54 protein-coding genes and 1 pseudogene (1 of these 55 only partly in view) are annotated in these 55,857 nt (G+C 64.6%); 30 read left to right on the top strand and 25 right to left on the bottom strand.

The annotated features are described in order from the left end of the window. Positions 1-61 precede the first annotated feature (61 nt). From B4F51_RS13725 to B4F51_RS13755, 7 genes are read right to left on the bottom strand one after another with little or no spacing between them, the layout of a single operon-like run. Complete coding sequence (locus B4F51_RS13725) at positions 62-844, bottom strand: 1,6-dihydroxycyclohexa-2,4-diene-1-carboxylate dehydrogenase (RefSeq protein WP_296226384.1); 783 nt, start codon at positions 842-844, stop codon at positions 62-64. Next, entirely contained in the window at positions 841-1,869 is a 1,029-nt protein-coding gene (gene benC, locus B4F51_RS13730; RefSeq protein ID WP_296226385.1) for a benzoate 1,2-dioxygenase electron transfer component BenC, read from the bottom strand. The genes B4F51_RS13725 and benC overlap by 4 nt, the downstream gene beginning before the upstream one ends. Positions 1,870-1,917: 48 nt before the next feature. Continuing rightward, positions 1,918-2,406: a benzoate 1,2-dioxygenase small subunit gene (gene benB, locus B4F51_RS13735; protein ID WP_296226388.1), complete on the bottom strand. Its 489-nt coding sequence runs from the start codon at positions 2,404-2,406 to the stop codon at positions 1,918-1,920. Next, positions 2,403-3,761 carry a Rieske 2Fe-2S domain-containing protein gene (locus B4F51_RS13740; RefSeq protein ID WP_296226389.1) on the bottom strand — a complete coding sequence of 453 codons (1,359 nt, stop codon included), beginning with the start codon at positions 3,759-3,761 and terminating at the stop codon, positions 2,403-2,405. The genes benB and B4F51_RS13740 overlap by 4 nt, the downstream gene beginning before the upstream one ends. 28 nt (positions 3,762-3,789) lie before the next feature. Then, positions 3,790-4,725, bottom strand: coding sequence for a catechol 1,2-dioxygenase (catA, locus tag B4F51_RS13745; protein ID WP_296226390.1), 936 nt, complete (start codon positions 4,723-4,725; stop codon positions 3,790-3,792). Positions 4,726-4,773: 48 nt separating this feature from the next. Next, a complete protein-coding gene (catC, locus tag B4F51_RS13750) occupies positions 4,774-5,064 on the bottom strand; it encodes a muconolactone Delta-isomerase (protein WP_296226391.1) in 291 nt (96 codons plus the stop codon). 38 nt (positions 5,065-5,102) lie between these two features. Then, the gene (locus B4F51_RS13755) at positions 5,103-6,212 is read right to left on the bottom strand and encodes a muconate/chloromuconate family cycloisomerase (RefSeq protein WP_296226392.1); all 1,110 of its coding nucleotides are present in this window, start codon (positions 6,210-6,212) and stop codon (positions 5,103-5,105) included. 110 nt (positions 6,213-6,322) lie between these two features. Between B4F51_RS13755 and B4F51_RS13760 the strand changes: the two genes are divergently transcribed. Beyond that, a complete protein-coding gene (locus B4F51_RS13760; protein ID WP_296226393.1) occupies positions 6,323-7,234 on the top strand; it encodes a LysR family transcriptional regulator in 912 nt (303 codons plus the stop codon). Between the two features lie 124 nt (positions 7,235-7,358). Beyond that, positions 7,359-10,385, top strand: a complete 3,027-nt coding sequence (locus B4F51_RS13765) for a transglycosylase domain-containing protein (protein ID WP_296226581.1) — start codon at positions 7,359-7,361, stop codon at positions 10,383-10,385. A gap of 266 nt (positions 10,386-10,651) precedes the next feature. Here B4F51_RS13765 and B4F51_RS13770 read toward each other — a convergent pair whose 3' ends face one another. After that, positions 10,652-12,205, bottom strand: a complete 1,554-nt coding sequence (locus tag B4F51_RS13770; protein ID WP_296226394.1) for an MFS transporter — start codon at positions 12,203-12,205, stop codon at positions 10,652-10,654. Positions 12,206-12,269: 64 nt separating this feature from the next. On the opposite strand from B4F51_RS13770, the gene B4F51_RS13775 reads away from it, so the two are divergent. The 12 genes from B4F51_RS13775 to B4F51_RS13830 all read left to right on the top strand — a co-directional run bounded on the left by B4F51_RS13775 (position 12,270) and on the right by B4F51_RS13830 (position 24,250). Further along, a complete protein-coding gene (locus B4F51_RS13775; protein WP_296226395.1) occupies positions 12,270-13,235 on the top strand; it encodes a LysR family transcriptional regulator in 966 nt (321 codons plus the stop codon). Between the two features lie 38 nt (positions 13,236-13,273). Further along, a complete protein-coding gene (locus tag B4F51_RS13780) occupies positions 13,274-13,753 on the top strand; it encodes a CreA family protein (RefSeq protein WP_296226396.1) in 480 nt (159 codons plus the stop codon). A gap of 149 nt (positions 13,754-13,902) precedes the next feature. Continuing rightward, a complete protein-coding gene (locus tag B4F51_RS13785) occupies positions 13,903-14,079 on the top strand; it encodes a hypothetical protein (RefSeq protein WP_186829359.1) in 177 nt (58 codons plus the stop codon). A gap of 339 nt (positions 14,080-14,418) precedes the next feature. Beyond that, positions 14,419-14,946, top strand: a complete 528-nt coding sequence (locus B4F51_RS13790) for a (2Fe-2S)-binding protein (protein WP_296226398.1) — start codon at positions 14,419-14,421, stop codon at positions 14,944-14,946. A gap of 19 nt (positions 14,947-14,965) precedes the next feature. Further along, the gene (locus tag B4F51_RS13795; RefSeq protein WP_296226399.1) at positions 14,966-17,344 is read left to right on the top strand and encodes a xanthine dehydrogenase family protein molybdopterin-binding subunit; all 2,379 of its coding nucleotides are present in this window, start codon (positions 14,966-14,968) and stop codon (positions 17,342-17,344) included. A gap of 9 nt (positions 17,345-17,353) precedes the next feature. Then, complete coding sequence (locus tag B4F51_RS13800; protein ID WP_296226400.1) at positions 17,354-18,160, top strand: FAD binding domain-containing protein; 807 nt, start codon at positions 17,354-17,356, stop codon at positions 18,158-18,160. A 21-nt stretch (positions 18,161-18,181) separates the two neighbouring features. Continuing rightward, positions 18,182-19,078, top strand: a complete 897-nt coding sequence (locus B4F51_RS13805; protein ID WP_296226401.1) for an AAA family ATPase — start codon at positions 18,182-18,184, stop codon at positions 19,076-19,078. 3 nt (positions 19,079-19,081) lie between these two features. Then, positions 19,082-20,338 (top strand): vWA domain-containing protein, encoded by a 1,257-nt coding sequence (locus tag B4F51_RS13810; RefSeq protein WP_296226403.1) that lies wholly within the window; start codon positions 19,082-19,084, stop codon positions 20,336-20,338. Beyond that, complete coding sequence (locus tag B4F51_RS13815) at positions 20,329-20,958, top strand: SRPBCC family protein (protein WP_296226405.1); 630 nt, start codon at positions 20,329-20,331, stop codon at positions 20,956-20,958. The genes B4F51_RS13810 and B4F51_RS13815 overlap by 10 nt, the downstream gene beginning before the upstream one ends. 49 nt (positions 20,959-21,007) lie before the next feature. Continuing rightward, positions 21,008-22,039 (top strand): XdhC family protein, encoded by a 1,032-nt coding sequence (locus B4F51_RS13820; RefSeq protein WP_296226407.1) that lies wholly within the window; start codon positions 21,008-21,010, stop codon positions 22,037-22,039. Positions 22,040-22,315: 276 nt separating this feature from the next. Then, a complete protein-coding gene (locus tag B4F51_RS13825) occupies positions 22,316-23,419 on the top strand; it encodes an SDR family oxidoreductase (RefSeq protein ID WP_296226408.1) in 1,104 nt (367 codons plus the stop codon). A gap of 108 nt (positions 23,420-23,527) precedes the next feature. Further along, positions 23,528-24,250, top strand: a complete 723-nt coding sequence (locus tag B4F51_RS13830; protein WP_296226410.1) for an MgtC/SapB family protein — start codon at positions 23,528-23,530, stop codon at positions 24,248-24,250. On the opposite strand, the pseudogene B4F51_RS13835 reads toward B4F51_RS13830, so the two are convergent. The 3 genes and pseudogenes from B4F51_RS13835 to B4F51_RS13845 form a co-directional block, all read right to left on the bottom strand. Beyond that, a pseudogene (locus tag B4F51_RS13835) lies at positions 24,240-25,104 on the bottom strand (Tar ligand binding domain-containing protein); the annotation flags it as partial. The gene B4F51_RS13830 and the pseudogene B4F51_RS13835 sit on opposite strands and share 11 nt — an antisense overlap. Positions 25,105-25,335: 231 nt before the next feature. Further along, the gene (locus B4F51_RS13840; RefSeq protein ID WP_296226411.1) at positions 25,336-26,466 is read right to left on the bottom strand and encodes a 3-deoxy-7-phosphoheptulonate synthase; all 1,131 of its coding nucleotides are present in this window, start codon (positions 26,464-26,466) and stop codon (positions 25,336-25,338) included. A gap of 76 nt (positions 26,467-26,542) precedes the next feature. Beyond that, positions 26,543-27,775, bottom strand: coding sequence for a DUF2252 domain-containing protein (locus B4F51_RS13845; protein ID WP_296226413.1), 1,233 nt, complete (start codon positions 27,773-27,775; stop codon positions 26,543-26,545). A 36-nt stretch (positions 27,776-27,811) separates the two neighbouring features. Between B4F51_RS13845 and B4F51_RS13850 the strand changes: the two genes are divergently transcribed. Next, positions 27,812-29,668 carry a glycoside hydrolase family 15 protein gene (locus B4F51_RS13850; protein ID WP_296226415.1) on the top strand — a complete coding sequence of 619 codons (1,857 nt, stop codon included), beginning with the start codon at positions 27,812-27,814 and terminating at the stop codon, positions 29,666-29,668. Positions 29,669-29,722: 54 nt separating this feature from the next. Next, positions 29,723-29,965, top strand: coding sequence for a DUF1289 domain-containing protein (locus B4F51_RS13855; RefSeq protein ID WP_296226417.1), 243 nt, complete (start codon positions 29,723-29,725; stop codon positions 29,963-29,965). A gap of 71 nt (positions 29,966-30,036) precedes the next feature. Here B4F51_RS13855 and B4F51_RS13860 read toward each other — a convergent pair whose 3' ends face one another. Further along, positions 30,037-31,473: an aldehyde dehydrogenase family protein gene (locus B4F51_RS13860; RefSeq protein WP_296226418.1), complete on the bottom strand. Its 1,437-nt coding sequence runs from the start codon at positions 31,471-31,473 to the stop codon at positions 30,037-30,039. Between the two features lie 152 nt (positions 31,474-31,625). Here B4F51_RS13860 and B4F51_RS13865 point away from each other — a divergent pair, with 152 nt between their 5' ends. Beyond that, complete coding sequence (locus tag B4F51_RS13865) at positions 31,626-32,156, top strand: hypothetical protein (RefSeq protein WP_296226420.1); 531 nt, start codon at positions 31,626-31,628, stop codon at positions 32,154-32,156. A gap of 65 nt (positions 32,157-32,221) precedes the next feature. Here B4F51_RS13865 and B4F51_RS13870 read toward each other — a convergent pair whose 3' ends face one another. The 6 genes from B4F51_RS13870 to B4F51_RS13895 form a co-directional block, all read right to left on the bottom strand. Further along, the gene (locus tag B4F51_RS13870) at positions 32,222-33,844 is read right to left on the bottom strand and encodes an ABC-F family ATPase (protein ID WP_296226422.1); all 1,623 of its coding nucleotides are present in this window, start codon (positions 33,842-33,844) and stop codon (positions 32,222-32,224) included. Positions 33,845-33,954: 110 nt separating this feature from the next. Next, complete coding sequence (ldcA, locus tag B4F51_RS13875; protein WP_296226424.1) at positions 33,955-34,875, bottom strand: muramoyltetrapeptide carboxypeptidase; 921 nt, start codon at positions 34,873-34,875, stop codon at positions 33,955-33,957. Next, a complete protein-coding gene (gene tadA, locus B4F51_RS13880) occupies positions 34,872-35,432 on the bottom strand; it encodes a tRNA adenosine(34) deaminase TadA (RefSeq protein ID WP_296226426.1) in 561 nt (186 codons plus the stop codon). Before tadA ends, ldcA begins: the two co-directional genes overlap by 4 nt. A 19-nt stretch (positions 35,433-35,451) precedes the next feature. Continuing rightward, positions 35,452-35,928 (bottom strand): 6-pyruvoyl trahydropterin synthase family protein, encoded by a 477-nt coding sequence (locus B4F51_RS13885; RefSeq protein ID WP_296226427.1) that lies wholly within the window; start codon positions 35,926-35,928, stop codon positions 35,452-35,454. A 64-nt stretch (positions 35,929-35,992) separates the two neighbouring features. Next, the gene (gene queE, locus B4F51_RS13890) at positions 35,993-36,631 is read right to left on the bottom strand and encodes a 7-carboxy-7-deazaguanine synthase (protein ID WP_296226429.1); all 639 of its coding nucleotides are present in this window, start codon (positions 36,629-36,631) and stop codon (positions 35,993-35,995) included. A 335-nt stretch (positions 36,632-36,966) separates the two neighbouring features. Then, complete coding sequence (locus tag B4F51_RS13895; protein WP_296226431.1) at positions 36,967-38,193, bottom strand: MFS transporter; 1,227 nt, start codon at positions 38,191-38,193, stop codon at positions 36,967-36,969. Between the two features lie 138 nt (positions 38,194-38,331). On the opposite strand from B4F51_RS13895, the gene B4F51_RS13900 reads away from it, so the two are divergent. The 5 genes from B4F51_RS13900 to B4F51_RS13920 all read left to right on the top strand — a co-directional run bounded on the left by B4F51_RS13900 (position 38,332) and on the right by B4F51_RS13920 (position 42,911). Next, complete coding sequence (locus B4F51_RS13900) at positions 38,332-39,276, top strand: LysR substrate-binding domain-containing protein (RefSeq protein WP_296226432.1); 945 nt, start codon at positions 38,332-38,334, stop codon at positions 39,274-39,276. A 66-nt stretch (positions 39,277-39,342) separates the two neighbouring features. Further along, entirely contained in the window at positions 39,343-40,191 is an 849-nt protein-coding gene (locus B4F51_RS13905) for a CmcJ/NvfI family oxidoreductase (RefSeq protein WP_296226434.1), read from the top strand. Beyond that, entirely contained in the window at positions 40,184-40,855 is a 672-nt protein-coding gene (locus tag B4F51_RS13910) for a 2-hydroxychromene-2-carboxylate isomerase (RefSeq protein WP_296226436.1), read from the top strand. The genes B4F51_RS13905 and B4F51_RS13910 overlap by 8 nt, the downstream gene beginning before the upstream one ends. A 3-nt stretch (positions 40,856-40,858) precedes the next feature. Further along, complete coding sequence (locus B4F51_RS13915) at positions 40,859-41,686, top strand: isocitrate lyase/PEP mutase family protein (RefSeq protein ID WP_296226438.1); 828 nt, start codon at positions 40,859-40,861, stop codon at positions 41,684-41,686. Between the two features lie 13 nt (positions 41,687-41,699). Beyond that, complete coding sequence (locus B4F51_RS13920; RefSeq protein ID WP_296226440.1) at positions 41,700-42,911, top strand: MFS transporter; 1,212 nt, start codon at positions 41,700-41,702, stop codon at positions 42,909-42,911. Here the strand turns inward: B4F51_RS13920 and B4F51_RS13925 are convergent. Then, positions 42,894-43,805: a LysR family transcriptional regulator gene (locus B4F51_RS13925; RefSeq protein WP_296226442.1), complete on the bottom strand. Its 912-nt coding sequence runs from the start codon at positions 43,803-43,805 to the stop codon at positions 42,894-42,896. The genes B4F51_RS13920 and B4F51_RS13925 overlap by 18 nt on opposite strands. Before the next feature lie 106 nt (positions 43,806-43,911). Between B4F51_RS13925 and B4F51_RS13930 the strand changes: the two genes are divergently transcribed. Further along, a complete protein-coding gene (locus tag B4F51_RS13930) occupies positions 43,912-44,793 on the top strand; it encodes an MBL fold metallo-hydrolase (protein ID WP_296226444.1) in 882 nt (293 codons plus the stop codon). Between the two features lie 13 nt (positions 44,794-44,806). Beyond that, complete coding sequence (locus B4F51_RS13935; protein WP_296226446.1) at positions 44,807-45,502, top strand: DsbA family protein; 696 nt, start codon at positions 44,807-44,809, stop codon at positions 45,500-45,502. Between the two features lie 3 nt (positions 45,503-45,505). Here the strand turns inward: B4F51_RS13935 and thpR are convergent, their stop codons facing one another. From thpR to pcaH, 3 genes are all read right to left on the bottom strand, one after another. Further along, complete coding sequence (gene thpR, locus B4F51_RS13940; RefSeq protein WP_296226448.1) at positions 45,506-46,090, bottom strand: RNA 2',3'-cyclic phosphodiesterase; 585 nt, start codon at positions 46,088-46,090, stop codon at positions 45,506-45,508. A gap of 131 nt (positions 46,091-46,221) precedes the next feature. Next, positions 46,222-46,917 (bottom strand): protocatechuate 3,4-dioxygenase subunit alpha, encoded by a 696-nt coding sequence (pcaG, locus tag B4F51_RS13945; RefSeq protein WP_296226450.1) that lies wholly within the window; start codon positions 46,915-46,917, stop codon positions 46,222-46,224. Continuing rightward, a complete protein-coding gene (gene pcaH, locus B4F51_RS13950; RefSeq protein ID WP_296226452.1) occupies positions 46,917-47,657 on the bottom strand; it encodes a protocatechuate 3,4-dioxygenase subunit beta in 741 nt (246 codons plus the stop codon). Before pcaH ends, pcaG begins: the two co-directional genes overlap by 1 nt. Positions 47,658-47,752: 95 nt before the next feature. Between pcaH and pcaQ the strand changes: the two genes are divergently transcribed. Together pcaQ and B4F51_RS13960 are read left to right on the top strand one after the other, a co-directional pair. Next, on the top strand, positions 47,753-48,712 hold the full coding sequence (gene pcaQ / locus B4F51_RS13955) for a pca operon transcription factor PcaQ (RefSeq protein ID WP_296226454.1): 960 nt from the start codon (positions 47,753-47,755) through the stop codon (positions 48,710-48,712). A 460-nt stretch (positions 48,713-49,172) separates the two neighbouring features. Then, the gene (locus B4F51_RS13960; protein WP_296226456.1) at positions 49,173-49,607 is read left to right on the top strand and encodes a hypothetical protein; all 435 of its coding nucleotides are present in this window, start codon (positions 49,173-49,175) and stop codon (positions 49,605-49,607) included. A 157-nt stretch (positions 49,608-49,764) separates the two neighbouring features. On the opposite strand, the gene B4F51_RS13965 is transcribed toward B4F51_RS13960, so the two are convergent. Both B4F51_RS13965 and B4F51_RS13970 read right to left on the bottom strand, forming a co-directional pair. Next, positions 49,765-50,526, bottom strand: coding sequence for a DUF2182 domain-containing protein (locus tag B4F51_RS13965; RefSeq protein WP_296226457.1), 762 nt, complete (start codon positions 50,524-50,526; stop codon positions 49,765-49,767). Positions 50,527-50,533: 7 nt separating this feature from the next. Next, positions 50,534-51,298 carry a DUF899 domain-containing protein gene (locus tag B4F51_RS13970; RefSeq protein ID WP_296226583.1) on the bottom strand — a complete coding sequence of 255 codons (765 nt, stop codon included), beginning with the start codon at positions 51,296-51,298 and terminating at the stop codon, positions 50,534-50,536. 100 nt (positions 51,299-51,398) lie between these two features. On the opposite strand from B4F51_RS13970, the gene B4F51_RS13975 reads away from it, so the two are divergent. Continuing rightward, the gene (locus tag B4F51_RS13975; protein ID WP_296226459.1) at positions 51,399-52,619 is read left to right on the top strand and encodes a helix-turn-helix domain-containing protein; all 1,221 of its coding nucleotides are present in this window, start codon (positions 51,399-51,401) and stop codon (positions 52,617-52,619) included. Positions 52,620-52,656: 37 nt separating this feature from the next. Continuing rightward, positions 52,657-53,319 (top strand): glutamine cyclotransferase, encoded by a 663-nt coding sequence (locus tag B4F51_RS13980; RefSeq protein ID WP_296226461.1) that lies wholly within the window; start codon positions 52,657-52,659, stop codon positions 53,317-53,319. Positions 53,320-53,334: 15 nt separating this feature from the next. Here B4F51_RS13980 and B4F51_RS13985 read toward each other — a convergent pair whose 3' ends face one another. Then, positions 53,335-54,267, bottom strand: coding sequence for a 1-phosphofructokinase family hexose kinase (locus B4F51_RS13985; protein ID WP_296226585.1), 933 nt, complete (start codon positions 54,265-54,267; stop codon positions 53,335-53,337). Positions 54,268-54,517: 250 nt separating this feature from the next. Between B4F51_RS13985 and B4F51_RS13990 the strand changes: the two genes are divergently transcribed. Then, positions 54,518-54,790, top strand: coding sequence for a hypothetical protein (locus B4F51_RS13990; RefSeq protein ID WP_296226462.1), 273 nt, complete (start codon positions 54,518-54,520; stop codon positions 54,788-54,790). A 96-nt stretch (positions 54,791-54,886) separates the two neighbouring features. Beyond that, on the top strand, positions 54,887-55,857 hold the 5' end (the start) of the coding sequence (gene ppsA, locus B4F51_RS13995; RefSeq protein ID WP_296226463.1) for a phosphoenolpyruvate synthase. Its footprint extends 1,435 nt past the window's final position; only the first 971 of its 2,406 coding nucleotides appear in the window; the start codon lies at positions 54,887-54,889; the stop codon falls past the right edge of the window.

Genomic DNA, 55,857 nt, shown 5'->3' on the forward strand with positions numbered 1-55,857 from the left:
CTTAACTGAACGGCATTAGCGCATCGGCGCCGTTTTTGTTTTTGGGCGCGCGACGGCGCACCTAGCCCAGATCTCCGCCACCCACTGGCAACACCGTCCCGGTGATATACGAAGCCTCGTCAGAAGCCAGGAACAGGATCACTCGGACCTGTTCGTCGATTGTTCCGTAGCGGTGCATGAGGCTGCTGGCAATGGTCTGGTCGACGATGCCTTGGTACCAGGCGGCTTCCTGTTCCGACATGGGCGCTGTGTTGCGCGGGATCTTCCGCGGCGGCGCTTCGGTGCCCCCCGTGGCGACGGCGTTGACGCGGATGTTGTCCTGCGCATGCTCCAGCGCCAGGCTGGCGGTGAGCGCATTCACACCGCCCTTGGCCGCCGAATACGGAATCCGATAGATACCGCGCGTGGCAATCGACGACACATTGACGATCACGCCTTGCCGGCGCTCCACCATGTGCGGCAGCACGGCGCGGCAACACCACAGCGTGGGGAACAACGAGCGGCGTATTTCCGCCTCGATCTGCGCTTCTTCATAGTGCTGATACGGCTTCGCCCAGATCGTGCCGCCGACGTTGTTGATCAGCACATCGATGCGGCCGAAGGCATCAAGCGCTGCCTGCACGGCATGTTGAGCGCCCGCGTAGGTTTCCAGATCGGCGGTGGTGGCGAGGGCTCGGCCGCCCGCTGCGGCAATCTCGGCCTGCACTTCGTAGATCAGCTCCGCCCTGTCCACCAGCAGCACCTGGGCGCCCTCTTCGGCCACCGCTAATGCCACGCCGCGCCCGATACCTTGGGCCGCGCCCGTCACGACGACGGTCTTGCCTGAGAATCGTTGCATGCTCATGCCGCCTTCGCTTCCGGTACTGCATTGGGCGTGAATTTCTCGTAGTAGAAGCTGTTGGGCTTCACGCCCTCGTCGTCAAAGTACTTGCGCACGGCATCGACCATTGGCGGCGGCCCGCAAAGATAGACATCCACATCGCCATCGTTCAAAGCATTGGCAGGCACGTGCTGCGTCACCCAACCCTTGCGCGGATGATTCGACGCGGCGTCGGCCACGACGGTGGCGTAGCTGAAGTTCGGCAACCGCGCTGCATAGGCTTCAAGCGCGTCGACCTGCACCAGGTCGAGGTCACGGGTCACGCCATAAATGAGATGCACTTTCTGTTGCGAGTTGGTGCGTGCCAGTACTTCAAGCATCGACAGGAACGGCGCGAGACCCGTGCCGCCCGCAAGAAACAACAGCGGCCGCTGCACATTGCGCAGATAGAAGCTGCCCAGCGGCCCGTGCAGATCGAGCTTGTCGCCCGGCTGCGCGGTTTCCAGCCAACGGCTCATCACGCCGCCGGGAATCTTCTTGATCAGGAAGCTGATCTTCGATTCTCCGGGGGCGGATGAGAACGAATACGAGCGATGCTGGCCGCTGCCCGGCACGCCGATGTTGACGTACTGGCCAGGGAGAAACACCGGCGCAGTGGCGTCCACGTCCAGTTCCAGCACCACGGCTGCGTCGTTGTGCAACTCGACTTTCGACACCGTTGTCCCGAAGCTGCTCTGGCCAGTCTTGCAGCTGGTCGACGTGGTAGGCACCGCGATCACGCAATCGCTTTGCGGCACCATCTGGCACGTCAGGACGAGGCCCGTGTTCTTCTCATCTTCGGTCAGGGCGTCGTCAATGTAATCGTCGCCGAGGTCGTAGCTTCCGCTCTCGGCACGGCACTTGCACGTTCCGCACACACCATCGGAGCAATCCATGGGCAGGTTGATCTTGGCGCGGAAGGCGGCATCGAGCACCTTCTCGCCCGCTTTGCAATCGATGAAACGGGTCACGCCGTCCTCGAAGTTCAATGCGACTGTGAAACTGGACATGGAATACCTCCGCTGCCTCTTGTGCGTGTCCTATACGTGGGTGCGATCTCAGACGTGATAAACGTCAAGCACCTGCCGGATGTAGTCGTTCTTCAGGACGATCTTCTTGGATGCGATCAGAAAGCCACCACCCGCGCGGCGCAGGGTGACGAACATCGTGCCGAAGAAGTGGTCAGTGGTTTTGTACCGGTGGCTGAGCGTGTGAAAGTTGTAGCGCACGTCGACCTCATCGCCGCGTTCGGCAACAACTTCGACGTTGGCGACGGTGTGGCTGGTTCTCGGCTCCGGCGTGGAAGCCCCACTGCGCTCAGTCTTGATGCGAAAGACGCGATCCTCCAGCCCGCAGCGATTGGCGTAGTACATCAACGAAATCTGGCTCTGCGGGTCGTCGGTCAACTGGTCGTCGTCATCCCATGCGGGCATCCAGTAGGTCACGTCTTCTGCGTAGCACTCGAGCCACGCGTCCCAATCGCGGTCATCAAGCAGTCGCGCCTCGCGGTACAGGGCGGCGCAGATGTTCTGGTAATCCGTGCTCATGCCGGCACTCCTTCGCATTCTTGCTTCAGTGCTTCGCGCATGACACGCACCCAATATTCGTGCTGGCAGACGAACAAGCCTTCGTCTTCACTGCGCTCGCCCGAGATGAGCGGCTTCAATCCCATCTTCGTTGCGTTCTCGTCGGGGCCGTGAATCCACAGCGGCGCCCCGCGCGACAGGTCGTTCCACAGCGCGGTGGTGCCGGCATATCCGTTCTGGCAGGCGCGGAATTCCTCCAGGTCATCGGCGGTGCCCATGCCGGTGACGTTGAAAAAATCCTCGTACTGGCGGATGCGCGTGGCACGGTCGGTTGCGCTCTCGCCTTTCGGCGCGAAACAAAAGATGGAGACCTCGGTCTTGTCGACGCTGATCGGACGGACCACGCGAATCTGCGTGCTGAACTGATCCATCAAAAACACGTTCGGATACAGGCACAGGTTGCGGGTCTGGTTGACGATGAAGTCCGTCTGGGTTTCGCCCACGCGTGCCTTGATTTCGTCACGGTGCGCATAGACGGGCCGCACTTCCGGGTTCATCGTCTGGGTCCACAGCAGGATGTGGCCGTGTTCGAAGCCATAGACGCCCGCCACCGACTTGCTCCAGCTGTTCGCATCCACCGCCTGCGTGCCGCCTTCCTTGCGCCGGCCCATGGTTGCGGCGTAGTTCCAGTGCACGGTGCTGACGTGGTAGCCGTCGCAGCCGTTCTCCATCTGCATCTTCCAGTTGCCGTCATAGACGTAGGAAGAATTGCCGCGCAGCACTTCCAGGCCCTCGGGAGCCTGATCGACGATCTGGTCGATGATCACACGTGCTTCGCCCAGGTAGGTTTCGAGCGGCTGCACATCGGCATTGAGACTGCCGAACAGGAAGCCGCGATAGTTCTCGAACCGCGCAACCTTCTTCAGATCATGCGAGGCGTGCGTGTTGAACTGCACCGGATACTCGGTCGTCTTTTCATCCTTCACCTTGAGCAGCTTGCCGGTGTTGGAGAACGTCCAGCCATGGAACGGGCACGTGAAGCTGCCCTTGTTGCCATGCTTGCGACGACACAGCATCGCGCCCTTGTGCGCACATGCGTTGATGACCGCATGCAGCTCCCCGGTCTTGTCGCGGGTGATGACGATCGGCTGGCGGCCGATCCACGTGGTGTAGTAATCGTTGTTGTTCGGAATCTGGCTTTCGTGCGCCAGATACACCCAGTTGTTCTCGAAGATGTGCTTCATCTCCAGCTCGAACAAATCGGGGTGGGTGAAGATGTCGCGGCGGCAGCGGAAAATGCCGGCCTCTTCGTCATCCACCACGGCGGTTGACAGCAGTTGGTCCAGTTCGCTGGCTTTATCAATCAAGGCGGACATGGTTGTCTCCACGTTGAGGCACTCGGCCTCAAGCCTCGGCCGATGCGCGCAGGCGATTCACGCGCTGGTTGTCCTTGCCCTGAACCAGCGGCGTCAGGACGATATTGAATTCAATGTCCTTGTACGCATCGGTCTTCAGTTCGAGCGCGGTGCCGCCGGTTTTCTCCACCACGTGCGGAATCAGCTCTTCGCGCGTGGCATAGGCGAAGTCGTCCCAGATCAGCGGATCGCCCTCGATATTGAATTGCGTCGTCAGCTTGCGGTGGCCGTCGCTCGTGACGAAGAAGTGCACATGCGCCGGCCGGTTGCCGTGGCGGGCAAGCCCGTTCAGCAGTTGCTGCGTGGCACCTTGCGGCGGGCAGCCGTAGCCCACTGGCATGAGCGTGCGGAATTCGTATTTGCCATCGGCACCGGTCCTGACCGCGCCGCGCAGGTTGAACGGGCTTTGCGCACCGGTCGGATCGAAATGCGAATAGAAGCCGTTCGAGTTCGCATGCCAGCACTCGACCACGGCGCCGGCCACCGGCTTGCCGTCCGGCCCCGTCACCGTGCCGTGAATGACGAGCGGGTCTGCAGCCGGGTCCGGATCGATGTCGATCCTGGACACGCCATCGCGCACCGTCGTGCCGGCAACGTACAGCGGTCCCTCAATCGTGCGCGGCGTGCCGCCGTTGATGCCCAGCGCCTCGTCCGCAGCGTCCATGCGGATGTCGAGATACTTTTCCAGGCCCACGCCGGCCGCCAGCAATGCGGCCTCGCCGTCCTGGCCGAGCTTGTTCAGGTAATTGATGCCCGCCCAGACTTCATCCGGCGTGATGTCGAGGTCGTCGATGGCCTTGAACAGATCGGCCAACAAACGATGGGTAATCTGCTTCAGGCGGGCGTTACCCTCCTTGCCATCCAGGTTGGTGGCGGCCTTCAGCAGGTCCTGTACTTCTTTCGTTTGGAATACGCGCGCGTTCATGATGGGTGTCTCCACGTGGTTTTCTGGGGGAATGTCTCAGGCGCGATCTCAATCGTCCGTGCCGTGAACTGACGAGGGGTGACGGCACATCGGTGTCACCGAAATCTCCATGTACGGAAACAGCGGCAGCGCCGTCAGGATCTCGTGCAGTTCTGCATTGCTCTGCACGTCGAAGACGCTGACGTTCGCGTACTCGCCAACCAGGCGCCAGATGTGGCGCCACTTGCCGCTGCGCTGCAGATCCTGCGAATAGGCCTTCTCGCGAGCCTTGATCTCGTTGGCGACATCGGCGGGCATGTCGGCCGGCAGGCGGACATCCATGCGTACGTGGAACAGCATCGTGGTCTCCTTGGTGGGGTGTCTTGGTCTGGTTGTTCTTATTGGCGGCGCAGGCGCGCCAGCTTGTCGCGATCGATCTGAATGCCCAGGCCGGGGCCGGTGGGCACCTGCAACATGAAATCGCGGTACTGCAGCGGCTCGGTCAGCAGTTCTTGCGTGAGCAACAAGGGGCCGAACAGCTCGGTGCCGAATTGCAGCTCGCCAAAGGTGGAAAACACGTGGGCCGATGCGGCTGTACCGACCGCGCCTTCGAGCATCGTTCCGCCATACAGGCCAATGCCCGCCAATTGCGCGATGGCCGCCACCTGCATGGCCGGCACCAGCCCGCCGGATTGGGCGATCTTTACGGCGAAGACGTCGGCGCTGGCAGAGCACGCCAGCTCAAATGCATCGAGCGGGCCGTGCAGCGCTTCGTCAGCCATCATCGGCACGGCAAACTGGCGTGCCAGGCGTTCCAGCGCGGCGCGGTTCTCGGCGCGCACAGGCTGTTCGATCAGGTCGACGCCGCCCGCCTGCAGCGCGGCGATGCCGTTGACGGCATCGAGTTCGCTCCAGGCCTGGTTGACGTCTACACGCACGCTCACGGCATCGCCGAGTGCACGCTTGATCGCCAGCACGTGAGCCACGTCCTCAGCCACCGGGCGCAGGCCGATCTTCAGCTTGAAGATGCGGTGGCGGCGCTCAGCCAGCATCGCTTCTGCCTCGGCAATGTCTTTCTTCGTATCGCCGCTGGCCAGCGTCCAGGCCACGGGCAACGCGTCACGCAAGCGGCCGCCGAGCAGTTCTGAGAGCGGCACATTCAACCGGCGTGCCTGTGCATCGAGCAGCGCGGTCTCCAGCGCACACTTGGCAAAGCGGTTGCCCTGGATGGTCTTGCGCACTTTCGCCATGGCGGCGGCCACGTTGCGCGCATCCATGCCGATCAGCAGCGGCGCGATGTGCGTGTCGATGTTGACTTTGATGCTCTCGGGGCTCTCTTCGCCGTAGTTCAGGCCGCCGATGGTGGTGGCCTCGCCCCAGCCTTCGATGCCGTCTTCGCAGCACACATGCACAAGCACCAGCGTCTGTACGTGCATGGTGGCGACGGAGAGTTTGTGCGGACGAATGGTCGGCACATCCACTAGAATGGCCTCGATCGAGCGAATCATGTTTTCCAGGTATCAGATTGACAGCAATCAACTTGGAAATCAGATTACGCAGCGTGTTTTATCGCGTCCAACACTGATTTAGTATCGGTTTCATACCTACAGGGTTTGATATGGAACTGCGCCACCTGCGCTATTTCATCGCCGTTGCCGAGGAGCTGAACTTCACGCGCGCGGCCGAGCGACTGCATATCGCGCAGCCGCCTTTGAGCCGGCAGATTCAGCAGTTGGAAGAGGAACTGGGCGTGCTGCTGTTCGAGCGCGGCAGCCGCCCGCTCAAGCTGACCGAGGCTGGCCGCTTCTTCCATGCGCACGCGCGCCAGTTGCTGGCGCAGACAGCCGAACTTGCCTCGATGACCCAACGCGTCGGCCTGATCGAGCGCCGGATGTCGATTGGCTTCGTTGCCTCGACGCTGTACGGGATGCTGCCGAAAGTCATCCGCCGCTTTCGGGCGGAATATCCGATGGTCGATCTCACCATGCACGAGATGACGACCATGGACCAGATCCAGGCCCTCAAGGATGGCCGCATCGACGTCGGTTTCGGCCGCATCCGCTATGAAGACCCGAATGTGCGCCGCATTCGGCTGCGTGATGAACGGCTGATCGTCGCCCTGCCCTCGGGTCACCCGCTGCTTGGTGCCAAGCCTGCGGCATCGCTACGCGATCTGGTGGGCGATACGCTCATCATTTACCCCCGCGCGCCGCGCCCGAGCTACGCTGACCAGGTCCTGGCGCTGTTCCATGACCGCGCGCTGGAGCCGAGCAAGATCTACGAGGCACGGGAATTGCAAATCGCCCTCGGGCTGGTGGCGGCGGGCGAAGGCGTGGCAGTCGTGCCGCGCAGCGTGGCCGGCCTGCAGCGCGAAGACGTTTGCTATATGGAACTGGACGACCCGCAATTGGTCTCCCCCATTATCTTCAGCACGCGTCTGCTGGATGAATCCGAAGACATCCGGGCCATGCTTGACTTGACCTACCGGTTGTACGACGAGCAGAAGATTCCGTATTACCCGCCATCGTAGGGTTGGCAACGCGCATTGCAGAGTTGCAAGCCCGCCGGTTGGCTGATTGGACACAACGGCCGCATGGGCTAGATTGGAACAAAATGCCCATCCGCCCGCGATTGGAGCGTAGCGAGTGAAAACAATGCGCCGTCCGGTCAAGTTGGCCCTGATTGCCGCGCCGCTCCTGCTGCTTGCGGCCGCTATCTGGCTTGTTGCCGACGAATTGCAGACCTCCGCATGGCAGGCGCGTTACCTGGCGCATCTCGGGCAATCGCAGACCTTTCCCGTCAAGCCGGGGCCCAACGCTTCCGCCCGTTACCCGAACTCCGGCCCCTACGACGGGCGCCTGGGCTACCACCAGATTCCCACCTTTCTTGATCGCCTGCGCACGCGCGGCTATATCGTCGCCGAACAGGCCGTGCCCTCGCAGGACATGCTCGCGCTGATGGATCGCGGCCTGAACGCGCCCTACCACGAGAAAGACCGGGCCGGCCTGGAGCTGCTCGATGATGACGGCCGGCCGATCTACCGCGTGCGGTACCCGGAGCGCGCGTATGACCGCTTCGACGCCGTTCCGCCGCTGCTGGTCGGATCGCTGCTGGCCATCGAGAACCGCTCCTTGCTCAATACCGAAAACCCCAAGCGCAACCCTGCGGTGGAATGGGGCCGCTTTGCGCGCGCCGTGTGGGACCGCGCCCTGCACTTTGCCGATTCGGAGCACGAATCGCCCGGCGGCAGCACGCTCGCCACACAAATCGAGAAATACCGCCACTCACCCGAAGGCCGCACCGACTCACCCAGCGAGAAGCTGCGGCAGATGGCCTCCGCCTCGGTGCGTGCCTACCTGAACGGCGAAGACACCACTGCCATGCGCCACCAACTGGTGGTTACCTATCTGAACACCGTACCGTTGGGCGCGCGTGCCGGGTTCGGTGAAATCCATGGCATTGGCGATGCGCTGTGGGTCTGGTACGGGCGCGATTTTGCCGAGGTCAATGCGCTGCTGGCACCCGGGTCGACCGCACCGCTGCCCGCGCGTGCACTCGCCTACAAGGAAGCGCTGAGCCTGCTCGTGTCGCAGCGGCGGCCGTCGTACTACCTGGACAATCTCGACGATCTCGAATCGCTGACGAATGCCTATGTACGCATCCTGACGACGTCGGGCGTGATCCCACCCGCGCTGCGCGATGCGGCGCTGGCGCAATCGCTCAAGCAACAGGCCCGGCGCGTGCGGCCGCCGTCCGCGCCGGTTGAGCACAAGGGCACCAACGCGGTGCGCGTCAACCTGGCTGGCATGCTGGGCGTGCCGCGCATGTACGCACTCGACCGGCTGGATTTGACCGCCAGCAGCACGCTCGATGCTCCGCTGCAGCATGAGATCACCACCGAGCTGCGCAAGCTGCAAGACCCCGCGCGCGCCAAAGCCGCGGGCCTCGTCGGCGACAAGATGCTCGAACACGGCGACCCGCGCGGCGTGACTTACAGCTTCACGCTCTACGAGCGTGCGCCTGGCGGCAACCGCGTGCTGGTGCAGGCCGACACCTTCGACCAGCCCTTCGACATCAACGAAGGCGTCAAGCTGGATCTGGGCTCCACAGCCAAGCTGCGCACGCTGGTGACATATCTGGAGATCGTGGCCGAGCTGCACAAGCGCTACGTCGATCAGCCCCCCGCTGCGCTGCGCAAGCTCAACATCTCCGTGCAGAACCCGATCGAGCGCTGGGCTGTCGATTACCTGCTCCACGCACAGGACCGTTCGCTGGAGGCGATGCTTGAGGCGTCGATGGAGCGCAAATACTCCGGCAACGCCGGCGAATGGTTCGCCACCGGCGGCGGCATGCAGAGTTTCGAGAATTTCGAGAAATGGGAGGGCTATCAGCAGTTCACGGTGCGCGAAGGGCTCAAGCACTCCGTCAACCTCGTCTTCGTTCGGATCATGCGCGATATCTCGCGCTACTTTCAGCACCAGTTGCCCAGCGCCGGCGCCGAAGCGTTGGAGGACACCGATTCCCCGCAGCGGCAGATCTACCTGCAGCGCTTTGCCGACCGCGAAGGCAAGCTCTTCATGGGCCGTTTCTATATGAAATACAGGGGCAAGACGCCCCAGGAGCAAGAGGCCACGCTCGTGCAGAGCACACATGCAACGCCGGTGCGGCTGGCCACCATTTTCCGCAGCCTCGACCCGCAAGCGGGGCCAGACAAACTCGCCACCTTCATCCGCACCTACCTGCCCGGCGCCAAGCTCGATGATGCGGCGCTCGCCAAGCTCTATAACAATTACTCGCCGCAGCGCTTCGACCTGGCGGACCGGGGCTACATCGCCCGGCTGCATCCGCTGGAACTGTGGCTGGTGGCGTATCTGCGCGAACATCCGCAAGCGACGCTCGCGCAGGTCAACCAGGACAGCACGGCTGAACGGCAGGCGGTCTACAAATGGCTGCTGCAATCGCACCGCAAGGGCGCACAGGACAAACGCATCAAGCAGATGCTGGAGATCGAAGCGTTCCAGTCCATCCATGCTATGTGGAAGCGGCTCGGTTACCCGTTCGAATCGTTGGTGCCGTCTTACGGCACGGCCATCGGCGCCTCGGCCGACCGGCCCGCCGCACTGGCTGAGTTGATGGGCATCATCGAAAACGACGGCGTGCGCCTGCCCAGCGTGCGCATCGACCGCCTGCGCTTTGCCGCCAACACGCCATACGAGGTGCTCCTGTGCCGCGACCCCACCACCGGCGAGCGCGTCTTGCCGCCGGAGATTCCACGTCTGGTCAAAGCAGCGCTGGCCGGGGTCGTTGAAGGCGGTACCGCCAAGCGCATCGCCGGCACGTTCGTGGATGCCGACGGCAAACCCATCGCCGTGGGCGGCAAGACCGGTACGGGCGACAACCGCTTCAAGACCTTCAGTCGCGGCGGTGGGCTGATCTCCGAGCGCGTGGTCAGCCGCTCGGGCGCCTTCGTCTTCTATCTAGGGGATCGCTACTTCGGCACCGTGGTCGCCTACGTGGCCGGTGCGGATGCCGCCAAATACAAGTTCACCAGCGCATTGACCGTGCAGGTGCTCAAGGTGCTGGCCCCCACGTTGATGGCCTATCTGGACCTGGAAGACGCCGCCCCCGCATTCAATTGCAAGGTGCCGCAGGCTTCAGCGCCCGAGCAGAAGCTGGATTGATCTCAGCCAGCAAAACGTCAAGCGCCAACACCTGTCCCCAGACGGCTTGGCCGTACCCTGCCCTAGATGGCGCCTTGAACTCTTGTAAGCGGGGGGAAAAAAGACGGGGAACTGTTTGAGCGAAGCGAGTTTTCCCCGTCTCCGCCCGGTTACAAAAATTCAAGGGGAAGTTGCCATCTCGGGCGCGCCTTTCTTTGCTTACCTTTCTTTGGCAAGACAATGAAAGTAAGTCGGCCCCGGCAGGGGACGAAACAAGAGATGGACCATCAGCGCAAATGCCGCTGCAACCAAATAGCCCCAGCACACCCCAACGCAATCACCGCCCCCCAGGCAAACAGATCACTCACTGCCAGCAGCGTAGCCTGCCGATCAATCTCCGCCGATAGCCGGATCAACTCCACCCCCTGCAGCGGATGCGGCCACTGCCAGGCCGGCGTGAGCGCACTCACATGGCCAACCAGATCAGTCCGGTGCTGTGCCTGCCCTCGCTGCAGCAAAAGCGTCGCGGCCATCGTCCCGAAGGCCTGCGCCCACGCGCGCATGATGCCCTTGAACTGGTAAGCATGGCCAAAGTCCTTCGCGGGCATATCGACGTAAGTCAGTCCCGCCACCTGAATCACCACAAACATCCCCACCAGGCCTTCGATCATGAACCCCGGCACCACCGCTGCCACGGACGCCCCCGGCATGGCCACATGCGACATCCACAGCAACGCAATCCCCATCAGCACAAAACCAACGGAGATCAACACGCGCTTGGGCGGCAGCACGTTGGTCAGTTGAAAATTGAGAAGGCCCAGCACCACCGTCACCAACCCGCCCAGGCTCATCAACTGTGCGGTGGTTTCATAACGAAAGCCCAGACCGTTCTGCAGCAGGCTCGACGAAAGGAAACCCCACGCGCTCGCAAACACGTAATAGATGGCGTAGAACACCATCCCCATCATGAAGCGGCGCTGCAGCGTGGCGCGGAGGTCCAACCACGGCAGCGGGTGGCCGGTCTGCCGAATGCCGATCCAGGCAAGGAGCGCCGCCACCGCAGTGATCGGCAGCACCTGCGCGGGCGAGCCGTCCGGGTGCACGAAGCGCGCTTGCTGGAACCCGTGCAGCGCTATCAGCGCGGCCAGCCCGAATGCCATGGCCGACGGCCAGTCGAGTGAGGTGAAATCGCCCTTGCGCTCATGCTTCTTCGGGTGCGGATAGAACGCCGCCACCAAGCCGCATACCACCACCGCCACCAGCAACTGCGCAACGAAGATCGCGCGCCAGCCGAATTGCTCGGTCAGCGCGGCCGACAGCATCGGCGACACACAACTCAGCCCGAAGATGCCGTAGATCATCCCTTTCATCATCGTGCGGCGTTCGTGCGCAGGGCTGTGCTGCACGAAGATGCGCGAGGTGGACAGCATCGGCCCACCGCCGAAGCCTTGCACTGCCCGCCCGACGATCAGCATCGTGCCGCCCTCGGCCGCTGCGCACATCAGCGTGCCGATCATGAAAACCAACAATGACAGCAGCGTGTGCTTGCGGTACGTCATGTGATCAGCCAACCGCCCCATCACCAGAATCGCCAGGCTGGCCGCCGCAGCATAAGACGTCACGGCCCAGAGATACACGTCTTGTGACGCAAGCACCCCACCCTCGATATGCGGCCCGGCAATCGAGAACATCAGGTTGGCCATGTAATCCACGCCCGTCGCCAAACCGATCACCAGGCCGACCATGCGCAATTCCAGCCGGCTGCCGACAGTCGATTCGGCGGGTTGGCGACGTGGCGCAGGGGGCGGGGCAATCATGTGGTCGGTGCTTGGCGTGTTCATGCCGGGATGGTAATTTGCCCGGAAACCGGCGGAAATCGCCTTCCAACAAATTCATTGTTCAGCCATGCGAACGACAGACTGGAACGACTGGGACACTTTCTGCACCGTGGCCACCCTCGGCAGCTTCACGCGCGCGGCCGATCGGCTGGGCTTGCCCAAGTCGTCGGTCAGCACGGCGGTGTCACGGCTGGAGGGCAAATTGGGCGTGCGCCTGTTCGAGCGCAGCACGCGCCGCCTGCGCTTGACCGATGCCGGCGAGGCCCTGCTGCGTGATGCTGGCCCATTGTTCCAGCGGTTGCGCGAAGTCTCGGAAGACGCTGCGGCCACGTTCCAGTCGCCGGCCGGCACGCTGCGCATTGCCATGCCGTATGAGTTTGCTGCCCGGCAGTTTGCCGAGGTGGTGCTGGAAGTCATGCGCGAGCACACCGGCCTGCGCATCGAAGTGGACGTGGCCCCGCGCCAGATCGACCCGCTCGCCCAGGGCTACGACATCATGCTGACCGTGCCGCGCGGGCCGCTGCCCGATTCCGGCCTGGTCGCCCAGCGCGTTTTCGACCTGCGGCGCGCCGTGGTGGTCGCCCCAGAACTGCTGGAGCGCCTGGGCCCGCTCACGCACCCCGATCAACTGGTCGACTGGCCGTGCCTGGGCATCTCGAACGAATCCGAATGGCAATTCCGCACACCCGGCGGCGAGACCATCAACCTGCCGCTGGATTTCCGCATGCGCACCTCCAACAGCGAGTTGCGCATGCAGGCGGCCATTGCCGGGTTGGGCGTTGCGCGCATCACTTCGGTGTTTGCGACCGACTTGGTCGCTTCGGGCGCGCTGCAGGAGGTGCTGACCGATTTCCAATCTCCGCCGATGCGCGTGTATGCCGTCTTCCCGGGCCGCCGCCTGATGCCGGCCAAGGTGAAGGTGTTCATGGATGCCCTGCACCGCCGCATCGAGCACTCCCGCCAACGCGCGGACGTCCGGCCCACCTTCGTTGACGAAACGGCACCGCCGTGGCCGCCAGAATCCCTGCTCTGATCCCAAGAGTTCCTTTTTTCTTCTACGCAAGACCGACCATGCGCTCATTTGCCCGTTTACCTGCTTTCATTGCCGTGCTCGCTCTGTGCACCGCCGCTTGCTCCCGCGCTGAGGACCTCGGTAGCGTCAGCACCAATTTCCGCATCACCGGGTCCGACAAGATCGTCATCGAGGCTTTTGACGATCCGCTCGTGCAGGGGGTCACCTGCTACGTATCGCGCGCCCGCACTGGCGGCATCAAGGGCACGCTGGGCGTAGCCGAAGACGTGAGCGAAGCCGCCGTGGCCTGCCGCCAGGTCGGCGACATCACCTTCGTCAAGCCACTGCCGCAGCAGGACGACATGTTTACGCAGCGCCTGTCGCTCGTCTTCAAGACGCTGCATGTGGTGCGCGTGGTAGACCGCAAGCGCAACGTGCTGGTCTATCTGACGTACTCCGACAAGGTGATCTCTGGCAGCCCCAAGAACAGCGTGACGGCAGTGCCGATCCAGGCCAGCCAGCCCATTCCGGTGAAATGAGGCGACCGCACCACATTGGTGCGCGCCAAAGCAAGTGTGGTGGCCGAACAACACAGACTGGTGCATACGTAAGCCTACGTATGGTGCATTGCATCATCTGATGTATGATTAGGGTATTCCCTGATCGGGAATTCCCTAAGAGGCCAATCATGCAAAACACGAACGACCTGAAGCTGACTGATCAACTCGAACGCGAACTGATCGAGCGCGAGATGTCCGAAGGCATTTACTACTATCGCCGTCCGAGCGGTCAATCGTTCTCTTTCGCCCAGTTCTTCTCGGCGATCGCGAACCTGTTCAGCACGCACCGCACCGCCAAGGCCTAATCAGCCGCCATTGTCGATGGGCGTGTGCCCAAGCTAGCTGTACCGCAGTGACGCAACATCGGTAGCACCCCGTGCGTCGGCCATGTGCCGCCACACCCGCCAGGTTATGACCGCCTGGTGTCAATCGAGGGCCGGATTCCGGCCCTTTGTCATTTCCGCGGCGCATGTTTTGCGTGCCGCGGCATCATCCTTATCCCTGAAGCATCCCCAACCGCGCGCTGGTTGTCTTCTCTTTCTCCTGTGCTTTACTGAAACAAGCCGCGACCACCGATACCCAGACTCGGCGCGCATCTTCGCTGCGACGCGAGCACACGGCGACCTATCCCCAAGGAGACTCCCATGGCGATCAGCCTCAAGCTGTCGGTCAACGGTGCGCCTGTCACCGTCAGTGTCGAACCCCATACCCTGTTGGTCCAATTGCTGCGCGAGCACCTGCGCCTGACGGGCACGCACGTCGGCTGCGATACGGCGCAATGCGGCGCCTGCACGGTGCACATGAACGGACGAGCGGTGAAATCGTGCAACATCCTCGCCGTGCAGGCCGACGGCGCCGAGGTGACCACCATCGAAGGCCTGTCGAGGGATGGTGCGCTGCACCCGATGCAGGAGGCCTTCCGCGAATGCCATGGCCTGCAATGCGGCTTCTGCACGCCCGGCATGGTGATGGCGGCGACCGCCCTGGTGGCGCAATGCCCGCATCCCGATGAGCGCCAAGTGCGCGAGCAGCTCGACGGCAACCTGTGCCGCTGCACGGGCTATCACAACATCGTGCGTGCCGTGCTCAAGGGCGCCGAGGCCATGGCCGCCGCCGAAGGCGACGATGCCTCGCTGCAAAGCCTGGCCGCCGCGCGCGCCCACGCCGCCTGAACCGAGCGAGGAGACCATCATGAACGCTCCCGCAGAACCCAACCACCACCTGATCGGCGCGGCCGTCAAGCGCAAGGAAGATTTCCGCTTCCTCACCGGCGCCGGGCAGTACACGGACGACGTCGTTCAGGCCAATCAATCCTACGCAGTGTTCCTGCGCTCGCCGTATGCGCACGCGCGCATCAAGCAGATCAACGCGGATGCCGCGCGCAAGCATCCGGGTGTGCTCGCCGTGCTCACCGGAGAGGACCTAGCCGCCGACAAGGTCAACGGCCTGCCGTGCGGCTGGCTGATCCACAGCATTGACGGCACGCCGATGAAGGAGCCGCCCCACCCCGTGCTCGCCCAGGGCAAGGTGCGCCACGTGGGCGATCAGGTGGCGCTGGTGGTGGCCGAATCGGTGAAGATCGCCAAGGACGCGGTCGAGATGATCGACGTGGAATACGACGAACTGCCCGCCGTAGTCGACACTGCAACCGCAGCAACGGCCGGCTCGGCAGTGCACGACGATGTGCCCGACAACACCTGCTACACCTGGGGCCACGGCGACAAGGCGGCGACCGATGCGGCTTTTGCCAAGGCCGCACACGTGACGCAGCTCGACATCGTCAACAACCGGCTGATCCCGAACGCCATCGAGCCGCGCGCCGTCAACGCCAGCTATTCGCGCCAGGACGACAGCTACACGCTCTACGTCGCCAATCAGAACCCGCATGTGGAGCGCCTCTTGATGTCGGCCTTTGTGCTGGGTCTGAACGAAGCCAAGGTGCGCGTGATCGCGCCGGACGTAGGCGGCGGGTTTGGCTCGAAGATCTTCCTGTACGCGGAAGACGTGGCGCTCACGTGGGCCTCGAAGAAAGTCGGCCGGCCGATCAAGTGGACGGCCGAGCGGTCCGAATCCTTCCTGACCGACGCGCATGGCCGCGACCACGTCACGCATGCCGAACTGGCGCTCGATGCGCAGGGCAACTTCCTCGCCATGCGTGTGCACACCACGGCCAACATGGGCGCCTATTTGTCGACGTTTGCCAGCAGCGTGCCGACGATCCTCTATGCGACGCTGCTTGCCGGGCAGTACAAGACGCCGGCCATCTATGCCGAGGTGAAAGCGGTGTTTACGAATACCGCGCCCGTCGATGCGTATCGCGGTGCCGGACGGCCGGAAGCGACCTATGTGGTCGAACGCCTGGTGGAGACAGCGGCCCGCGAAATGCAGATCGACCCGGCAGAGCTGCGCCGCCGCAACTTCATCCGCACGTTCCCGTATGCCACGCCGGTTGGCCTGACCTACGACACCGGTGATTACGAACCGTGCCTGGACCGCGCCATCGAACTGGCCGACGTGAAAGGCTTTGCCGCGCGTCGTGATGCTTCACGCGCCAAGGGCCGGCTGCGCGGCATGGGCTATTCCTGCTACATCGAGGCCTGCGGGCTGGCGCCGTCGAACATTGCCGGGGCGCTGGGCGCGCGGGCCGGGTTGTTCGAGGCCGGAGAGATTCGCGTGCATCCGACGGGCTCCGTCACGGTCTTCACCGGCTCGCACAGCCACGGCCAGGGCCACGAGACCACCTTTGCGCAAGTGGTGGCCGATCGCCTGGGCGTGCCGATCGAAAACGTCGAGATCGTGCACGGCGATACCGGCCGCATCCCCTTCGGCATGGGCACGTATGGCTCGCGTTCGATTGCCGTGGGCGGCTCGGCCATCATGAAGGCGCTCGACAAGATCGAGGCCAAGGCCAAGAAAATCGCCGCGCATCTGCTGGAGGCGTCGGCGGAGGACATCGAGTTCAAGGACGGCGTGTTCCGGGTGGCCGGCACCGACCGCACCAAGACCTTCGGGGAAGTCGCGCTCACGGCCTACGTGCCGCACAACTACCCGCTCGACAAGCTGGAGCCGGGCCTGGACGAAAACGCCTTCTACGACCCGACCAACTTCACCTATCCCGCAGGCGCGTACATCTGCGAGGTGGAAGTCGACCCCGATACCGGCGAGGTCCATATCGACCGCTTCGTTGCGGTGGACGACTTCGGCAACATCATCAACCCGATGATCGTCGAGGGGCAGGTGCACGGCGGGCTCGGCCAAGGTATCGGCCAGGCGCTGCTGGAGCGCTGCGTGTACGACGAAGCCGGCCAGTTGCTGACGGGCTCGTACATGGACTACGCCATGGCCCGTGCGGGCGATCTGCCCAGCTTCACGGTGGAAACCGCCAAGGGCACGCCGTGCACGCACAACCCGTTGGGTGTGAAGGGCTGCGGCGAAGCGGGCGCGATCGGCTCGCCGCCGGCGCTTATCAATGCCATCGTCGATGCGCTTGCGCCGCTGGGCGTGAAGGACATCCAGATGCCCGCCACGCCGTACCGCGTCTGGCAGACCATTCAAGCGGCAAAGGCCTAGGAGACGATCATGTACGACTTCGAGTACCAGAAAGCCACCGACGCCCAGACCGCCGTCACGGCGCTGAAGACGCATCCGGATGCCAAGTATCTTGGCGGCGGCCAGAGCCTGCTGGCCGCGATGAAGCTGCGGCTGGCGCAGCCGTCCACGCTGGTGGATATCACGCGCATTCCCGGCATTGCAGGCATCCGCTCGCAGCCGGGCGTGATCACCGTGGGCGCCGCCACGCGCCATGCCGATGTGGCCGAGAGCGACGAAATTCGCCGCATGCTGCCCGCGCTGGCGGACCTTGCAGGCGGCATCGGCGACAGGCAGGTACGCGCCATGGGCACGCTTGGCGGGTCGCTCGCCAACAACGACCCGGCTGCGTGCTACCCGGCGGCCGTGCTCGGGCTGAACGCCACCGTCGTCACCGAGCGGCGCAACATCATGGCGGACGACTTCTTCCTCGGCATGTATGAGACCGCGTTGGCTGCGGACGAGCTCATCACCGAGGTGCAATTCCCCGTGCCGGATCAGGCCGCCTACGTGAAATTCCGCAACCCCGCATCGCGCTTTGCACTGGTGGGCGTGTTCGTCAGCCGCACGAACAACCACGTGCGTGTGGCCGTCACGGGCGCGTCGCCGTGCGTGTTCCGCTGCCAGCCGCTGGAGCAGGCGCTGTCGGCCAGCTTCACGTCGGAGGCGGCGCGCAAGGTGGTGGTGCCAGCCGATGATCTGGTGGGCGACCTGCATGCCTCGCCGGAATATCGCGCGCACCTGATTCCGGTGCTCGCGGCGCGCGCCGTGGAACAAGCGCTGGCGCGGCATCACTAGGCGCATTGGCTAAGGAGCTGCATGCCGGTCGACTCCATCGACGACTGCCTCGCGCAACTGCAGGGACAGGGCTATTTCGCCAGCCGCGAGTTGGCGACGGCCCTGTTCCTCGCGCTGCGCATGCAGCGGCCGCTGTTTCTGGAAGGCGAGCCCGGCGTCGGCAAGACCGAGCTGGCGAAGGCGGCGGCCGGGCTGCTGGGCACATCGCTGCTGCGGCTGCAATGTTACGAAGGGCTGGATACCGCCAGCGCGCTCTACGAGTGGGATTACCCGCGCCAGATCATGGCGCTGCGCCTGGCCGAAGCCGCTGGTGAAAAGCCGCGCGCCGATACGCTCTACCGCGATGAGTTCCTCCTCAAGCGCCCGCTGCTGCAGGCGCTGCTGCCAGACCCGGCCCATCCGGACACACCGCGCGTCCTCCTGATCGACGAGATCGACCGCGCCGACGAGCCGTTCGAGGCCTTCCTGCTGGAGCTGCTGTCCGACTTTCAGGTATCGATTCCGGAGTTCGGCACGGTGCGGGCACAGGTCATCCCGCTCGTCATCATGACGTCCAACCGCACGCGCGAAGTGCACGACGCCCTCAAGCGGCGCTGCCTGTATCAGTGGATCGGTTATCCGGACAAGGCGCGCGAATTGCAGATCGTGGCGCAGCGTGCGCCTGAGGCCGCCGCCCACCTGCAGCAACGCGCGGTGGATTTCGTGCACCGGCTGCGGGGCATCGACCTCTTCAAGGCGCCGGGCATTGCCGAGGCCATCGACTGGTGCCGCGCGCTGGCAGCGCTCAACGTGACGGAACTCGATCCGCAATCGGTGCAGGACACGCTGGGCGTGCTGCTCAAATACCAGGACGACCTGGCCCGCGTGGACGCGCCGACCATCAAGCAACTGCTGGCCGCGCCCGCCCTGCCGGAGTAAGTCATGCACGCTCGCGCGGCGCTGCCCACGCAGTTTCCAATGTTGGCCCGCAACGTAACGCACTTCGTGCGCCTGTTGCGCAACGCCGGCATGCCGCTTGCGCCATCGCGCGCAGTGGATGCCATTGAAGCCATGCGCCACATCGACATCGGTCGCCGCGACGACGTGAAATCTGCGCTGGCCGCTCTGCTCGTCTCGCACCCCGACGAACGTACGCTGTTCGATGCCGCGTTCAACGTGTTCTGGCGCGATCCGGACTGGGAGGGCAAGCTGCGTGCGCTGCTGCTTCCCAAGGTGCTCGGCGGGATTGCGCCTACGCGCAGCAACCGTCTGGCCGATGCGCTGCGGGCGCAGCCGTCGCCCCACTTGCCATCCAGTTCCACGCCCGAGGGCGAGCGCCACGACATCGTCGCGTCGATGGCCTTTTCCGCGCACGAGGCGCTGCGTACACGGGATTTCGACACGCTCAACGCCGCAGAGTGGCGCACCCTGCAACATATGATTCGCCGCCGGCGCGTGCACCTGGCACAGGAGCGCACGCGCCGACTGAAAGCGGCCTCGCGCGGGCGGCGACCGGACCTGCGCGCTACCGCCCGGCAAGCCGTGCGCGCCAGCGGCGAATGGACCGGCTGGAAATACCGTCAACAGGTCGACCGCACACCGCCACTGGTTTTGCTGCTCGACATTTCTGGATCGATGAGCCGCTATTCGCGTGCGGTGCTGTACTACTGTCACGCGCTGGTGCAGTCGCGCGAACGCATCCAGGCCTTTCTGTTCGGCACGCGGCTGACCAACGTCTCGCGGCAGTTGCGCGAGCGCGATCCGGACGTGGCCGTGCAGGCCATCTCGCAACTTGTGCCGGACTGGTCCGGCGGCACACGCATTGGTGCCGCGCTGGCCGAGTTCAACCGCCGCTGGGCCCGCCGGACGCTCTCCGGCCGCGCCACGGTGTTGCTCGTGACCGATGGTCTGGATCACGAGCACATTGAACTGCTCGAAGCCGAAATGGCCCGTCTGGCGCGCTTTGCCCACCGCATCGTCTGGCTCAACCCGCTGCTGCGCTTCGCCGGTTTCGAGCCCCGGGCACGCGGCGTGCGAGCCATCCTGCCGTACGTCGATGCGATGGTGCCGGCACACCATTTCGACAGTCTGGCTGCGCTGGAGCAGGAATTGGCGCATGCTCGCCATACACGTGCCCCACGCGCCCCACGCTCATCAGGCAACCTCACTCCTGCCCGACCCACCTCGCCATGGAACTGACCCAGACCCACCTCCTGCCCGTGCCCCTGCAGACTGCCTGGGATGCGCTCAACGACCCAGCCGTGCTGCAGCGCTGCATTCCGGGCTGTGAGAGCCTGGCCCCCGCCGGTGATCACGCTTATGACATCGCCATGACGGCAGCCATCGGCCCGGTCAAGGCCCGCTTCAAGGGCCATATGGAACTGGCCGACATCACGCCGCCCACCGGCTATGAGCTGCACTTCGATGGCCAGGGCGGCACTGCGGGCTTCGGCAAGGGCACCGCACACGTCCAGTTGGCGCCCGAGGGGCCGACCGTGACTCGGCTTTCCTACACCGCCACCGCGCAGGTGGGCGGCAAGCTGGCACAGATCGGCTCGCGGCTGGTGGATGGTGCCGCCCACAAGCTGGCAGACGAGTTCTTTCAACGCTTTGCTGCCGAGTTCGGCGCCCCGCCGGTGGATGCGGCGCGCGTGGAGCACGCCATTCCCGATATCGCCGCGGCGGAGCTCGCCGCACACGGCGTGCCTGCCGCGCCCATCATCAGCCCGGCCGTGCAGCCGCGCAATCCTTGGCCATGGATCATCGTGGCGGTGGTGGCCGTGGTGGCGGCCTACCTGTTTTTGCACCACGGGGCATAATCCCGCGATCGGATACCCCACAAGCGCCCCAGGGCGCAGGAAACGCACCATGGACAGCGTTGATCTTGAAGTCTTGAAAACCAGCGTGCGCTGGCTGGAGCAAGGGCGGCGCGTGCTGCTCGTCACCGTCGTGAAGACCTGGGGCTCTTCGCCCCGCCCCGAAGGCGCCATGCTCGCGCTGCGCGATGACGGCGTGGTGGTCGGCTCGGTCTCGGGCGGCTGCATTGAAGACGACCTCATCGACCGCGTGCGCCGCGAAGGCTTGCAGCAAACCAAGCCCGAGGCCGTCAAATACGGCATCAGCGCGGAAGAAGCCCACCGCTTCGGCCTGCCCTGCGGCGGCACCCTGCAGCTCGTGCTGGAACCGTTGAACGCCGCCAGCGGCATCGACGCGCTGCTGCACGCGGTAGAAGCCGGCCAACTCGTCGCCCGCACGCTCGACATGGCGACCGGCGCGACCCTGCTGGAGCACGCCAACGTGACCGACGGCCTGCAGTTCGACGAGCAACGCCTGGTGACCATCCACGGGCCGCGTTACCGCATGCTCGTCATCGGTGCGGGGCAGCTCTCGCGCTACCTGTGCCAGATCGCCGTGGGCCTGGACTACCAGGTGACGGTGTGCGACCCGCGCGAGGAGTACAGCGAAGAATGGGACATCCCGGGTGTCGCCATGGTCCGCACCATGCCCGACGACACCGTAACGGCCATGAAGCTGGACGAGCGCAGCGCCGTCATTGCCCTCACGCACGACCCGAAGCTGGATGACCTGGCACTGATGGAGGCACTCAAGACGCCTGCCTTCTACGTGGGTGCGCTCGGCAGCCGCCGCAACAACGCCAACCGCCGCGAACGCCTCAAGGAATTCGACCTGACCGAAGCCGAACTTGCTCGCCTGCATGGCCCCGTGGGCATCTACATCGGCAGCCGCACGCCGCCGGAGATTGCCATCTCCATCCTGGCCGAGGTAACGGCGGCCAAGAACGGCGTATCGCTGCCGACCATCCTGCAGGTGGAGGGTGCCAAGGCCGCGCGCGAAATCGCCGCAAACGCGTCGTCCGGTTGCGCAGCGCCGCATGCATGACGTCAACCCTTCTGAGAGGCGGCTCGAAAAGCCGCACCTGAAAGGCGCTTGAAAGGTTACATTCTTATAACTGGCTGATTCTGCACGAGCTGCTGCGCGCACTGCATCCAGCGGCGCGAAGAGCCTTGCGCCATATGCGTCGCCCCGATTGGGCGCCGCTGCACGTTCCCTGTCCCGAGCGCCCTGTGTTGCGCGTCCGTTCGTCCGGCAGCGGTAACGTTGTTTGCAGGCGGGTTGGTCGCCCCCTCGCTACCCAAGAAATTCGAACGTTTTCGCATGAGTATTCTGCTGACCGGCGCGACCGGTTTCGTTGGCGGCGCCATTGCCGCGAATCTGGCAGCCAAAGGTTTGCTGGGCGACACGCGCTTTGCCGTGCGGGGCGACACGCTTGTCGACGGGCTCGCGCGCCTGCGCGCCAACCTGCGCCGGTTCCAGTTGCCGCAGTCTGTGATGGATGGCATCACGGAATCGCAGATCGTGCCGTTCGATCTGCGCGAGGCCGGTGCCGCCAAACTCGGCGATCCGGAGATCATCATCAACTGCGCGGCGCTGGCGACGTTCTCGAACCATCCGTCGCTGTGGGACACCAACGTCGGCGGCGTGCTGGCGCTGGGCCGGCTGGCCGCGCAGGGCCCCAGCCTCAAGCGCTTCGTGCAGATCGGTACGGCCATGTCGTGCGGCCAGTTGGCCGACCGCCACGTATTCGAAAGCTGGAATGTGCCCGCGCTGGACCAGCACGCGGTGCCCTATACGTATTCCAAGGGAATGGCCGAGCTGAAGCTGCGCGAGGCCGTGCCCGAGTTGCCGCTGGTGGTGGTGCGGCCGTCCATCGTGGTCGGCCACAGCACGCTGGGCTGCGAGCCCTCGGGCAGCATCTTCTGGATGCTGCGCATGGTGGCCCTGCTGGAAACCTTCAGTTGCCGCCTGACCGACCGCGTCGACATCCTGCCCGTGGACGATTGCGCCGAGGCCATCGTGCGGCTGGCGACCAAGCCAACGCTGGCGCACGACCTGTACCACATCAGCGCGGGCGATGCGAATTCGGAGCGCATCGAAACGCTGTACCCGCGCTTCAAGCGCTGCAGGACGCCGGAAGAAGACGCCCAGGCGCTGGCCGCTTACGTGTACCAGGAAAAGATTGCAGAGAAGGCGCTGGCGCGCAAATTCCTGAGCCTGACCGGCGACGGCAACGTGCGACTGGTCGCGCGCTGCATCCATCTGTATGCCAAGTTCGCCAGCATGAGCTACGTGTTCGACAACACGCGGCTCGTGCAAGAGACCGGCTTCCAGCCGCGCTCCCTGCTCGCCTACCTTGACCGTTGCCTCGACACGTCGGACGCCGTGCCGATTCCCGAGCAGATGCAGTGGGACTATAAGTAGCCGTCAGCCTGCTTGGCCTGCACGGCGTGTCATGGCGCCGTGCTATAACCATCGGCGCCCTATTTCGAACCTGAGCAAGACTCCGGTCTTCAAAACAAGGAGCCGCCGATGACGCTGCAAGCCCTCGTTCATCTCAATGTCGCCACGCTGGTGGATTCGTTCATCAGCCTTGCCTCGGCCTTTGCGCTGGGCTCGTTGATCGGCTTCGAGCGGCAGGTCAGGCAGCGCACGGCCGGCCTGCGTACCAACGCGCTGGTGGCCGTGGCGGCCGCCGCCTTCGTCGACATGGCCGCGCAGATCGGCACTGCATCCGACACCACGCGCGTGATTGCCTACGTGGTGTCGGGCGTCGGCTTCCTGGGCGCCGGCACCATCATGAAGGAGGGGCTGAACGTGCGCGGGCTGAACACCGCCGCTACGCTGTGGGGTTCGGCTGCCGTGGGCGCAGCGGCGGGCTCGGACCTGGTCGGCCAGGCGATTCTGACGACGCTGTTCGTGCTGGCCTCGAATATCCTGCTGCGGCCCGTGGTGGACCGCATCAACCGCACGCCGCTTGACAACCAGGCCAGCGAAGTCACGTACACGATGTGCGTGATCTCCACCAGCCAGCGCCAGAAAGAAGCCCTGGCTGATCTGGAGCGTCTGCTGGAAGAGGCCAGCTACCCGGTCAGCGACCTGTCCGTCGAGCCATTCGGCGAAGACCATGTCGAGATCGAAGCGATGCTGATGTCCACCGCAGTGAATGCCGCCGAGCTGGATCGCATTGTCAACGTGCTGCAGTCGCAGCCGCATATTGCCCAGGCGTTCTGGAACCCTAGCACGACGGAGTAATCCGCCGCGCGCGGATAACCACGCAAGTCAGGCCAGATGGAAGGCCGCGATGGCCGCATTCAGCGGCTGCGGCTGCTTGCTCCACCTGCGCCGCATTCTGTTGCGTGGCTTCGTCCATCAAAGTGACGGCCCTGCTCGCCCGCGCGAGCCGCTTCCACGGCGGCGTTGCCCGCGGCGATCTGCTTGGTGGCTGCACCAATGGATTCAAAGCCGGTGCGTACGCGGCGCACGGTGTCGGTCAGCGCGCCCTGCATGCGGGCCAGGCCTTCGAGCAGACGGCCCATCTCGCCGTGGCGGTCGATGCGCACGGGTTGGGTCAGGTCACCGGCGGCAATGCGCTCGAACTGCGCCAGCGCAATGGCGGCCATCATGATCACGCGAAAACGCGCATAGGCTTCCTGTGAGTTGTCGTAGTTGGCTTTAGACAAGCCGAGCTGCTTCTTGCTCAGCGCCAGGCTCGTGTCGTTGGATTCGCGGAATGCCCTGGAAACGCGCTTTTCCATGATGCTGTCAGCCGTGGCGCGATCTCCGGCGCGTAGCGCCTTGATCCTGTCGCGCAGGCTGCCGGCTGCGGCGTCGCGCTTGGTGGCGACATCCTTGGCCAGGCGTTCCTCTTCTTCGTCACGCGGCAAGGCCAGGTATTTCTTCCAGGCTTCGTCCGACCGGCTGATCAGTTCTTCAGTGCGGTCGAGCAACTGCATCGCGTCCTTGTCGTCCGGATACAGCATCGCCTTGTCGAGTGCGGTGCGGGCACGCGTGAGGCTCAGGTCTGCCTCGCCCAGCGCAAGTGCGGAAGGAAACTGGTTGGTAAAGGTTTCTTCGTGTGCGCGGTTGGCATCGCGCAGGCCGAGCAGACATGGGCGCGGCGAAGAGGCGTGCGCGGCTTCTCACGCGGGCGCGACCATCGCACCGGGCGGCCGGCTACCTTGGCAGTATCGGCGGCACGGCTCAGGAACGTGAGGCGCAGAGGCGAATGCCTCACCGTTGGAAACCCTGCGCCCTCGCCTGCCTCAGATCACGACTCCGGCGGCTTCGTCAATCAATGTAGCCACCGGCACCGGTTGCGAGACTGACGACGCGTCACATCACCCGTCGTACGAATACGCGCGCCGAAGCCGCACTGCCTCGGCGAGCACGTCAAGCACGGGCTCGGTCTGCGCCCAGCTCAAGCACGCGTCGGTGATCGACACACCGTACTTGAGCGGTACGCCCGGCTTCAGATCCTGACGGCCGGCTTCAAGGTTGCTCTCGATCATCACGCCGATGATCCGGCGCTCGCCCTGCGACAGTTGCCGCGCGAGATCCTGCGCGACGTTGATCTGCCGTTCATGCGACTTGTTCGAATTCGCGTGCGAGCAGTCGACCATCACCTGTTCGCGCAACTTTGCCGCGCGCAGCGCCGCGCAGGTCGCCTCGATGTGCGCGCTGTCGTAGTTCGGCCCGCTCTTGCCGCCGCGCAGGATCACGTGCGCGTCGTCGTTGCCGCGTGTCTCGAAGATCGCGGCCATGCCCATCTTGGTCATGCCCATGAACGCATGGCTCGCGCGCGCCGCGATGATCGCGTCTGACGCGACCTGCACGCCGCCGTCGGTGCCGTTCTTGAAGCCGATCGGGCAACTCAGGCCAGATGCGAGCTGCCGATGGCTCTGGCTTTCCGTCGTGCGCGCGCCGATCGCGCCCCACGCGATCAGGTCTGCGATGTATTGCGGACTCAGCAGATCGAGGAATTCCGTCGCGGCGGGCAGGCCGAGTGCGTTGACGTCGAGCAGCAGTTGCCGCGCGGCACGCAGGCCCTCATTGATGCGGAAGCTGCCGTCGAGGCGCGGATCGTTGATGTAACCCTTCCAGCCGACCGTCGTGCGCGGCTTCTCGAAGTAGACGCGCATCACGATCAGCAGGTCGTCCTTCAGTGCGTCGGCCGCGGCCTTGAGGCGGTGCGCGTAATCCAGCGCCTGGTCGTGATCGTGAATCGAGCACGGGCCGACGACGAGCAGCAGCCGGTCATCTCTCCCGTGCAGGATGTTGCCGATCGCCGCGCGCGTGGCTTCGACGAGCGCCTGCGTGTCGGCGGGCACTGGCAGTTCGTCCTGCAGCAGCGCCGGGGAAATGAGCGGACGCACCGCGCCGATGCGGGTGTCGTCGATGCGCGTTGTGTCCTGCGTCGCGTCGGCTACGCCTACCTCGCGATCGTGTGACGGATTGTCGAGGTTCTTCATTGTGATCTCCGGGAGACTTCAAGTATGGATAGCGGACGAACGATGCCACTCGGGCCTGAGGGCAGCCGCCGCGCACTTAACGGGTCTTGCGGCCGCGCGCCTGGCGGTAATCCTCGGCAAACTCGGCCCATTGCTTGAGCGACACGTCGCGCCCATGTGTGGCCAGTTTCAGCGCCGATTTTCGCCATGCCGTGCCAGCCGCATAGTCCTGCATTCTCTCCACCAGATCGGTGCCGAGCCGCCCACAGCCACGCAAGTGGCACCATGCAGCCACGCGCGCCATGGTCTGCAGCGCGTCATCCAGGTTGGCGACAACGTGCTTGCCCGAGCCCAGTGCCACGCGGTCAGCCGTCGGCTGCAGGCTTTTGACCACATACGACTTCGGCTTTTCACCCTTGGCCCCGTAGACCACGCCGCGCAGCAGCGCCGGCGAGATGGCTTGCGACAAGCGCTGGATGCCAACCACCCGCCCAGCCTCGCTATGCCACGGCGCCACGCTGCAGGCACTACCCAGCACATCGTCCCAGACACTGGGGATGGAGCGCTTGATGTCGATCAGGCGCAGCGTATCGGGATCGTTCTCGGGGCGCGCCAGCACGGCGTAGCGCTCCAGCCCCAGGCTGCCGGTGCCGGCAATGCGCCGCGCCACATCCACGGCGACAAAGCGCTGGCCATGGCCGTTGCCCTGCTCCGCATACGCATTGAGGATGCGGCGCGCGCGGCGGGCCCCTTCCTTGCTTGCCTGCAAGGTGCGGCGGCCGTCGATGCGCAGGGTGATCTGGTTGCCGTTGCGCTCGGTGCGATCGGCCAGGTAGGCCGCGCGGTTGCGCTTGCGCAGCCCACGCAACAGGTTGCGCACAATGCCTGTGGCGGTGGCGCGCTCCACCCAGCGCGGCTTGCCGTCAACCAGCGCAGCGGCATACGTATCAAGAAAGCGGCGGCACAGGTTGTGCGCGTCTTCTTCGGCCAATTTCCAGCCATGCGAGGCTACCTGCAGGCTCGACAGCACGCGAACAAGATCGACGGTAAACGGCGCAGCGAGCGCCTCGTCAAAGTCGTTCATGTCGAAATAGACGAGGCCGTTGTCGCCCTTGAAGCTGCCGAAGTTCTCGAGGTGCAGATCGCCGCAGACCAGCGTGCGCGGTGCTTCGTGCAACAGCGGCGCATCGGCCAGCGAGGCTGCGTAGAGGTTGTTGGTACCGCGGAAGAACGAGAACGGATCGGCGGCGATGGCGGCGAGCTTGCGGGTGAGGCGCTCCGGGTCGCGCCCGGCGTTGTACTCGAGAATGATGCGGGTGCTGTCGTGCATGGTCACGGCCTGGTCAATTGATTGGAGTGGAGTGCAATGCCCTCGAAGATCGAAGATTACGCCCTGATCGGCGATTGTGAAACGGCCGCGCTGGTCTCGCGCGGCGGTTCGATCGACTGGCTGTGCTGGCCCCGGTTCGATTCGGGCGCTTGCTTTGCCGCACTGCTTGGCACACCCGACCATGGCCGATGGAGGATCGCCCCGCAACGCGATGCGCGCGCCGTGCGCCGCCGCTACCTGCCCGGCACGCTGGTGCTGGAGACCGTGTTCGAAACCGACACCGGCACCGTCAGCCTGACCGACTTGATGCCCGTGCGCCTGCCCGGCACGCCCAGCGCGCGCAGCGACACGTCGGACCTCGTGCGCGTCGTGCGGGGCATCTCGGGCACCGTTGCCATGCGCATGGACCTGACGCTGCGCTTCGACTACGGTACCTCGGTGCCATGGGTCAGCCGCGTGTTGGAAGCCCCCGACAGCCCATGCGACACACCCAACTGCGTACTGCGCGCCATTGCCGGGCCAGATATGGTGACGCTGCGCACGCCCGCGCCCATCCGCGGTGAGAAGCTTTCCACCGTGGCCGACTTCTCCGTGGCCGAGGGCGAGGCGATGCCCTTTGTTCTGACGCATTCGCCATCGCATCTGCCGTTGCCGGCCCCCATCGACGCACTGGAAGCGCAGGCAGATATCGAAGCGCGCTGGCGTGCGTGGACAGGCCGCTGCCAGAACGTGGGCAAATGGACGGAAGCCGTCGAACGCTCGCTTATCACGCTCAAGGCGCTGACCTACCATCGCACCGGCGGCGTGGTTGCCGCCCCAACCACGTCGCTGCCCGAACAACTGGGCGGCGTGCGCAACTGGGACTATCGCTACTGCTGGCTGCGCGATGCCACCCTCACGCTGCTTGCCCTGATGAACGCGGGCTACTACGACGAGGCACGCGCCTGGCGCGAATGGCTGGAACGCGCGGTGGCCGGCAGCCCATCACAGATCCAGATCATGTACGGCATTGCCGGCGAGCGCCGGCTGGGTGAATGGACCGTGCCGTGGCTGCCCGGCTATGAAGGTGCGCAGCCCGTGCGCGTGGGCAATGCGGCGGCCCAGCAACTCCAGCTCGACGTCTATGGCGAATTGATGGATGCGCTTTACCTCGCCCGCAAAGGCGGCCTGAGCGGCGACGAAACCGCTTGGCACCTGCAAATCGCGCTGATGGAACACCTCGAAACCATCTGGCTGATGCCCGACGAAGGCATCTGGGAAGTACGCGGCCCCGCGCGGCATTTCACGCATTCCAAGGTGATGGCGTGGGTGGCTTTCGACCGTGCGGTCAAGACTGTTGAACAGTTCGGGCTGGAAGGCCCGGTGGAGCGCTGGCGCAGCGTACGCGATCGCATCCACGCCGAAGTCTGCGCCCATGGCTACAACGCCCGTCGTGGCTGCTTCGTGCAGAGCTACGGCAGCGAAGCGATGGATGCCGCGCTGCTGATGTTGCCGCTGGTAGGTTTCCTGCCGGCGTCCGACCCGCGCATCCAGGGCACCGTGGGGGCCATCGAGCAAGACCTTCTCGTCAATGGCCTCGTGCGCCGCTATCGCACCGAAACCGCCGCCGATGGTCTGCCCGAAGGCGAGGGTACGTTTCTCCCGTGCAGCTTCTGGTATGTCGACAACCTCGTCATGCAGGGCCGCGACTCCGAGGCGCTCGCCCTGTTCGAGAAGCTGCTGGCACTGCGTAACGACGTGGGCCTGCTCTCGGAGGAGTACGATCCGCGTGCGGGCCGGCTGGTCGGCAACTTTCCGCAGGCGTTCTCGCATATTGCGCTGGTCAATTCAGCACTGGCGCTGAGCGCGGCAGCTCCGGCTGAACGTGGCGTCAGCCAGCGCGCGCGCCCCTGAGCCCGCTGCCGAAGCCCGGTAAAATAGTGCCCAACCTCCGAACCGACCGCATCCATGTCCGCCATGTCCGACGACGCGCCCGCCGCAACTGACAGCACGCTGTTCGGCCGCCCCGACAGCCCGTGCATCGGCATCTGCTCGACCCTTTTCGACGAAGTCTGCCAAGGCTGCGGTCGTACCGCGCTGGAAGTCAGCAACTGGGTCTTCATGACCGACGAAGAGCGCAACGCGGTCTGGACGCGCATCCTGGCCGAGGGCGCGGCGCAGGGCTACAACCCCGACGGCAGCCGTAAATAGGCATCCAGCGCAAGAAGAAACCCGGCCGAAGCCGGGTTTTTCGTTAGCGCCTCGTGAGTGCCGCAGAGGGGTCAGGCAGTCTGTGCAGGCTTGAGCTGCAGCGCCTTGTATTCCAGGAACTCCTCCAGCCCGTATTTGCCGTTCTCGCGCCCGTTGCCGGATTGCTTGTAGCCGCCAAACGGCGCCTGCATATTGAACGGCCCGCCGTTGATGTCGACCTGCCCGGTACGAATGCGCCGCGCCACGCGGATCGCCCGCGCCTCGTCGCCCGACCACACGCCGCCGCCCAGGCCGTAGATGCTGTCGTTGGCGATGCGGATGGCGTCTTCCTCGTTGTCGTAGCAGATCACCGTAAGCACGGGGCCGAAGATCTCCTCGCGCGCCACGGTGTCGGTGGTCTTGACGTTGCCGAGCACGGTCGGCTTGACGAAGAAGCCGGTCGACAGGCCTTCCGGCGTATCCGGTCCGCCAGTGATGAGCTCGGCGCCCTCTTCCAGCCCCTTGCGGATATAGCCGAGCACGCGGTCACGCTGCACGGCCGAGATCAGCGGGCCCAGGCGCGTGGTCTCCTGCGCCGGATCGCCCGGCACGTAGCTCGCCGCAAACTGCGCGGCCAGCGCCTTCACTTCTTCGTACTTGGCGCGCGGCACCAGCATGCGCGTGTGCGCCGAGCAGGTCTGCCCCGAGTTCAGGAAGCATGCCGAGAGCGTACCCTTCACCGCCGCAGCCAAGTCTGCGTCGTCCAGGATCACCGAGGCCGACTTGCCGCCCAATTCCAGCGCCACGCGCTTGACCGTCTGCGAAGCCAATTCGGCCACACGCTTGCCGGCGCGCGTGGAACCCGTGAACGACACCATGTCGACGTCCGGATGGCTTGCCAGCACCTCGCCAACCACCGGGCCATAGCCAGTAACGAGGTTGAACACGCCCGGCGGCAGGCCCGCTTCTTCAATCACTTCGGCCAGCACAAACGCATTGAGCGGCGCCACTTCCGACGGCTTGAGCACGACCGTGCAGCCTGCGGCCAACGCGGGCGCGACCTTCAGCGTGATTTGGTTGAGCGGGTAGTTCCACGGCGTGATGGCGCCCACCACCCCGACCGGCTCGCGCACCACCAGCGAGTTGCCGACCTGCTCTTCAAATGCGAACTTGGTCGCTAGCTTGGCGAAATTGCTCCAGTTGAACACCGGACCGCCTACCTGGATGGCACGCGCCAGTTTGATCGGCATGCCGACCTCGCCGGCAATCAGTTGCGCCAGTTCTTCGCTACGGGCCTTCAGGCCGTCGGCGATCTTCTGAATGTATTCGGCGCGCTTGGCAACCGGCGTGGCTGCCCAGCCGTCGAATGCGGCGCGGGCGGCTGCCACTGCGGCTTCAGCATCGGCGGCACTGCCTTCGGGAATCGTCCCCATCACCGCCTCGGTGGCCGAATGAATCACCTCGATAACGCCCTTGCCCTGCGGCGCCACCCACTTGCCGTTGATGAAAAGCTTGTCGCGTTGCTGCATCGTTGCTTGTCTCGCTCTGGTGGATGCGCGGTTTTGCGCGTTGTGCTATCCGGGTTGCGACTGAGATGCCCATCACACCCGGGCGGTTATGATCGTCCTATTGTAGAGCCAGCAGAGCGCGCACCGCAGACGCGCCCGCCGAGGGAGACAGCATGACCACCACCATCTACCAGAAGACCGACAAGGGGCAGGAAGAAATTCGCACGCGCGCGAACCGCCTGGACCAGAAACACCGTGCGCTGCTGCTGATGGTCAACGGCGAAAAGACCTGCGACGAGATCCTGCACCAGCTCCAGCCGCTGGGTATGACCCAGACCGTCTTCGAAGAACTGGAACATGGCGGGTACATCCGCCTCCACGCGCCTGGTGTCACAGCTCCCAAAAGTGTACAAATCGACGCTTCGCCATCCCAAGCAGCGCCCGTCGAAGCCGCACTGGCCTCCGGGGGGCACGGCGCCGAAAGCTATCAGCGCCTTTATCGCTTCTACACCGAAACCATCAGCCGCTACCTCGGCCTGCGCGGTTACCTGCTGGAGATGAAGGTGGAGAAAGCCGGCAGCGTGGCCGATCTGGTTGCCCTGCGTGAGCCACTCCAGGCGGCGCTGGCGAAAGCGCGCGGCGAGCCCGATACGAGCAATGTGATCGCGCAGCTTGATCTGCTGATTGACAAGGCGACGGGCTAACCCGCGCAAGCGCAACAAAAAAGGCGGCACCTCGGCCGCCCTTCTTTTGACTACCCGCCTGGCGCTCAGACTTCCACACCCTGGCTCTGCAGGTATTCGTCATACGTGCCCAGGTAGTCGGTGAGCGTGCCGTCGGGGCGCACTTCAATCACGCGCGTGGCCAGGGCGCTGATCAACTCGCGGTCATGCGACACGAAGATCAACGTGCCTTCGTACTTGTCCAGCGCGATCTGCAGCGACTCGATCGACTCCATGTCCATGTGGTTGGTCGGCTCGTCCAGTGCCAGCACGTTATGGCGGCCCAGCATCAGCTTGCCCCAGATCATGCGGCCCTTCTCGCCACCGGAGAGCACCTTGACGCTCTTCTTGATGTCGTCGGCCGAGAACAGCAGGCGACCCATCGTGCCGCGCAGCGATTGGTCGTCGTCACCGGCCTGCGTCCACTGGCTCATCCAGTCCATCAGGTCGCGGTCTTCGGGGAATTCTTCGTAGGTGTCCTGCGGCATGTAGCCGACGTTGGCGTTCTCTGCCCACTTGATGGTACCGCCATCGACTTCGATACCGCGCTGCACACCGGTCTTGACCGCGCCGTTCAGCAGGCTGCGCAGCAGCGTGGTCTTGCCCGCGCCGTTCTCGCCGATGATGGCGACCCGCTCGCCCGCGCGCACGGCCATGGTCAGGCCGTCGAAGATCTTGCGGTCATACGTCTTGCGCGCGTTGTCGGTTTCCACCGCCAGGTTGTGCAGCTTCTTCTCCATCTCGAAGCGGACGAAGGGGTTCTGGCGCGACGACGGCTTGATGTCTTCCACCTTGATCTTGTCGATCATCTTCAAGCGCGATGTGGCCTGACGCGCCTTGGACTTGTTGGCCGAGAAGCGGCGCACGAAGTCCTGCAGATCCGAGATGCGCTCCTTGGCGCGCGCGTTGGCGGCCTGCAGGCGTTCGCGCGCCTGCATGGAGGCTTCCATGTAGTCGTCGTAGTTGCCCGGGTAGACCTTGAGCGTGCCGTAATCCATGTCGGCCATGTGCGTGCAGACCGAATTCAGGAAGTGACGATCGTGGGAAATGATGATCATGGTGGAATTGCGCTCGTTGAGCACCGATTCCAGCCAGCGGATCGTGTTGATGTCGAGGTTGTTGGTCGGTTCGTCCAGCAGCAGGACGTCCGGATTCGAGAACAGCGCCTGCGCCAGCAGCACACGCAGCTTCCAGCCGGGGGCGACGTCGCTCATCGGGCCCTGATGCTGGCTGGTCGGGATGCCGACGCCCAGTAGCAGTTCGCCCGCGCGGGCTTCTGCGGTGTAGCCGTCGTATTCGGCGTACTTGGCCTCCAGGTCGGCGGCCTTCATGTAGTCGTCGTCGGTCGCTTCCGGATTGGCGTAGATGGCGTCGCGCTCCTGCGCGGCAGCCCACATCTCGGTGTGGCCCATCATCACCACGTCCAGCACGCGCATGTCTTCATAGGCGAACTGGTCCTGGCGCAGCTTGCCCAGGCGCACGCCGGGTTCCAGCATCACGTTGCCCGCGCTCGGCTCCAGGTCGCCGCCGAGAATCTTCATGAAGGTCGACTTGCCGCAGCCGTTGGCGCCGATCAGGCCATAGCGATTGCCCTCACCAAACTTGACCGAGATGTTCTCGAACAAGGGCTTGGGCCCGAACTGCATGGTGATGTTGGCGGTGGAAAGCACGTGGGAACCTTGATTGGAAAGCGGTGAGCCGACGCCTGCGAGCAATTGCCGGCGCCGTTTGGGAAACTTTGGATTTTACCATCCGGCCGTGACCCGGACAGGTCGCCGGCTTAGCTGCGCAGCGTTGGATAGCCCGACAAGTGCAGCGTAAAGCCCGCAGCGTCGATATCCAGCTCGGCCTGCGCGCCGACCGGCAGCGTCGCCTTGGTCGGACAGTGGCCGAACGGCAAGCCGGTCACGACTGGAATCGGCAATCGTGTGGCCAGATAGGCGCACATCGGTTCGAAGTCATAACCCCCGTCGTATGGCGTGGTGCGATAGCCGGAAAAATCCCCCAGCACCAGCGCCTGCTGGCGCTCCAGCACGCCGGCCTGCGCCAGTTGCAGCAGCATGCGCTCGACGCGGTACGGGTGTTCGTTGATGTCTTCCACGAAGAGGATGCCGCCGTCGATCCCGGGCAGATGCGGCGTGCCCACCAGGCTGCACAGCATGGCCAGATTGCCGCCCCACAGCTTGCCGGCGATGCGGCCTGGACGTGCCGTCGCTTGCGGCACATCAACACGCAGCGCGTAGGACGGCGCGCGCAGGATGCCCCAGAAGTGCTCGACCATGTAGGCATCCACCTCGGCCAGCGCAAAGTCCGAGCAGAGGTGCGGCCCCGCGAAGGTCACGCCGCCCGTTGCGGCCAGATAGGCCAGTTGGAACGCCGTGAAATCGCTGTGGCCGACGATGATGGCGTCGGTCGCCAGCGCGCGCTGGTGGATCGCTGCAAAGTCGATGCGGTCCAGCAACCGCGTCAACCCGTAGCCGCCGCGGATGGCCATGGCGATTTCCTGCCCGCTGCCGGTGCCGATCTGGTGCAGATCAGCCAGCCGCGCATCGTCGTCACCGGCAAAGCGCTGGTGCTGGCGCGTGAGGCATTCCGTATTCACCAGTTTGCAGCCCTGCGCCTGCAGCGCCGCCACGCCACGCTCGGCAATGGCGGGCTCGTTCGGGTAACCGGAAGGCGCAATCAGGCGGACGGTGGTCATGCGGCGGGATCAGATGAGGAGTCGTCAGGTTCAGTGGAAGCAAGCCGTGCGGCACGTTGGCTGGCGCGGCGCTCGGCAAAGAAGGCGCGCAGCATGTCGCCGCATTCCTGCGCGAGCACGCTGCCCGTGATGGCGGTCTGGTGGTTCAGGCGCGTCTCGGCAAACAGGTCGAGGATGCTGCCGGCAGCGCCGGTCTTGGGGTCGGGCGCGCCGTAGACGACGCGCGCCACACGGGCATGCAGCATGGCGCCGGCGCACATCACGCATGGCTCCAGTGTCACGAAGACCTCGCAGTCGGGCAGGCGGTAGTTGCCGAGATTCCCGGCAGCCTGGCGCAGGGCGCGCATCTCGGCATGCGCGGACGGGTCATGGGTGCCGATCGGGGCGTTGTAGCCGACGCCGACGATCTCGTTGCCGCGCACCACGACTGCGCCAACGGGCACTTCGCCCTGCCCCCACGCGAACTTTGCCTGCACCAGCGCCTGCTGCATCCAGTAGCCGTCGCGCTCGTGCGCGGACATGCCTGCGGGCGGCGTGAGGACGTGGGGCGTGGTCATGCGTGTCGGATCAACCCAATCAATCCTGCTCGTGCGGGCGCGCGAGCTTGACGTCGGCCCAGCAATTCGGGGTCTCGTACAGCACCAGCTTGGACAGCCGCAGATGATGCCCGTACGTGTTGCGGAACACCGGCTCCAGAATATCGAACGCGACCTGCGCGAGGTTCTCAACGGTGGGCACATCGTTCAATACGACGGTCTTGTGGCCACCTTCCATACCATTCAGGAATTCGACCAACTTCGTGTCGCCGCGATAGACAAGGAACGCGTGGTCCCACAGGTCGACGAGGTGCTTGTTGGCAAGCAGCTTGACGTCGCCGAAGTCGAGAATCATGCCGTCGTCGGTAGCCTTGTCGTTGTGTAGAACGTCGCCCGTGAGCGTGAGTTCGAGCTGATAGCGATGGCCGTGCAGGTTGCGGCACTGGCCGGCGTGGCCCGGAATGCGGTGGCCGGCATCGAATTCGAGCCGGCGCGTGATGGAAACGGTCTTGGTCATGGAGCGAGGTGCGGCAGTGGATGCCGCGAACAGCTAAAACGACGAGAACAACGCGCGGCCCGCCTTAGCGGATGCCCAGCATCTTATGGGTTTGCAACGACAGGCGCCAGCGCGGACGACGCTGGCACAGTTCAACGGCGAGCGCCGTATTCTGCCGCGCGAGCGGCCCGTCCATGGCCTGCAGGAAGAAATGCTGGAAATCCAGCCGTTCGTATGCGTCCAGGTCCTGGCCCTCTTGCGGGATCACGACCTTCAGCTCATCGCCACGCTTGACGACCAGCTCCGCGCCCATCTTCGGGCTGACGCACACCCAGTCGATGCCCTCGGGCACGGCGATGGTGCCGTTGGTCTCGATGGCGATTTCGAAGCCGCGCGCGTGCAGCGCGTCGATGAGGGGCTTGTCGAGTTGCAGCAGCGGCTCGCCGCCGGTGCAGATGACCAGCGGCTTGCCGCCCGTGGCGTCGGCCGGCCATTGCCCGGCGACGGTATCGGCCAGGGCATCCGCGGTGGTGTATTTGCCGCCTTGCGTGCCGTCCGTGCCGACGAAGTCGGTGTCACAGAACTGGCAGACGGCTGTGGTGCGATCGGCCTCGCGTCCACTCCAGAGATTGCAGCCGGCAAAGCGGCAGAAGACGGCTGCGCGGCCAGTGTTGGCACCCTCGCCTTGCAGCGTGTAGAAAACTTCCTTGACAGCGTAAGTCATGTCTGAACGGTGGCATTCACAGGAAACTGCTCAATTCCCGCGCAAACCGTACCAGTACCCACTAGTGATTAACTCGATATTGTTTCACAAATCGAGCTTGGCGTCGCGAACACGGCCTGCCTGGCGTTGTTGCGCCGCCTTGCCGTACTTCAATACTGCCTGCGTCGGCGCGCCTAGCCAGGCGGGCCGTGTTCGCGTCACCTATCCGCAGAAGGACGCCAGCGTCACAAACGAAAACGCGCCCTCAGGCGTCAACCACGCCGAAAAGACAGCCGCGGCACCAGCAATCGCCAGCGCCCACGCCGCCCATTGTTTGACTCGCTCGCTCATGCCGTTCATGCCGCTGGCGCCAGCTTTGTCGCGGTCGGGCGCGCCAGTTGGCGATCGTCGATCGGCCAGTGCAGCAGCGCGGCCACTACGCCCAGCGCCATCGCGCCAAACCAGATCGCATCGTACGAATGCAGGTGGTCATACACCACGCCGCCCAGCCACACGCCCAGGAATGCGCCAATCTGGTGGCCCAGGAACACAAAACCGAACAGCGTGCCGATATAGCGCACCCCAAACACCTGCGACAGCACCCCATTGGTAAGCGGCACCGTGCCCAGCCACAGCAGCCCCATCACGATGGCAAACCCATACAACGTGGCCGGCGACAGCGGCAGCAGGATGAACAGCGCAATCGCCGCCGTGCGGATCAGGTACAGCAGCGACAGCAGATACTTGCGCCGGAACAACCCGCCCAGCGCGCCGCAGTAATACGTGCCGACGACGTTGGCGGCGGCAATCAGCGCCAGCGCGATCATGCCGTGGCGCGCCGTGAGCCCCTTGTCGAGCAGATACGCCGGCATGTGCGCGCCGATGAACGCGAGCTGGAATCCGCACGTCAGAAAACCGAGATTCAGCAACCAGAAGCCCGGATGCGAGAACGCCTCGCGGATGGCGGCACCCATGCTCTGATGCGCCTCCTGCGCGGCGCTCGCCGCCGCCCGTTCACGCAGCGGCGCGGCCAGTGGCAGGAACACCGTCATCACGATCGCCATGACCACCAGCGCCGTCACCCAGCCGACCGTGCTGAGCAGCTCCTGCGCCGTCGGCACCATCACGAACTGGCCGACACCGCCCACTGCACCCGCCACGCCCAGTGCCCAGCTCCGCCGCTCGGGCGGCGTAAGCCGGCTGATGGCGCCGTACACAACGCCGAACGAAGTGCCCGACAGCCCCAACCCGATCAGCCCGCCGGCCGAGAGCGTAAAGCCCAGCGGCGTGCCCGCATGCGCCATCAGCAGCAAACCCAGCGCATAAACCACGATGCCCGCGACGACCACCTTGGCCGCCCCGTAGCGATCGGCAAGCATGCCCGCAAACGGCTGTGCCGCGCCCCAGACCAGGTTCTGCAGCGCGATGGCCAGGCCAAAGGTTTCGCGCGTCCAGCCGTGATCCATGGTGATCGGCACGAGGAACAGGCCCTGCACGTGGCGGATACCCAGCGCAAGGCCAATCACCGCGCCGCCGGCCAGCACCGGCAGCCAGGGCGATTGCATGAGGGATTTCGATGTCATAAGGAGGTTCTCCGTTGCGGCTGGCATTCCCATCTCGCAAGCGTGCGTTTAACTGGAATGTCGCCCGATGGCTTATTAAACTTCCGCATATCCCTGTTCTCAACTGATCTTTGAGAACGTTTCACATGAGGAATTCGCATGTCGACTCCCCTTGTCCGGCTGGCATCGCTGGATCTGCTGCGCGGTTTCGTGGCCGTAGGCCGACGCATGAGCATCACGCTGGCGGCCGATGACCTGTGCCTGACGCAATCGGCGGTCAGCCGCCAGATATCAGCCCTGGAAGAGACGCTGGGCGTGAAGTTGCTGGTGCGCGGGCACCGCTCGATTGCCTTCACGCCAGAGGGCGAGCGCCTGTTCCGCAGCGCCGACAGCGCCGTGCAGCAGTTGCAGGACGCCATCGGCGCCATTCGCGTGGCAGCCGAGCGCCGGCCCGTGACGATCACCGCCAGCATCGGCGTGACGGGCCTGTGGCTGCTGCCGCGTCTGGCGCGCTTTCAGCAGCAGCACCCCGACATCGACGTGCGCGTCGCCACCAACAACCGCCTGATCGACCTCAAGAACGAAGGCATCGAACTGGCGATCCGCTACTGCCCGCCGGGCGATGCGCCGCCCGGTGCGGTCCGCCTGTTTGGGGAAACCGTGGCCCCGGTCGCGCACCCGTCGCTGGGCCTGCGCATGCTCGATTCCCCCGAGGCGCTGGCCGGCCAGACCTTGCTCGACTTCGACGACCGCGACCTGCGCCGCCCGTGGCTGCAATGGACCGACTGGCTGGCCGCTGCAGGCTGGAGCCACGCCAAGCCCCGCACCGTGCTGCGCTTCAACCAGCACGACCAGATCATCCATGCCGCCGTGGCCGGCCAAGGCATTGCGCTTGGCCGGCTGGAGCTGATTACGCCGCTGCTCGCCGACGGCCGCCTGGTGACGGTGCCGACCACGGCCCCCGGCGTGCGCAATGCGCATTCGTACTGGCTGATCCAGGCTGAAGCCACTCCGCGTCGCGACGTGCGTGACGTGGCCGCGTGGATCTGCGCGGAAGCGGCGGCTCAGGCATCGCATGCACCCAGCGCATCCGAACTTGCATGAAATGCGGTTGAGCGCACGCGGCGGCCCGCGTGTAATGCTGCCAACAACATCCACGTTGGAGGCTGCATGGACACCCGCACCCGAACGCAAACGGTGGTTGGCGGCCTGAGTTACCTGAGTCACACCAGACCGGGCACCGCCACGCCCATCAACTACATGTATCCGCCGCCCGCAGGCGAGCCCTGGCAGACGTGCGAATACGAGTTGCGCGATGTCGGCATCGCCGACATGCGCACGGCCGAGACGCCTGAGCTGGAACGCGAGGGGTTCATCCTCGCCGTCGCGCCCACGCGCATGACGAATTTCCAGGACGAAGACGCCATCCGCGCGATCTACTACGCGGAAATCATTGAACTCGCCCTCGCTGCCACGGGCGCCCGCCGCGCTTACGTGTTCGACCACCTCGTGCGCAGGCGTGACCCCAGCCGCCCCGCCCTTACGTTTGGGCGTGAAGGCGATGGCGCGCCCTCCGCCGTCGGCCGCATCCACAACGACTACACCGAAGCCTCCGGCCGCCTGCGCCTGGGCCGCGTGCTGACCGATCCGGCAGAGGCTGCCGCCATCGGCCGCTACGGCATCGTCAACATCTGGCGCTCCATCCGCGGGCCGGTGCTCGACACCCCGCTGGCCCTGTGCGATGCACGCAGCGTGAATGCCGCCGACCTCGTCGCCGCACAAATCCGCTACCCCACACGCACCGGCGAGCTGTACCTTGCCACCCACAGCCCGCGCCACCGCTGGTGGTACGCATCGGCCATCGACCGGCACGAGGCGCTGGTTTTCAAGCAATACGACTCTCAGGCGAGCGGCGTGGCGCGCTTTACGCCGCATGCCGCGTTCGTCCATCCCGATGTGCCGGCCGGCACGCCGCCGCGCGAAAGCATCGAAATTCGCTGCCTGGTGGTCTATGACTAAGTTCACCCCTTACAACGCCACCTGGGAAGCGCTCGTGCCGACACCCACCGTCGAATTCTGGTTCGACTTCGCCAGCAACTACAGCTACCCGAGCGTCATGCGCATCGAAGCCGCCGCTCTGCGCCAGGGCGTGAGCGTGGTTTGGAAGCCATTCCTGCTGGGGCCGATCTTCCAGTCGCTTGGCTGGGCCAGCTCACCGTTCGTGCTGCAGAAAGCCAAGGGCGATTACATGTGGCAGGACATCGCACGCGAATGCCACAAGATTGGCGTGCCGTGGACGCGGCCCAGCACCTTCCCGCGCAACTCCGTACTGCCGCTGCGCGTCGCCCTGCTGGGCGCGGATCAGCCGTGGATCGGCGCGTTCTGCCAGCGCATCATGCTGCGCAACTTCGCGCAGGACCGCGACATCCACACGCCCGAAGCGGTGGCGGAAGAACTGGCCGCGCTCAGTTTGCCCGCCGAGGCGATCCTGTCCGAAGCCCAGTCCGATGCGAACAACCCACGCCTGCGCGAGCATACGCACGCCGCGCAGATTCGTGGCATCTTTGGCGCTCCCATGTTCTTTGTCGGCGACGCGATGTTCTGGGGCAATGACCGCTTGGACGACGCGCTCGCCTGTGCCGCAGAACTGCATTCCAACCCCCATTCACTTCAAACTGGATAGTTCATGCCGACTCAGACTGAAAAAGCCCACGCCTTCCGCGCGCTGCACGAGCGCAGCGGCACCTTCGTCATCCCCAACCCGTGGGATCCGGGCTCGGCCCGGCTGCTGGCTACGATGGGCTTCGAGGCGCTTACCAGCACCAGCGCGGGCTTTGCCTTCTCGCGCGGGTTGCCGGACTACGGCGTCGGCCGCGATACCATCCTCGCGCACGTCGCCGACCTAGCCGCGGCCACCGATCTGCCCACGGCCGCAGATCTGGAAAACGGTTTTGGCGACGATCCCGAAACCGTGGCTGAGACCATCCGCCTGGCCGGCGCCACCGGCATCGTCGGCGGCTCGATCGAGGACGCTACCGGCCGCGCCGACGCGCCCATCTACCCGTTTGAAGCCTCTGTTGAACGCGTACGTGCTGCCGTGGAAGCCGCACGCTCGCTGCCCTTTCCCTTCACGCTCACCGCGCGCGCCGAAAACCACCTGAACGGCCGCAACGATCTGGCCGACACCATCCGCCGCCTGCAGGCCTTTCAGGACGCTGGCGCCGACGTGCTCTACGCGCCCGGCCTGAAAACGCGCGAAGAGATCGCCACCGTGCTGCGCGAGATCGATCGCCCGCTCAACGTGTTGATGGGTTTTGCCGAAGGCAACCTGAGCGTGGCGGAACTGACCGAACTGGGCGTCAAGCGCATCAGCGTGGGCGCCGCACTGGCCCGCGCGGCGCAGGGGGCCTTCCTGCGCGCGGCGGAGGAACTGCGCACCACGGGCACCTTTGCCTTTGCGTGTGATGCGGCGAGCGGGGCCAAGCTCAACGGATTGTTTGCACCGTTTGCCTGAACACCCCGGGGCCATGACCGACACACCGCGTCCGAGCACCCTCCGCCAGCTCCCCGCCGGGATCTGGGTGCTCGGCTGCGTCAGCCTGCTGATGGACGTCGGCTCCGAGATGATCCACAGCCTGCTGCCGCTGTTCATGGTGTCGGCACTTGGGGCCAGTGCGCTCACAGTCGGGGTGATTGAAGGGCTGGCCGAATCGACGGCGCTCATCGTCAAGATCTTCTCGGGCGTGCTGAGCGACTACCTCGGCAAACGCAAGGGCTTGGCGGTGTTCGGCTATGCGCTGGGCGCGGTCTCCAAGCCACTGTTTGCCATCGCGCCCACCGCCGGGATCGTGCTGACGGCGCGGCTACTGGATCGCGTTGGCAAGGGCGTGCGCGGTGCACCGCGCGATGCCTTGGTCGCAGATATCACACCACCCGAGTTGCGTGGTGCGGCCTTCGGATTGCGGCAGTCACTGGACACTGTCGGCGCGTTTCTCGGGCCGCTTCTGGCGGTCGGCCTGATGCTGTTGTGGGCGAACGACTTCCGGGCGGTGTTCTGGGTGGCGGTGGTGCCGGGGCTGATGTCGGTGGCACTGCTGGCGCTGGGGCTGCGCGAGCCCGAGGCCCGCGACGGCATGCGGCGCGCCAACCCGATCCGGCGCCACAACCTCAGGCGGCTGGATGCCGCGTACTGGTGGGTGGTCGTCATTGGCGCGGTCTTCACGCTTGCGCGCTTTTCTGAGGCCTTTCTGGTGCTGCGCGCGCAGCAAGGCGGCATTCCCGTCGCGCTTGTGCCGCTGGTGATGGTGGCCATGAATGTGGTCTACGCCCTGGCAGCCTACCCGTTCGGCAATCTATCGGACCGGGTCAGTCATACCAGGCTGCTGATGCTCGGTCTGGTGGTGCTGATTGCCGCTGATCTGGTGCTCGGCATGACAGGCCACTGGGGTGTGGTGCTCGCAGGCGTGGCGCTTTGGGGCATCCATATGGGGATCACGCAGGGGCTGCTCGCCACCATGGTGGCCGATACCGCCCCCGCCGATCTGCGCGGCACCGCCTATGGCATGTTCAACCTGGTGAGCGGGCTGGCCATGCTCGCCGCCAGCGTAGTCGCAGGGACGTTGTGGGACAAGCTGGGCGCGGCGGCGACCTTCCATGCCGGCGCAGCGTTCTGCGTGCTCGCGCTGGGCCTGCTGGCCATCGGTCGGCCGAAGCCCGCCGGATCACGTCCGATCAAATAAGCCCGGCGCGCGCCCGAACCATTCCGCCAGGAAATCCAGCATCGCTCGCAGCGCTGCGGGCATCTGCCTGCGCGAGCTGTAGACGCCGTGGATGCCTAACTTCTGCGGCACAAGCTCGGGCAGCAGGCGCACGAGTCGGCCACTGGCAATGAGGGGAGCCGCCGCAAACACCGGTTGCAGCGCAATGCCTGCACCCTCGCTGGCGGCGGCCAGCAGCGCCATCGTCTCGTTCGCGCTCAGATTGCCTCCCACGGGCACGTCAGACGGTGTGCCCGTCTTGGCGTTGGTGAACCTCCACAGGCTCTTGCCAAAGTACGAGTACGTCAGGCAGTTGTGCACCGCCAGCTCGTCCACGCGGTGAGGCATGCCATGGGCGGCCAGATAGGACGGCGCAGCCACCACCACGGAATCACACATGCCCAGCGGCCGCGCGATCAGGTTCGGGTCAAGATCATTGGTGATGCGCACGGCCAGGTCGATGCGCTCTTCCACCAGATTGACGGTGCGGTTGTCGACGACCAGGTCGACAGCAGTTTGCGGATAGCGCCGCAAATAGGCCGTCACCGCCGCGCCCAGCACCTGCTGTGCGAGCGACTGCGCGCAGGCAATGCGCAGCAGGCCGCGCGGCGTGTCGGCCTCGGGGCCGTCGGCCACCGCCATCTGTGCAGCAATCTCCAGCATCTGCCGGCAACGCGCGAGCGTCGCCTCTCCAGCGGGAGTCAGGCTGATGCGGCGCGTGGTCCGGTGCAGCAGGCGTGCGCCGGACCAGTCCTCCATCTGCGCGAGGTAGCGCGTGACCATGGCGCGCGACATGTCGAGCCCCTCGGCGGCGGCGCTCAGGCTGCCACGCTCGACAATCGACACAAACACCTCGGCAGCGGTAATGCGATCCATATTTGATCGATTGACGCAACAAATATGCGCATCTTAGGCGGTTTTTCGACCGAATCAAGCAATCTACAGTAGCGGCATTGCAATCGCACCCGTTCGGAGAACCCCGATGACCCTGATCCGCACCCTGCTTGCCGCCGGCCTTGTCAGCGCTGGCCTTGTCGCCCACGCTGCCGCACCGGCACCGCTGCACCTGGAGGTCTACAACCCCGGAGACAAGGGCGTCTTTCCCGTGTCGTCGGAAATCATCGCCGGCGCACACGAGGCCATCCTGATTGATGCGCAGTTCCAGCGCAGCGACGCCGAAACCCTGGTGCAAAAGCTCAAGGCCAGCGGCAAGAGGCTGACCACGGTCTACATCAGCCAGAGCGATCCGGATTACTACTTCGGGCTGGACGTCATCCATACCGCGTTTCCCAAGGCCAAGATCGTGGCCACGCCGAAAACCGTGGCGGCCATCAAGGCATCCATGAACGGCAAGCTGGCCTACTGGGGCCCGATCCTGAAGGGCAACGCGCCCAAAGCCCTCGTCCTGCCCGAGGTGCTGCACGCAGACCACCTGACGCTGGAAGGCCGCACGATTGAAATCAAGGGCCTGAACGGTCCGGACCCGGCGCGCACCTACCTGTGGATTCCGTCGCTCAAGACGGTGGCCGGCGGCGTGGTGGTCAACAGCGGCGACCACGTGTGGGTGGCCGACACACAAACGCGCGAATCGCGCCTGGGCTGGTTGCAGACGTTGGACACGATTGCCGCCCTCAAGCCGACGACGGTGGTGCCCGGCCACTTCACCGGCGAAATGCCCAAGGGCCTGGAGGCGGTACGCTTCACGGCCGGCTATCTGAAGACATTCGAGTTGGAAGCGGCTCGCGCAAGCGACTCGGCGGAACTGGTCAAAGCGATGAAGGCCGCGTACCCGGCGCTGGCCGGCGATGCATCGTTGGAGTTGAGCGCCAAGGTCATCAAGGGCGAAATGAAGTGGCCGCAGTAACCTGGAAATTGCCATGACGACGTTGCACTACATCTTCGATCCACTGTGCGGCTGGTGCTACGGCGCCGCGCCGCTGGTGGAAGCCGCGCGCGCAGTGCCGGGCCTGACGGTTGCCTTCCATGGCGGCGGCATGCTGGCGGGCCCCAACCGCCGCATGGTCACGCCGCAATGGCGCGACTACGTGATGCCGCACGATCACCGCATCGCCGAGCTGACCGGCCAGCCTTTCGGCGAGCCGTATTTCGAGGGCCTGCTGCGCGACACCACCGCCGTGATGGATTCGGAGCCGCCCATCACCGCCGTGCTGGCTGCCGAGACACTCGGCGGGCATGGGCTGGACATGATCCATCGCATCCAGCACGCGCACTACGAACAAGGCCGGCGCATTGCCGACGTGCCCGTGCTGCGCGAGCTGGCGGCGGAGATCTGTCTGTCACCCGAGGCGTTCGATGTGCAATATGCGCGCCAAGCCGGCGCCCCCACGCAGCAGCACATCGCGGCGAGCCGGCAGTGGCTCGATCGTGTCGGTGGTCAGGGCTTTCCGACGTTTGCGCTGGAAGATGCGGATGGCCGTCTGGGCGTGATCGACATCGGCCCGTGGCTTGGACGGCCGCAGCGATGGGCACAGGCCTTGGCACAACATGTCGGTGCACCGGCCCCGGCGGATGCAACTGAGGGCCCCGTCTGTGGGCCCGATGGCTGCACGTGAAGCTCAGCCCTTGAGTGGCCAGCGGCCCAATTCGTCGTATCGGGTCTTGCCAAGCCAGCTATGGATGAGGACGAAGTCGCGCACCATCCACGTGATGGGCTCGACCGATTTCGGCGCGAAACCGCCACGGTCGTACAACAGCGTGATATGTGGCTTGAAATGCCCGCGCGGCACCGGCAAGCCGGCTTGCTGCAAGGCTTCGCCCAGCGCCAACTGAAACGCCATCAGGCTGGCGGCGCCGTCACAGCCCAACAGCACGAACGGCCGATGATCGCGTCGGCCGTGAAAGCTCACCACCTGGTCAAGCGTGACATCGAACGGCTGCTGTGCGAGCCCGCCGGCAGCCGCGCGCACGCGTTCGACAACATCCTCGGGCGGCGGTTGAACAAAGTCGCCCAGGTGGTACAGCGTGACATGCAAACGCTCCGCACGCAGCGACTTGCCCCTGAAGCCCACCACGGGCCGCAACTGTTCGACCAGCCGCACGATGCGCTCTGCGGTACCAGCATCAGGCTTGATCGCAAGAAACAGCCGATGCGCAGGCAACTGCGGCGCGGCTTCGAATCCAGGGAGGGTGAGTTGTGTCACAACAGTCGCGTCAGGCGCAGAGCATAGATGCGTCCATTATCGGCATCCGCGTGACGTCTTGCTGCTCACCCAGCAAAAACAACGCCCGGCAAGTGCAAGCCTGCCGGGCGTTGTTCCATGTGGCACGGCGATCAGATATCGAAGAACACGGTCTCCGCGCCGCCATCCGGCGTGTCCTGCAGGCGCACGTCGAAGGTGTAGACCACCTCGCCGTTGCGCTCGGTGCGCTGGGCGATCAGCGTCTTGCGGCGCACTTCCCATTCGATGCCGCCCAGCACCGGGTCGGTGGCGTTGGCGGCGGCCTCGTCGTTGAAATACACGCGCGTATGCAGCCCAAGGTTGATGCCTCGTGCAAAGAGCACCATGCAGATATGCGGCGCTTGCTCGGCGTTACCGCGCCCGGCCACGGCGCCCGGCTTGATCGTCTCGAACCGGTAGACGCCGGTATCGAAATCGGCGCCAGTGCGCCCCCAGCCACGGAAGGTCGGGTCGGCGGGCTTGTCCTGGCGGTCGGCCGGGTGAGCGTACTTGCCGTCGGCATTGGCTTGCCAGATTTCGATCAGCACGTCGCGCACAAGCGAGCCCGAACCATCGAAGACGCGGCCTTCCAGGGCAATGCGCTCGCCGCGCGTGTCGGGCGTGGTCAGCACGTTGCCGAACTCTTTTTCGTAGATGTCGAAGCCAGCCTGACGCGGCGCCAGGCCGATATGCACATAAGGGCCGCCCGTCTGCGAGGCGGTTTCATTGAAATGCGCGAACGCCGGCGTGGTTGACATGGCCGCTGCCTGAGCGCGCTCGAGGGATTCACGAAGCGTGGTCGTGGTCATCACTTGGCTCCTTGCAAGGCGTTTTCGAAATGCGTGGCGCGGCGACCGCGCAGCGTGATGTCGAAGCGGTAGCAACGGCTATCCAGCGGCACGTGGTTGGCGGTGTCCTGCACCGCAATCAAACCGCGCACCTGCTCTTCGCTGGGAACGGTCTGGATGATCGGACATTGCGCAATCAGCGGATCTCCCTCGAAGTACATCTGCGTGATCAGCCGCTGCGCCCAGCCGTCGCCGGATAGCGAGTAATGGATGTGCGAGGGGCGCCAGTCGTTGATGCGGTTGCGCCACGGATACGGCCCGGGCTTGATGGTGCGGTACACGTAGTAGCCATTGGCATCCGTCAGCATGCGGCCGCAGCCGCCGAAGTTGGGGTCAATCGGCGCGATGTACTGGTCTTTCTTGTGGCGGTAGCGGCCGCCTGCGTTGGCTTGCCACACCTCCACCAGCGCGTTCGGCACCGGGCGGCCGAATTCGTCGCGCACGTAGCCGTGGACGATGATGCGCTCGCCGATGGGCAGGCCTTCCTTGGCGTAGTTGAGGATGAGGTCGTTGTCGAGCGGGCCGAGGTCATCGGGGTGGAAGATCGGCGCGGTGACTTCCGACAGCGTATTGAGCGTGGAGATGAGCGCATTGCGCGGCGAACGCAGCACGCTGGTCTTGTAGACGGGGGTCAGTGCGGGCGGATGCTGTGCGGTGTCGCGTTGGGCGAACTCGCCGGTGCCTGAAAACGGCAAGGTCATGGGGCGTCTCCTGTGTGAAATGCTGGAATCGACTGTATCGCCCTCAAAAAGTGAAGTAAATTGACTTCTGATCGAAAAATCGATAACCCACGGTTATGGAAAGTTCCCTCCCGCCCAGCGACTTGCCTTCGCGCATCCGCTTCCGGCATCTGAGCTGCTTTGTCGCCATCGCGCAGGAACGCAACCTGCGCCGCGCGGCAGAGCGGCTGCACCTGAGCCAGCCGGCAGTTTCAAAAACGCTGGGCGAACTGGAAGCGCTGGCGGGCGTGCAGCTCGTAGACCGTGGCCGGCAAGGCGCGCGGCTGACTGCTGCCGGCGAGCAATTCCTGCGTCATGCGGTGGGGGTGACGCAGGCGTTGGAATCGGCCACGGCTGCGTTGATGGGTTCGGGCGAGGCCTCCGCACCCGTCGTGCACGTGGGCGCCCTGCCAACCGTGGCGAGCGGCCTGTTGCCCCAGGCGATTGCCGCGCTGCATGCCCAACGCCCGCACGCCGGCATGCGGTTGCGCACCGGAACCAATGCCGAATTACTGGCCGCGCTCAAGGCAGGTGAACTCGACTTCGTGGTGGGCCGCATGGCCGAACCGGCGATGATGCATGGACTGTCGTTCGAGCTGCTCTACGCCGAAGCGCTCGCCTTGATCGTGCGGCCGCAGCATCCGCTGGCGTTATCGGCAAGCGGCACGGCATCACTGCAGGCCGTGCTCGACTACCCGCTGGTGATTGCGACGCCTGGCACCGTGCCGCGCCATCACACCGAAGCGCTATTCCAGACGCATGGCCTGCGGCTGCCGGCGGGCGTGACCGAAACGCTATCGGTGTCGGTCGCGCGACTGCTGGCCCGTCGCTCTGATGCCGTGTGGATCACGCCGGAGCGCGCGGCCCAGGATGACTTGTCGCAAGGCTGGCTCACGCGCCTGAACCTGCCGACGCCCGGCACTGCGGAGCCCGTTGGCCTATTGCGCCGCAGTGCCGCCACGCCCTCCGAATTGGCCGGCGCGTTCATGGACACCCTCAGGTCGCTTGCACACGCGGCTCCGGAGAAAACGCGCTGAGCCATCAAGTTGCCCGGTGGATATGCAACGACTTGCAAAATAATAAGATGACAAATCCATGGCATAAAGATGACTTAACTTAAGTGACTGAATTTTGTGCCATCTCAAGCAATATCCAATAGCCAATCAGTTTTCTTTAAAACAGACAAAAGAAAATCTCACAAATCACCCAAAAGGGCTACCTAAGATTAGTCACCACATCCTCCTGTCTATCTATGCAAGCGGGAATGTTTCTCTATAAATCAAAAGATTGTATTCATTTCCTCTCCGGCGGCTGGCCTGCCGCCCCTGCCTTGCGCGCGAATAAATCCGATAATCTTGAAACAATCCGCCAAATCGAAAAATGATTAGGCCAATATAGTGAGGCGTGGCGATTTATGAAAAATATACTGATCCAGCCAAGGACTTCCATGCTTGGCGCACAGACTCCAGAACAACCTCATTGAAAAGAGGCTCCACCATGACGCAACAAACTCTTGCAGAACGCGTGCACGCAACCGAAAGCCAAGTGAAGGAGGCATTGGCCGTCAACGACTGGACGAAGTACGACGGCGAGCGGGTCATGGCCACGAACTCCGCGCCGGTCTACCTGATCCTGCATGGCCAACTGCGCTGGATCCCCAATCCGACCACGTATACGAACCTGTTTGCCTCGTGGGACGGCATCATCGTGAGCGACTACCTGGTCGACAACGTGCCGGGCGGGCCTGCACTCACCAATGGCGCCGTGCTGGCCAAGGGCAGCGGCGCGCCGGTCTACCTGGTCACCAATGGCCAGAAGCAGTGGATTCCCAACCCCGAGACCTTCAACAAATTCGGTTTCAGCTGGGACAAGATCGTAACGGTGCCGGATGTCGTCATCGATTTCATCCCGACCGGGCCGGTCGTGAGCTGACGCGACTTCGCAGGCATGTGAAAGCGCCGGCCGATAACGCCGGCGCTTTTTGTTGCAGCTATCAGTCGGCGCGCGTCTCCTGTACGGGGCGCGACAGCCATTCCTCTGGGCCGTAAGCGAAGCGATGCAGCCACCAGCGCAGGCCAGCCCCGTCACATCATCCGAGCATGACGGCTCTCGCAATCAGCAACAGCCCGGCTCCGCCTGCAATCGCGCCGATGATGCGCGCAACACGCTCGCCGGCTGGGGCGAGACGCTCCAACGTGATGGCCACCGTGATTGCCACCATCACGCGCAAATCCATAACACCCGCGGCAAGCAGGATCATCGTCAGGCCAACGCAGGACGCACTGCAGTGCAGGCCAAGGTGCACGCCGTGTCGCCACGCCGTGCCGGCGTTGGCTGGCAATGTGCGGCCGGGCCTCGGTACTGCACGGCAGCGCGCTAGATGCCGGACCTTCCAGGGCGTGAACTGAAACGCGCCGGCAATCAGGACGACGCATCCCGTTGCCATCGGAATCGCGCGAGCCGCGGCTGGCAAGTGCATCTCGAACGCCGTCAATGCGACACCCAAAGCAAAGGCGACCATACCGAACGCAACCCACACGAGGAGGTACCCCACGCCCACCAGCATCGTCAGCATGCCAAGCTGCCATTCGCCACCGACGCGAACGACAGCACGGTAGCGCCGCAGCATCGGCACCAATGACGGCAGCATCATCGCTGTCATCATCACCGTCCACATGCCGAGGAACGAGGCGGTCGTGCCAAGCCAGGTCTGACCGCACATCGGCATCGTCCAGCCGCCTGGCATTGGCATCTCGCCCATGGCTGACATGGACGTGCACCACGCAACGGTTGCCGCGGTACTGACCATGAAGAGCAGCGCCGAGGCGGCAAGGAAACCGCGCTCGGCCACTGGTACGTCAGCGCTGGTCATACTCATCGTGGCGGCGCCACCAGACGCCGGTTTCGTTGCGGCCCAGCGGCGCGCGATCGAGCCATTGGTAAGCGCCCCACAGGCCGTCCAGCCCACGCGCATAGGTGGAGTACGTGTGATACACGACGCCGTCTTCCAGCACGAAGGCGCTCATGCCCGGCCGGTCGCGCACGTAGGTGGGCGCATCGGTGCCGCACATGGCCGCGAACTGCTGGACGGGCGCCGGCAGGTCGGCAGTATCCATCACGTGGCTGCCGCGCACGTAGTTGTAATCGGCTGTGCCCGCGCGCTGCTGCTCTTCGGAAATCGAGACGTTGAAGTCGTAGTTGAACTCGCTGTCGACCGACGATGCCCACGGAAATGTCCATCCCATCCGCTGCTTGTACGCCTGCAACTTTGCCAGCGGTGCGCGCGATACCGCCATCAGCATCACGTCATGGTTGGCCAGGTGCGTGGCGAAGCCGTTGAACCCGTCCGCGATCATGGAGCACGATGGGCACCCCGCCTTGTAGTCGGGCCCGAACATGAAGTGATAGACCAGCAGTTGCGAGCGCCCGCGAAACAGATCCGCCAGCGATGCGCTCCCCTGCTCGGTTTCGAACCGGTACGTCTTATCGACCCGGACCCACGGCAGTGCCTGACGCTGACGCGCGAGTTCGTCGCTGCGGCGCGTGAGTTCCTTCTCGGCCTTGAGCAGTTCGAGCCGTGCTTGCAGCCAGGTTTTCCGTGTGGCTGTCGCGTGTGATGTCATGTGTGTTTCCGTCATGCTTGCCTCCGTTTTGGTGAATGGTCTTGTGCTAGATTAGGTCCCCACATCGAACGGCGGGAGTGACAAGCGTGGCGGGATTCGGATGGACTCTCTGATCACGGCGGCAGCCCGTGCGCTCGCGGCGGGTGACCCCTTTGGCGCGCTGAACCGGGTGGCCTTGCGCGACGATCCTCCTGCTCTCGCACTGCGCGGCATCGCCATGGCACAGCTTGGCGATCTCGCCCGCGCAAAGGTGCTGCTGCGCAACGCCGCACGCGCATTCGGATCGAAAGAGGCCCTGGCCCGCGCCCGCTGCGTCGTCGCCGAAGCCGAGGTTGCGCTGGCCTCACGCGATCTGGGCTGGCCCGCAAAGACGCTCGATACCGCACGCGTCACGCTCGAAGCGCACGGCGACGCAGTCAATGCCGCGCACGCGCGCTATCTCGATATCCGGCGCCTCTTGCTCATCGGCCGCCTGGACGACGCCGAGCATGCGCTGGCGGGGCTCACGCCCTCGCTCCTGCCCCCTGCACTGCGCGCGGTGCACGCGCTGATCATTGCCGGTATTGCGATGCGCCGCCTGCAGACCAAGGCTGCGCGCGCTGCACTGGCCGAGGCCGATCTTGCCGCGCGCCGTGCGGGCATTCCATCGCTGATGGCGGAAGTCGAGAGCGCATCCCATCTCCTGAACGCGCCCGCAGCCCGCCTGATTTCGAATGGCGATGAACGCCCGCTCCAGCTTGAAGAGGTGGAGACGTTGTTCGCCTCTGGTGCACTCGTCATCGATGCATGCCGTCTTGCCGTGCGGAACGCGGGCACGGTGGTCTCGCTCGCAACGCGTCCAGTGCTGTTCACGCTTGCGCGCTCGCTGGCCGAAGCCTGGCCGGCAGATGTGCCGAGGGACCAGCTCATTGCACAGGCGTTTCGCACCCGGCATGCCGATGCATCGCATCGCGTGCGCCTGCGCGTCGAGATCGGCCGACTGCGTACGGCGCTCGGCACGCTGGCCACCGTCAGCGCCACGCGGCACGGATTTGCACTGCAACCGGGCCATACACGGGAGGTCGTCGTCCTGGCGCAACCCGTTGAAGAACAGCATGCCGCCGTGCTCGCCTGCCTGGCCGATGGGGAGTCCTGGTCCAGTTCGGCCCTGGCACTGGCACTCGGCACCAGCCAACGCACCATCCAGCGCGCGCTCGATGCGCTGGCCAAGGCCGGCAAGGTGCAGTGCTTCGGGCGCGGACGGGCGCGCCGCTGGATGACGCCGCCGCTGCCGGGATTCGCGACCACCTTGTTACTCACGGCGCCGCTGCCGGGCGACTAGGATGAAGACTCCACAACCGAATCCAACGAGCGCAAACATGAAACAATCTGCCGCCGAAGTCGTGCGCGAATATGGCCCATTCCCGGACGTCGACCACGTGCACGGCGTGACCTACGACGGCCAGCACGTCTGGTTTGCGGCCGGCGGCCAGTTGAAGGAGGTCGATCCTGCCAGCGGCAAAACGCTGCGCTCCATCGATGTTCCCGCCCACGCCGGCACCGCGTTTGATGGGACGCACCTGTTCCAGATCGCTGAAGACCGCATCCACAAGATCGACCCGCAAACAGGCACGGTGCTCGCCACCATTCCCGCGCCGGGTGCGGGAGGCGATTCAGGGCTTGCCTGGGCCGAAGGCACGCTGTGGGTCGGGCACTACCGCGAGCGCAAGATCCGCCAGATCGACCCGGAGACCGGCGCCGTGCTGCGCACCCTCGAATCGAACCGCTTTGTGACCGGAGTCACCTGGGTCGACGGCGAACTCTGGCACGGCACCTGGGAAGGCGATGCGAGCGATCTGCGGCACATCGATCCTCGCACCGCTGAAGTCCTGGAGCAGATCGAAATGCCGGCCGGTGTCGGGGTCTCGGGGCTGGAGTCCGATGGCGCCGACCAGTTCTTCTGCGGAGGCGGGAACAGCGGGAAGATTCGGGCTGTGCGGCGGCCTGCGCGTGGTGGGAAGCCGTCCGTGGACGCCGCGTAGACACGGCTGCCCGGCTCATGACAGCGCAATGTCTCGGTAGCACTGCTCGATCTCGGCGGCGCTACCGAGTTCGGTACCGGCATGGCCCAGTGCGGCGGCGGCGGCTGCCATGCCATACCGAAACGCCTGCCGCACGTCAGCATCCCGGTTAAGCGCCCACACCATTCCGCCGACGAAGCTGTCGCCCGCACCAATGGTGCTCAGGACCGACGTTGCGACACGCCCCGCGCGCACAACGTCGTTCTGGGTAACCAGCATGGCGCCACCCGCCCCCAGTGTGAGCGCCACGACATGCGCGTGCCCCTTGTAGGCGATCCCCTGTGCCGCCTGCAGGCAATCGGCTTCTGTCTCCAACGCAAGCCCGGTCAGTTGCCGAAGCTCGTTGAGGCTCGGCTTGATCAGGTAAGGCGCATGCGGCAACGCACAACGCAGTGCCTGCCCCGATGCGTCCAATACGACGCGGCTGCCATGAGCCTTGGCCATATCGATGACATGCGCGTAAAAATCCTCAGGAACCCCGAGCGGCAGGCTTCCGCTCAGCACGAGGTAGCGCGGCGCAGGTTGCAGCGCATCAAGATGATCCAGGCAGCGCTGCCATTCAGCGTCCGAGACAACTGGGCCGGGCATCACGAACCGGAACTCGCGGTGAGTGGAGGCTTCCGTCACGGAAAAATTCTCCCGGGTCTCACCTTCGATCTGAAGCGCTTCGAACGGCAGTCCTTCCGCAGTCAACAGCCGCCCCAATCGCTCGGCCACGGGCCCGCCGGCAAGATAGAGGGCCAGGCAATCACCGCCCATGCGATGAACGACGCGCGCAACGTTGATTCCCCCGCCACCCGGGTCGCTGCGTGCCGGGGTGCAGCGCATCTTGTGCGTATCCGTCATGCGCTCGACCGACGTGGCGATATCGATCGCTGGGTTGACGGTGAGCGTGACAATGTCCGGCATTGCAAGCCTCCAGAGGCGACGATGAGCGGCACGATGCAGCGACGCATCCACAACCGATTCGGATTCATCCCGGCGCGCAGCAAGCGATCAACGTTTGATGCGGCACAAGACCACCGTCATCCATGATGCCAGTATTTATTTGATCAGCCGTGCAACGCCTCATCGGGCGTCGTGCCGGGATGGTGATTGCACGGGCACGTTCAATGCATCACGAATGCATTGGCTTGACATCAATGGAGACGCTACTGCCATGAAGACCGCATCCCAGCACCACGGACGTGACGGCCACCCGACTGCGCGGGAAATCCGTGAAGTCATCGGCCCATTCGAGACGGAAGTTCTGACCCGGATCCTCGAAATCGAACCCACCATCGAGGACGTCCAGCTTGCCTATAAATGGCTACGCTCAGACGAGCATCTGATCCGCGGCATGGACATTGAACTCTCCGGCAAGGCCAAGATGATCTATGAGCTCCTTGACGCTGAGTTTCCCGACTTCGACGCCTCTGGGCACGGCGTCTGAATTCTCTTTGCGAACCTAGCGTCAAGCTTGTTCTGGCGACGCGCTGACGAGCCTCGGCCACCACGCCTTCATGACTCCGCCGCAAAGGAGCAACACATGGTCAACGATACTGCACACGTTGTCTGGTTCGAGGAACTGCGACGGACCGACGTTCCGCGCGTCGGCGGCAAGAACGCGTCGCTCGGCGAGATGGTGGCCAACCTTGCAAGCCGTGGCGTCAATGTCCCACCGGGCTTTGCACTCACAGCCGATGCTTTCTGGCGCTTCATCGACGCGAACGGTTTGCAACAGACGATTTCCTCGGCGCTCGGCGAATTTGGGGACGGCAAGCTTTCCCTGGCCGAGGCAGGACTGACGATCCGCCGAGCCATGCTTCGCGGCGAATGGCCAAAGGAGACTGCTCAGGCAATCCGGCTCGCCTACGACGAACTCAACCGCCGTACAGGACGGATCGACATGGACGTTGCAGTGCGATCAAGCGCGACGGCCGAGGATCTGCCGGAAGCCAGCTTCGCCGGGCAGCAGGAAACCTACCTCAACATCCGGGGCGAGCGTGCGTTGCTTGATGCCTGCCGACGCTGCTACGCGTCGCTTTTCACAGACCGGGCGATCAGCTACCGGCAGGCGAAGAGCATCGATCATCTCAAGGTCGCGCTGTCGGTCGGTGTGCAACGTATGGTGCGATCCGACCTGGGTGGCGCTGGTGTCATGTTCTCCATCGATACGGAAACCGGCTTTGACAAGTCTGTCCTGATCAATGCGGCCTGGGGACTCGGCGAGAACGTGGTCCAGGGCGCGGTCGACCCGGACGAATACGAGGTGTTCAAGCCGCTTGTGTCGGATGCATCGTTGTCACCCATCGTCGGAAAGAAGCTTGGGGGCAAGGATCTCAAAATGATCTACACCAGCGAGGGCGGCCGGCCGACAAAGAACGTCCCGACATCGAAGGCCGAGCGTGCGGCTTTCGTTCTGAGCGACCAGGAGATCCTGACCTTGTCGCGATGGGCCTGTGTGATTGAGCAGCACTACGGCCAGCCGATGGATATCGAATGGGCAAAAGACGGCGA

This window comes from Ralstonia sp. UBA689, from assembly GCF_002298975.1.
Taxonomy (GTDB): Bacteria; Pseudomonadota; Gammaproteobacteria; order Burkholderiales; family Burkholderiaceae; genus Ralstonia.

What these genes read in the sequence shown, in the direction of transcription:
- B4F51_RS13900 (WP_296226432.1), top strand. Translation starts at nt 38,332, where the DNA reads ATGTCGACTCCCCTTGTCCGGCTGGCATCGCTGGATCTGCTGCGCGGT.
- B4F51_RS13810 (WP_296226403.1), top strand. Translation starts at nt 19,082, where the DNA reads ATGCACGCTCGCGCGGCGCTGCCCACGCAGTTTCCAATGTTGGCCCGC.
- B4F51_RS13895 (WP_296226431.1), bottom strand. Translation starts at nt 38,193, where the DNA reads ATGACATCGAAATCCCTCATGCAATCGCCCTGGCTGCCGGTGCTGGCC.
- tadA (WP_296226426.1), bottom strand. Translation starts at nt 35,432, where the DNA reads ATGACCACGCCCCACGTCCTCACGCCGCCCGCAGGCATGTCCGCGCAC.
- B4F51_RS13785 (WP_186829359.1), top strand. Translation starts at nt 13,903, where the DNA reads ATGCAAAACACGAACGACCTGAAGCTGACTGATCAACTCGAACGCGAA.
- B4F51_RS13825 (WP_296226408.1), top strand. Translation starts at nt 22,316, where the DNA reads ATGAGTATTCTGCTGACCGGCGCGACCGGTTTCGTTGGCGGCGCCATT.
- benB (WP_296226388.1), bottom strand. Translation starts at nt 2,406, where the DNA reads ATGAGCACGGATTACCAGAACATCTGCGCCGCCCTGTACCGCGAGGCG.
- B4F51_RS13930 (WP_296226444.1), top strand. Translation starts at nt 43,912, where the DNA reads ATGACCCTGATCCGCACCCTGCTTGCCGCCGGCCTTGTCAGCGCTGGC.
- B4F51_RS13805 (WP_296226401.1), top strand. Translation starts at nt 18,182, where the DNA reads ATGCCGGTCGACTCCATCGACGACTGCCTCGCGCAACTGCAGGGACAG.
- B4F51_RS13760 (WP_296226393.1), top strand. Translation starts at nt 6,323, where the DNA reads ATGGAACTGCGCCACCTGCGCTATTTCATCGCCGTTGCCGAGGAGCTG.
- B4F51_RS13975 (WP_296226459.1), top strand. Translation starts at nt 51,399, where the DNA reads ATGGACTCTCTGATCACGGCGGCAGCCCGTGCGCTCGCGGCGGGTGAC.
- B4F51_RS13970 (WP_296226583.1), bottom strand. Translation starts at nt 51,298, where the DNA reads ATGACATCACACGCGACAGCCACACGGAAAACCTGGCTGCAAGCACGG.
- B4F51_RS13885 (WP_296226427.1), bottom strand. Translation starts at nt 35,928, where the DNA reads ATGACCAAGACCGTTTCCATCACGCGCCGGCTCGAATTCGATGCCGGC.
- B4F51_RS13780 (WP_296226396.1), top strand. Translation starts at nt 13,274, where the DNA reads ATGCGCTCATTTGCCCGTTTACCTGCTTTCATTGCCGTGCTCGCTCTG.
- B4F51_RS13800 (WP_296226400.1), top strand. Translation starts at nt 17,354, where the DNA reads ATGTACGACTTCGAGTACCAGAAAGCCACCGACGCCCAGACCGCCGTC.
- B4F51_RS13915 (WP_296226438.1), top strand. Translation starts at nt 40,859, where the DNA reads ATGCCGACTCAGACTGAAAAAGCCCACGCCTTCCGCGCGCTGCACGAG.
- B4F51_RS13820 (WP_296226407.1), top strand. Translation starts at nt 21,008, where the DNA reads ATGGACAGCGTTGATCTTGAAGTCTTGAAAACCAGCGTGCGCTGGCTG.
- B4F51_RS13755 (WP_296226392.1), bottom strand. Translation starts at nt 6,212, where the DNA reads ATGATTCGCTCGATCGAGGCCATTCTAGTGGATGTGCCGACCATTCGT.
- ldcA (WP_296226424.1), bottom strand. Translation starts at nt 34,875, where the DNA reads ATGACCACCGTCCGCCTGATTGCGCCTTCCGGTTACCCGAACGAGCCC.
- B4F51_RS13925 (WP_296226442.1), bottom strand. Translation starts at nt 43,805, where the DNA reads ATGGATCGCATTACCGCTGCCGAGGTGTTTGTGTCGATTGTCGAGCGT.
- B4F51_RS13920 (WP_296226440.1), top strand. Translation starts at nt 41,700, where the DNA reads ATGACCGACACACCGCGTCCGAGCACCCTCCGCCAGCTCCCCGCCGGG.
- B4F51_RS13985 (WP_296226585.1), bottom strand. Translation starts at nt 54,267, where the DNA reads ATGCCGGACATTGTCACGCTCACCGTCAACCCAGCGATCGATATCGCC.
- B4F51_RS13910 (WP_296226436.1), top strand. Translation starts at nt 40,184, where the DNA reads ATGACTAAGTTCACCCCTTACAACGCCACCTGGGAAGCGCTCGTGCCG.
- catC (WP_296226391.1), bottom strand. Translation starts at nt 5,064, where the DNA reads ATGCTGTTCCACGTACGCATGGATGTCCGCCTGCCGGCCGACATGCCC.
- B4F51_RS13725 (WP_296226384.1), bottom strand. Translation starts at nt 844, where the DNA reads ATGAGCATGCAACGATTCTCAGGCAAGACCGTCGTCGTGACGGGCGCG.
- B4F51_RS13980 (WP_296226461.1), top strand. Translation starts at nt 52,657, where the DNA reads ATGAAACAATCTGCCGCCGAAGTCGTGCGCGAATATGGCCCATTCCCG.
- B4F51_RS13850 (WP_296226415.1), top strand. Translation starts at nt 27,812, where the DNA reads ATGCCCTCGAAGATCGAAGATTACGCCCTGATCGGCGATTGTGAAACG.
- B4F51_RS13790 (WP_296226398.1), top strand. Translation starts at nt 14,419, where the DNA reads ATGGCGATCAGCCTCAAGCTGTCGGTCAACGGTGCGCCTGTCACCGTC.
- pcaH (WP_296226452.1), bottom strand. Translation starts at nt 47,657, where the DNA reads ATGACCTTGCCGTTTTCAGGCACCGGCGAGTTCGCCCAACGCGACACC.
- B4F51_RS13865 (WP_296226420.1), top strand. Translation starts at nt 31,626, where the DNA reads ATGACCACCACCATCTACCAGAAGACCGACAAGGGGCAGGAAGAAATT.
- B4F51_RS13815 (WP_296226405.1), top strand. Translation starts at nt 20,329, where the DNA reads ATGGAACTGACCCAGACCCACCTCCTGCCCGTGCCCCTGCAGACTGCC.
- B4F51_RS13935 (WP_296226446.1), top strand. Translation starts at nt 44,807, where the DNA reads ATGACGACGTTGCACTACATCTTCGATCCACTGTGCGGCTGGTGCTAC.
- pcaQ (WP_296226454.1), top strand. Translation starts at nt 47,753, where the DNA reads ATGGAAAGTTCCCTCCCGCCCAGCGACTTGCCTTCGCGCATCCGCTTC.
- pcaG (WP_296226450.1), bottom strand. Translation starts at nt 46,917, where the DNA reads ATGACCACGACCACGCTTCGTGAATCCCTCGAGCGCGCTCAGGCAGCG.
- B4F51_RS13770 (WP_296226394.1), bottom strand. Translation starts at nt 12,205, where the DNA reads ATGAACACGCCAAGCACCGACCACATGATTGCCCCGCCCCCTGCGCCA.
- B4F51_RS13905 (WP_296226434.1), top strand. Translation starts at nt 39,343, where the DNA reads ATGGACACCCGCACCCGAACGCAAACGGTGGTTGGCGGCCTGAGTTAC.
- B4F51_RS13845 (WP_296226413.1), bottom strand. Translation starts at nt 27,775, where the DNA reads ATGCACGACAGCACCCGCATCATTCTCGAGTACAACGCCGGGCGCGAC.
- benC (WP_296226385.1), bottom strand. Translation starts at nt 1,869, where the DNA reads ATGTCCAGTTTCACAGTCGCATTGAACTTCGAGGACGGCGTGACCCGT.
- catA (WP_296226390.1), bottom strand. Translation starts at nt 4,725, where the DNA reads ATGAACGCGCGCGTATTCCAAACGAAAGAAGTACAGGACCTGCTGAAG.
- queE (WP_296226429.1), bottom strand. Translation starts at nt 36,631, where the DNA reads ATGACTTACGCTGTCAAGGAAGTTTTCTACACGCTGCAAGGCGAGGGT.
- B4F51_RS13795 (WP_296226399.1), top strand. Translation starts at nt 14,966, where the DNA reads ATGAACGCTCCCGCAGAACCCAACCACCACCTGATCGGCGCGGCCGTC.
- B4F51_RS13990 (WP_296226462.1), top strand. Translation starts at nt 54,518, where the DNA reads ATGAAGACCGCATCCCAGCACCACGGACGTGACGGCCACCCGACTGCG.
- B4F51_RS13855 (WP_296226417.1), top strand. Translation starts at nt 29,723, where the DNA reads ATGTCCGCCATGTCCGACGACGCGCCCGCCGCAACTGACAGCACGCTG.
- B4F51_RS13840 (WP_296226411.1), bottom strand. Translation starts at nt 26,466, where the DNA reads ATGAAGAACCTCGACAATCCGTCACACGATCGCGAGGTAGGCGTAGCC.
- B4F51_RS13960 (WP_296226456.1), top strand. Translation starts at nt 49,173, where the DNA reads ATGACGCAACAAACTCTTGCAGAACGCGTGCACGCAACCGAAAGCCAA.
- B4F51_RS13775 (WP_296226395.1), top strand. Translation starts at nt 12,270, where the DNA reads ATGCGAACGACAGACTGGAACGACTGGGACACTTTCTGCACCGTGGCC.
- B4F51_RS13740 (WP_296226389.1), bottom strand. Translation starts at nt 3,761, where the DNA reads ATGTCCGCCTTGATTGATAAAGCCAGCGAACTGGACCAACTGCTGTCA.
- B4F51_RS13830 (WP_296226410.1), top strand. Translation starts at nt 23,528, where the DNA reads ATGACGCTGCAAGCCCTCGTTCATCTCAATGTCGCCACGCTGGTGGAT.
- B4F51_RS13765 (WP_296226581.1), top strand. Translation starts at nt 7,359, where the DNA reads ATGCGCCGTCCGGTCAAGTTGGCCCTGATTGCCGCGCCGCTCCTGCTG.
- B4F51_RS13860 (WP_296226418.1), bottom strand. Translation starts at nt 31,473, where the DNA reads ATGCAGCAACGCGACAAGCTTTTCATCAACGGCAAGTGGGTGGCGCCG.